General features: G+C 70.9%; 53 protein-coding genes and 2 pseudogenes (1 of these 55 only partly in view). 28 read left to right on the forward strand and 27 right to left on the reverse strand.

The window, feature by feature from the left end:
• A partial coding sequence (locus AOM45_RS22745) for an IS30 family transposase (RefSeq protein WP_156249737.1) occupies nt 1-624 on the forward strand: 624 nt, incomplete at its 5' end.
• A gap of 66 nt (nt 625-690) precedes the next feature.
• On the opposite strand, the gene AOM45_RS22750 is transcribed toward AOM45_RS22745, so the two are convergent.
• Genes AOM45_RS22750 through AOM45_RS22760 form a run of 3 tightly spaced genes read right to left on the reverse strand, consistent with a single transcriptional unit; the run spans nt 691 to nt 3,513 of the window.
• Nucleotides 691-1,713 (reverse strand): hypothetical protein, encoded by a 1,023-nt coding sequence (locus tag AOM45_RS22750; protein WP_030473715.1) that lies wholly within the window; start codon nt 1,711-1,713, stop codon nt 691-693.
• Between the two features lie 4 nt (nt 1,714-1,717).
• A complete protein-coding gene (locus AOM45_RS22755; protein ID WP_030473716.1) occupies nt 1,718-1,906 on the reverse strand; it encodes a hypothetical protein in 189 nt (62 codons plus the stop codon).
• A gap of 2 nt (nt 1,907-1,908) precedes the next feature.
• Nucleotides 1,909-3,513, reverse strand: coding sequence for an MmpA family trehalose lipid delivery protein (locus AOM45_RS22760; RefSeq protein ID WP_030473717.1), 1,605 nt, complete (start codon nt 3,511-3,513; stop codon nt 1,909-1,911).
• Between the two features lie 157 nt (nt 3,514-3,670).
• Here AOM45_RS22760 and AOM45_RS22765 point away from each other — a divergent pair, with 157 nt between their 5' ends.
• The gene (locus AOM45_RS22765) at nt 3,671-4,840 is read left to right on the forward strand and encodes a polysaccharide biosynthesis protein (protein ID WP_030473718.1); all 1,170 of its coding nucleotides are present in this window, start codon (nt 3,671-3,673) and stop codon (nt 4,838-4,840) included.
• Between the two features lie 184 nt (nt 4,841-5,024).
• On the opposite strand, the gene AOM45_RS22770 is transcribed toward AOM45_RS22765, so the two are convergent.
• On the reverse strand, nt 5,025-9,074 hold the full coding sequence (locus tag AOM45_RS22770) for an alpha-(1->3)-arabinofuranosyltransferase (RefSeq protein ID WP_063757214.1): 4,050 nt from the start codon (nt 9,072-9,074) through the stop codon (nt 5,025-5,027).
• A gap of 182 nt (nt 9,075-9,256) precedes the next feature.
• Here AOM45_RS22770 and AOM45_RS22775 point away from each other — a divergent pair, with 182 nt between their 5' ends.
• Nucleotides 9,257-9,886, forward strand: a complete 630-nt coding sequence (locus AOM45_RS22775) for a class I SAM-dependent methyltransferase (RefSeq protein ID WP_236703802.1) — start codon at nt 9,257-9,259, stop codon at nt 9,884-9,886.
• Here AOM45_RS22775 and AOM45_RS22780 read toward each other — a convergent pair.
• Nucleotides 9,883-10,371, reverse strand: a complete 489-nt coding sequence (locus tag AOM45_RS22780; protein WP_030473721.1) for a GNAT family N-acetyltransferase — start codon at nt 10,369-10,371, stop codon at nt 9,883-9,885. The two genes, AOM45_RS22775 and AOM45_RS22780, sit on opposite strands and share 4 nt — an antisense overlap.
• Nucleotides 10,372-10,417: 46 nt before the next feature.
• Nucleotides 10,418-11,965 (reverse strand): substrate-binding and VWA domain-containing protein, encoded by a 1,548-nt coding sequence (locus AOM45_RS22785; protein WP_030473722.1) that lies wholly within the window; start codon nt 11,963-11,965, stop codon nt 10,418-10,420.
• Nucleotides 11,966-12,028: 63 nt separating this feature from the next.
• Here AOM45_RS22785 and AOM45_RS22790 point away from each other — a divergent pair, with 63 nt between their 5' ends.
• Nucleotides 12,029-12,736, forward strand: a complete 708-nt coding sequence (locus AOM45_RS22790; protein WP_030473723.1) for an ankyrin repeat domain-containing protein — start codon at nt 12,029-12,031, stop codon at nt 12,734-12,736.
• On the opposite strand, the gene AOM45_RS22795 is transcribed toward AOM45_RS22790, so the two are convergent.
• The gene (locus AOM45_RS22795; RefSeq protein WP_030473724.1) at nt 12,733-13,770 is read right to left on the reverse strand and encodes a pyridoxamine 5'-phosphate oxidase family protein; all 1,038 of its coding nucleotides are present in this window, start codon (nt 13,768-13,770) and stop codon (nt 12,733-12,735) included. The two genes, AOM45_RS22790 and AOM45_RS22795, sit on opposite strands and share 4 nt — an antisense overlap.
• Nucleotides 13,771-13,826: 56 nt before the next feature.
• On the opposite strand from AOM45_RS22795, the gene AOM45_RS22800 reads away from it, so the two are divergent.
• Nucleotides 13,827-14,435, forward strand: coding sequence for a TetR/AcrR family transcriptional regulator (locus AOM45_RS22800; protein WP_030473725.1), 609 nt, complete (start codon nt 13,827-13,829; stop codon nt 14,433-14,435).
• Here the strand turns inward: AOM45_RS22800 and AOM45_RS22805 are convergent.
• The 3 genes from AOM45_RS22805 to AOM45_RS22815 are packed head-to-tail and all read right to left on the reverse strand — an operon-like array spanning nt 14,413 to nt 19,395.
• Complete coding sequence (locus AOM45_RS22805) at nt 14,413-16,479, reverse strand: GH36-type glycosyl hydrolase domain-containing protein (protein WP_030473726.1); 2,067 nt, start codon at nt 16,477-16,479, stop codon at nt 14,413-14,415. The genes AOM45_RS22800 and AOM45_RS22805 overlap by 23 nt on opposite strands.
• A gap of 43 nt (nt 16,480-16,522) precedes the next feature.
• Nucleotides 16,523-18,829: a VIT domain-containing protein gene (locus AOM45_RS22810; RefSeq protein WP_030473727.1), complete on the reverse strand. Its 2,307-nt coding sequence runs from the start codon at nt 18,827-18,829 to the stop codon at nt 16,523-16,525.
• Nucleotides 18,826-19,395, reverse strand: a complete 570-nt coding sequence (locus tag AOM45_RS22815; RefSeq protein ID WP_030473728.1) for a MerR family transcriptional regulator — start codon at nt 19,393-19,395, stop codon at nt 18,826-18,828. Before AOM45_RS22815 ends, AOM45_RS22810 begins: the two co-directional genes overlap by 4 nt.
• A gap of 87 nt (nt 19,396-19,482) precedes the next feature.
• Here AOM45_RS22815 and AOM45_RS22820 point away from each other — a divergent pair, with 87 nt between their 5' ends.
• Together AOM45_RS22820 and AOM45_RS22825 are read left to right on the forward strand one after the other, a co-directional pair.
• Nucleotides 19,483-20,451: a hypothetical protein gene (locus AOM45_RS22820; protein ID WP_051784776.1), complete on the forward strand. Its 969-nt coding sequence runs from the start codon at nt 19,483-19,485 to the stop codon at nt 20,449-20,451.
• Complete coding sequence (locus AOM45_RS22825; protein ID WP_236703803.1) at nt 20,448-20,972, forward strand: GNAT family N-acetyltransferase; 525 nt, start codon at nt 20,448-20,450, stop codon at nt 20,970-20,972. Before AOM45_RS22820 ends, AOM45_RS22825 begins: the two co-directional genes overlap by 4 nt.
• Here AOM45_RS22825 and AOM45_RS22830 read toward each other — a convergent pair.
• Nucleotides 20,939-22,093 (reverse strand): glycosyltransferase, encoded by a 1,155-nt coding sequence (locus AOM45_RS22830; RefSeq protein ID WP_030473731.1) that lies wholly within the window; start codon nt 22,091-22,093, stop codon nt 20,939-20,941. The two genes, AOM45_RS22825 and AOM45_RS22830, sit on opposite strands and share 34 nt — an antisense overlap.
• Before the next feature lie 141 nt (nt 22,094-22,234).
• On the opposite strand from AOM45_RS22830, the gene AOM45_RS22835 reads away from it, so the two are divergent.
• Complete coding sequence (locus AOM45_RS22835) at nt 22,235-22,600, forward strand: cupin domain-containing protein (RefSeq protein ID WP_030473732.1); 366 nt, start codon at nt 22,235-22,237, stop codon at nt 22,598-22,600.
• Here the strand turns inward: AOM45_RS22835 and AOM45_RS22840 are convergent.
• Nucleotides 22,597-23,478, reverse strand: coding sequence for a LysR substrate-binding domain-containing protein (locus AOM45_RS22840; RefSeq protein WP_030473733.1), 882 nt, complete (start codon nt 23,476-23,478; stop codon nt 22,597-22,599). The two genes, AOM45_RS22835 and AOM45_RS22840, sit on opposite strands and share 4 nt — an antisense overlap.
• 78 nt (nt 23,479-23,556) lie before the next feature.
• Here AOM45_RS22840 and AOM45_RS22845 point away from each other — a divergent pair, with 78 nt between their 5' ends.
• From AOM45_RS22845 to AOM45_RS22855, 3 genes are read left to right on the forward strand one after another with little or no spacing between them, the layout of a single operon-like run.
• Nucleotides 23,557-24,774, forward strand: coding sequence for an acetyl-CoA C-acetyltransferase (locus AOM45_RS22845; protein WP_030473734.1), 1,218 nt, complete (start codon nt 23,557-23,559; stop codon nt 24,772-24,774).
• The gene (locus tag AOM45_RS22850; RefSeq protein WP_030473735.1) at nt 24,771-25,547 is read left to right on the forward strand and encodes a CoA transferase subunit A; all 777 of its coding nucleotides are present in this window, start codon (nt 24,771-24,773) and stop codon (nt 25,545-25,547) included. Before AOM45_RS22845 ends, AOM45_RS22850 begins: the two co-directional genes overlap by 4 nt.
• Nucleotide 25,548: 1 nt before the next feature.
• A complete protein-coding gene (locus AOM45_RS22855; protein ID WP_030473736.1) occupies nt 25,549-26,196 on the forward strand; it encodes a CoA transferase subunit B in 648 nt (215 codons plus the stop codon).
• Here the strand turns inward: AOM45_RS22855 and AOM45_RS22860 are convergent.
• Both AOM45_RS22860 and AOM45_RS22865 read right to left on the reverse strand, forming a co-directional pair.
• Entirely contained in the window at nt 26,180-27,307 is a 1,128-nt protein-coding gene (locus tag AOM45_RS22860; protein WP_030473737.1) for a BMP family lipoprotein, read from the reverse strand. The two genes, AOM45_RS22855 and AOM45_RS22860, sit on opposite strands and share 17 nt — an antisense overlap.
• Nucleotides 27,308-27,437: 130 nt before the next feature.
• Nucleotides 27,438-28,226 (reverse strand): PaaX family transcriptional regulator, encoded by a 789-nt coding sequence (locus tag AOM45_RS22865; RefSeq protein ID WP_236703804.1) that lies wholly within the window; start codon nt 28,224-28,226, stop codon nt 27,438-27,440.
• A 92-nt stretch (nt 28,227-28,318) separates the two neighbouring features.
• Here AOM45_RS22865 and AOM45_RS22870 point away from each other — a divergent pair, with 92 nt between their 5' ends.
• The 6 genes from AOM45_RS22870 to AOM45_RS22895 all read left to right on the forward strand — a co-directional run bounded on the left by AOM45_RS22870 (nt 28,319) and on the right by AOM45_RS22895 (nt 33,731).
• Nucleotides 28,319-29,197 (forward strand): SDR family NAD(P)-dependent oxidoreductase, encoded by an 879-nt coding sequence (locus AOM45_RS22870; protein ID WP_030473739.1) that lies wholly within the window; start codon nt 28,319-28,321, stop codon nt 29,195-29,197.
• On the forward strand, nt 29,194-30,069 hold the full coding sequence (locus AOM45_RS22875; protein ID WP_030473740.1) for an amidohydrolase family protein: 876 nt from the start codon (nt 29,194-29,196) through the stop codon (nt 30,067-30,069). The genes AOM45_RS22870 and AOM45_RS22875 overlap by 4 nt, the downstream gene beginning before the upstream one ends.
• Nucleotides 30,066-30,524: a MaoC family dehydratase gene (locus tag AOM45_RS22880; RefSeq protein WP_030473741.1), complete on the forward strand. Its 459-nt coding sequence runs from the start codon at nt 30,066-30,068 to the stop codon at nt 30,522-30,524. Before AOM45_RS22875 ends, AOM45_RS22880 begins: the two co-directional genes overlap by 4 nt.
• Before the next feature lie 12 nt (nt 30,525-30,536).
• On the forward strand, nt 30,537-31,853 hold the full coding sequence (locus tag AOM45_RS22885) for an MFS transporter (RefSeq protein WP_051784778.1): 1,317 nt from the start codon (nt 30,537-30,539) through the stop codon (nt 31,851-31,853).
• Nucleotides 31,792-33,228 (forward strand): acyl-CoA synthetase, encoded by a 1,437-nt coding sequence (locus tag AOM45_RS22890; protein WP_030473743.1) that lies wholly within the window; start codon nt 31,792-31,794, stop codon nt 33,226-33,228. The genes AOM45_RS22885 and AOM45_RS22890 overlap by 62 nt, the downstream gene beginning before the upstream one ends.
• A 107-nt stretch (nt 33,229-33,335) precedes the next feature.
• Nucleotides 33,336-33,731, forward strand: a complete 396-nt coding sequence (locus AOM45_RS22895) for an arsenate-mycothiol transferase ArsC (protein WP_030473744.1) — start codon at nt 33,336-33,338, stop codon at nt 33,729-33,731.
• 6 nt (nt 33,732-33,737) lie between these two features.
• Here the strand turns inward: AOM45_RS22895 and AOM45_RS22900 are convergent, their stop codons facing one another.
• From AOM45_RS22900 to AOM45_RS22920, 5 genes and pseudogenes are all read right to left on the reverse strand, one after another.
• On the reverse strand, nt 33,738-34,910 hold the full coding sequence (locus AOM45_RS22900; protein WP_236703805.1) for an MFS transporter: 1,173 nt from the start codon (nt 34,908-34,910) through the stop codon (nt 33,738-33,740).
• Between the two features lie 5 nt (nt 34,911-34,915).
• Nucleotides 34,916-35,212, reverse strand: a pseudogene (locus tag AOM45_RS22905) (flavoprotein); the annotation flags it as partial.
• Between the two features lie 162 nt (nt 35,213-35,374).
• Nucleotides 35,375-36,250, reverse strand: coding sequence for a universal stress protein (locus tag AOM45_RS22910; RefSeq protein ID WP_030473747.1), 876 nt, complete (start codon nt 36,248-36,250; stop codon nt 35,375-35,377).
• Nucleotides 36,247-36,837: a CBS domain-containing protein gene (locus AOM45_RS22915; RefSeq protein WP_308202575.1), complete on the reverse strand. Its 591-nt coding sequence runs from the start codon at nt 36,835-36,837 to the stop codon at nt 36,247-36,249. Before AOM45_RS22915 ends, AOM45_RS22910 begins: the two co-directional genes overlap by 4 nt.
• Nucleotides 36,838-36,847: 10 nt before the next feature.
• Nucleotides 36,848-37,540: a hypothetical protein gene (locus tag AOM45_RS22920; RefSeq protein WP_156094449.1), complete on the reverse strand. Its 693-nt coding sequence runs from the start codon at nt 37,538-37,540 to the stop codon at nt 36,848-36,850.
• Between the two features lie 228 nt (nt 37,541-37,768).
• On the opposite strand from AOM45_RS22920, the gene AOM45_RS22925 reads away from it, so the two are divergent.
• From AOM45_RS22925 to AOM45_RS51030, 6 genes and pseudogenes are all read left to right on the forward strand, one after another.
• Entirely contained in the window at nt 37,769-38,677 is a 909-nt protein-coding gene (locus tag AOM45_RS22925) for an ABC transporter ATP-binding protein (protein WP_030473750.1), read from the forward strand.
• Nucleotides 38,674-39,402 (forward strand): ABC transporter permease, encoded by a 729-nt coding sequence (locus AOM45_RS22930; RefSeq protein WP_030473751.1) that lies wholly within the window; start codon nt 38,674-38,676, stop codon nt 39,400-39,402. Before AOM45_RS22925 ends, AOM45_RS22930 begins: the two co-directional genes overlap by 4 nt.
• Nucleotides 39,403-39,412: 10 nt before the next feature.
• Complete coding sequence (locus AOM45_RS22935; RefSeq protein WP_051784779.1) at nt 39,413-40,486, forward strand: sensor histidine kinase; 1,074 nt, start codon at nt 39,413-39,415, stop codon at nt 40,484-40,486.
• Nucleotides 40,483-41,089: pseudogene (locus AOM45_RS22940) on the forward strand (response regulator transcription factor). Before AOM45_RS22935 ends, AOM45_RS22940 begins: the two are co-directional and overlap by 4 nt.
• A 22-nt stretch (nt 41,090-41,111) precedes the next feature.
• Entirely contained in the window at nt 41,112-41,948 is an 837-nt protein-coding gene (locus AOM45_RS22945; protein WP_030473753.1) for a PhzF family phenazine biosynthesis protein, read from the forward strand.
• A 1,693-nt stretch (nt 41,949-43,641) separates the two neighbouring features.
• Nucleotides 43,642-43,911 carry a hypothetical protein gene (locus AOM45_RS51030; protein WP_156249738.1) on the forward strand — a complete coding sequence of 90 codons (270 nt, stop codon included), beginning with the start codon at nt 43,642-43,644 and terminating at the stop codon, nt 43,909-43,911.
• Between the two features lie 160 nt (nt 43,912-44,071).
• Here AOM45_RS51030 and AOM45_RS22955 read toward each other — a convergent pair whose 3' ends face one another.
• Both AOM45_RS22955 and AOM45_RS22960 read right to left on the reverse strand, forming a co-directional pair.
• The gene (locus AOM45_RS22955; RefSeq protein WP_156093772.1) at nt 44,072-44,524 is read right to left on the reverse strand and encodes a hypothetical protein; all 453 of its coding nucleotides are present in this window, start codon (nt 44,522-44,524) and stop codon (nt 44,072-44,074) included.
• A 48-nt stretch (nt 44,525-44,572) separates the two neighbouring features.
• A complete protein-coding gene (locus tag AOM45_RS22960; protein WP_051783159.1) occupies nt 44,573-45,574 on the reverse strand; it encodes a helix-turn-helix transcriptional regulator in 1,002 nt (333 codons plus the stop codon).
• Nucleotides 45,575-45,650: 76 nt separating this feature from the next.
• Here AOM45_RS22960 and AOM45_RS22965 point away from each other — a divergent pair, with 76 nt between their 5' ends.
• Nucleotides 45,651-45,998 carry a YybH family protein gene (locus AOM45_RS22965; RefSeq protein WP_081902047.1) on the forward strand — a complete coding sequence of 116 codons (348 nt, stop codon included), beginning with the start codon at nt 45,651-45,653 and terminating at the stop codon, nt 45,996-45,998.
• A gap of 142 nt (nt 45,999-46,140) precedes the next feature.
• On the opposite strand, the gene AOM45_RS22970 is transcribed toward AOM45_RS22965, so the two are convergent.
• Together AOM45_RS22970 and AOM45_RS22975 are read right to left on the reverse strand one after the other, a co-directional pair.
• The gene (locus tag AOM45_RS22970) at nt 46,141-46,530 is read right to left on the reverse strand and encodes a hypothetical protein (protein ID WP_156093773.1); all 390 of its coding nucleotides are present in this window, start codon (nt 46,528-46,530) and stop codon (nt 46,141-46,143) included.
• Nucleotides 46,531-46,693: 163 nt separating this feature from the next.
• Nucleotides 46,694-49,546 (reverse strand): ATP-binding protein, encoded by a 2,853-nt coding sequence (locus AOM45_RS22975; protein WP_051783161.1) that lies wholly within the window; start codon nt 49,544-49,546, stop codon nt 46,694-46,696.
• Nucleotides 49,547-49,599: 53 nt separating this feature from the next.
• Between AOM45_RS22975 and AOM45_RS22980 the strand changes: the two genes are divergently transcribed.
• Nucleotides 49,600-50,454 (forward strand): alpha/beta fold hydrolase, encoded by an 855-nt coding sequence (locus tag AOM45_RS22980; protein WP_030467146.1) that lies wholly within the window; start codon nt 49,600-49,602, stop codon nt 50,452-50,454.
• On the opposite strand, the gene AOM45_RS22985 is transcribed toward AOM45_RS22980, so the two are convergent.
• A complete protein-coding gene (locus AOM45_RS22985; RefSeq protein WP_081902048.1) occupies nt 50,444-51,145 on the reverse strand; it encodes a TetR/AcrR family transcriptional regulator in 702 nt (233 codons plus the stop codon). The genes AOM45_RS22980 and AOM45_RS22985 overlap by 11 nt on opposite strands.
• 52 nt (nt 51,146-51,197) lie before the next feature.
• On the opposite strand from AOM45_RS22985, the gene AOM45_RS22990 reads away from it, so the two are divergent.
• Both AOM45_RS22990 and AOM45_RS22995 read left to right on the forward strand, forming a co-directional pair.
• Nucleotides 51,198-52,643, forward strand: a complete 1,446-nt coding sequence (locus AOM45_RS22990) for an MFS transporter (protein ID WP_035909993.1) — start codon at nt 51,198-51,200, stop codon at nt 52,641-52,643.
• 197 nt (nt 52,644-52,840) lie between these two features.
• Nucleotides 52,841-53,581, forward strand: coding sequence for a GAF and ANTAR domain-containing protein (locus AOM45_RS22995; RefSeq protein WP_030467149.1), 741 nt, complete (start codon nt 52,841-52,843; stop codon nt 53,579-53,581).
• Nucleotides 53,582-53,584: 3 nt separating this feature from the next.
• On the opposite strand, the gene AOM45_RS23000 is transcribed toward AOM45_RS22995, so the two are convergent.
• Nucleotides 53,585-54,019: an SRPBCC family protein gene (locus tag AOM45_RS23000; protein ID WP_051783163.1), complete on the reverse strand. Its 435-nt coding sequence runs from the start codon at nt 54,017-54,019 to the stop codon at nt 53,585-53,587.
• Between the two features lie 118 nt (nt 54,020-54,137).
• Here AOM45_RS23000 and AOM45_RS23005 point away from each other — a divergent pair, with 118 nt between their 5' ends.
• Nucleotides 54,138-54,629 (forward strand): methyltransferase family protein, encoded by a 492-nt coding sequence (locus AOM45_RS23005; protein ID WP_030467151.1) that lies wholly within the window; start codon nt 54,138-54,140, stop codon nt 54,627-54,629.
• Here AOM45_RS23005 and AOM45_RS23010 read toward each other — a convergent pair.
• Both AOM45_RS23010 and AOM45_RS23015 read right to left on the reverse strand, forming a co-directional pair.
• Nucleotides 54,626-55,489, reverse strand: coding sequence for a DUF8832 domain-containing protein (locus AOM45_RS23010; protein ID WP_030467152.1), 864 nt, complete (start codon nt 55,487-55,489; stop codon nt 54,626-54,628). The genes AOM45_RS23005 and AOM45_RS23010 overlap by 4 nt on opposite strands.
• Nucleotides 55,490-55,542: 53 nt before the next feature.
• Nucleotides 55,543-56,817 carry the 3' portion of a choice-of-anchor B family protein gene (locus AOM45_RS23015; RefSeq protein WP_030467153.1) on the reverse strand. It continues 378 nt past the right edge of the window, so 1,275 of the gene's 1,653 nt are visible here — the last part of the coding sequence; its start codon lies off the right edge, out of view; it ends in the stop codon at nt 55,543-55,545.

A 56,817-nucleotide genomic window follows, 5' to 3' on the forward strand; every position in this document is an offset into this window, starting at 1 on the left:
GCCCGCGGCGAACTCCGCCGCGAGGTCGCGTCCGCGTTGCGCACCGGCCGCACGGTCCGCACACCCCGGCGCGACCCCGCCCAGCGCCAGCCCCGCTTCCACGAGCCGATGCTGATGATCAGCGACCGGCCCGCCGAGGCAGAGGACCGGGCCGTGCCCGGCCACTGGGAAGGCGACCTGATCATCGGCAAGGACAACGCCTCCGCCATCGGCACCCTGGTCGAACGGGCCACCCGCTTCGTGGTCCTGCTGCACCTGCCCGACGGCCGCACCGCCGAACACGTCCGCGACGCGCTGATCACCGCCATCACAGCCCTGCCCGAACGCCTGCGTGAATCACTGACCTGGGATCAAGGCTCCGAGATGGCCCAGCACCACGAGTTCACCATCGCCACCGGCATGCCCGTCTACTTCTGCGACCCCCGCAGCCCCTGGCAACGCGGCAGCAACGAAAACACCAACGGCCTGCTGCGCCAGTACTTCCCCAAAGGCACCGACCTGTCCGTCCACACCGCCGAACACCTCAACGCCGTCGCCGCACAACTCAACCGCCGCCCACGCAAAACGCTCGGCTGGGACACCCCAGCCGAGCGCGTCACTACACTGCTCACACAAGCCAGTTGACCAGTCGCGTTGCAACGATCCCTGGAAACCGCCCATGGCCCGAACGTGCTTTTCGCGCCAAACCAGTTACGGCGACACGCCGTGGCCCGCGACCACCGCGTCGCACAACAGGTCGAGCAACGCGGCAGCGGCGTCGAGGCCGAAGTCCTTGCGTCGCGCCCGAACCGTCACCGTGGTGACCTCCCCTGCCGTCACCACGCCGAACGCCACCCCGGAACGCCCGCTGGCCGTCGGGAAGAAGTGCAGGGACCGGACGTTCGCCTTGACGACGCCGAGGTTCGACACGAGGAACGTCGAGCCGAGGCGCGAGGCCAGCAGGCGCATTCCCAGCTGTGCCAACGGGTTCCGCTCGCTGGGGAACCCTGCTTCCGGCGCCGCACCAGCCAGCAGGACGCGCACCTCGTCCGGGCCCGCCCCGGCGGGCAGCCGCAGCCTGAGCAACGCGCTGTCGACCTCGGGACGTGGATCGGCGCCCCCGCGCCACGACGCGCCGATCGCGGCGACGATGCGGCCGTGCGGCACCCCGCGGGCGGCGTTCCACCTGCGCGTGGTGTCCACGGCGGCATACGTGAGCGCGGCGCTGCCCAGCTTGGTCTTGGGCAGCGTGCGGGAGACCAGGTGGTCGCCGGGCTCGTTGCCGCGTGACGAGGGCTGGATGCGCGTGGGCGGCGTCCACACCGCCTCGCGCACCCGGTCCAGCGCGTTGAGGAGGTAAGGCCGCTCGACGTCGCGGTGCGCCACACCGGTGGCGGAGCTTTGCACCGGTTCGCCGAGTGCGATGCCGAGCAACGCGACCAGGCCGAGGCCGTCGACCGCGCCGTGGTGCGCGGCGATCAGCAGCGAGTCGCCGGCAAGAGCGACTCGGACGAGCGGATCGCCTGCGCGGTAACGGGAGTCGGCGAGCTCCGCGCGTGCGGCGTCCCAATCGGACGGTCGCAGCACGACGGCGGCCGGGCCGAGGTTCGGGAAGGCGTCGGACGCACGCGCCAGCCGCGCGGCAACGGTCGCCGGGTCCGGCGCCTCGCGCAGGGTCGCCTCCAGCAGGATGCTCCAGGAGGCGGCCGGATCCCCGGAGAAGACCACGGCCACCCGGTCAGCGGGAGCCGTAGTCGAGCACTTCGGGCTCGCTCGCCTGCTTCAGCGGCTGCCCTTGCTCCTTCGCCTGCTCCTGCTGCCGCTCCATCACCTTGTCCGGGTGGTTCTGGGCGACGACGACCGCGCCGACGCCTCCGGCGAGTGCGGCCCCGGCGACGACCGCGACCAGGAACGAAACCAGGCCCACGACTACTCCTCACGGTTAGGTGCCGAGAATCTACCGACGGGTAACCGTCTCCACAACAGGCCGACGCCGATCAGTGACCCAGCCGCGACCCACGCCAGCACAACGGGTGCAGCGGGTGGGCCGTTCGGTGCAGCGGGCGCTGCTCCTGGAACGCGGTACAGGGTCAGGTCCGGTCCGTCGTGCACCTTCTCCAGTCGTCCCAGGAGGTTCTGGTCCACCCGGCCGGGCGTTCCGTGCTCCACCAGCACCCACTCGACGCCGCTCAGGTCACCCGCACGCAGCCGGGCCGCCCGCGGGTCCTCCCCCGCCACGATCCGGCCGCCGACGGACAGCGAGTCGTCCACGACGGTCGTGCCGGGCAGGTAGCGCGGTGCGGGGTCGAGCTGGGTGCGTCCGTCGTTCCAGTCGAACCTGCGGAACGCCGACAACGGGAACACGGCCACGTCACCGGGCTGGCCGACGAGCTTCTCCCGGACCGCGGCCCAGTCCGGCGGGTAGTCCACCGGTTCGAGCCGCCCGAACCCGCCCCACGCGAGGTCCGGCAGCAGCCCCAGCAACAACACGACCACCAGTAGCCGCGCGCGCAGCCGTTCCACCGCGACGGCGAGCCCGAGCGCGAACGGCAGCGCGAGCCACGCCACCCACTTCTGACTGTCTCGCAACAGCCCGGCGCCCGGCACGTGCTCGATCAACGCCTCCAGTGCCTGCACGCCGCCCGGCAGCACGGCGATCAGCGCCAGGAACGCCCCGAGCACCCCCAGTCCCGCGAGCGGCCACACGGGCAGGCGTTTCGACAGCTCCCGCAACCCGAGCACCGCCGCGCCCAGCAGCAGCACGGTGATCACCGGCAGCATCGGGTTGGCGCGGCTGGCGGGCACGACCTCGGCGTTCCAGATCCCGCCCAGCCCCAGCACGCTCAGCACCGGCCCGCCCCAGTTCTCGCCGCGCGCGCTGAACGCCTCGACGCCCGCGGGGTCGGACAGCCCGTCGTGCAGCAGCGAGGGCACCCACCACGGCGCGTTCAGGACCACGCCGACGGCCAGGACCTGCCACGCCTTGCGCGGTCCCGCCGTCGCCAGCGCCGTGCCGAGAGCGAGGATCCCGCCCGGCGCCGAGAGCACCGCGGGCAGGCTCGCGAGCACGAGCCGCGTCCACGCACGGGGCTCGCCCTCGCGCATCTTCAAGCCCGCCATGGCGACCCACGGCAGTGCCGCGTAGCCCAGCAGCAGCGTCCAGTGGCCGATGAAGAGCCGTTCGGCGACGTAGGCGTTCCACGAGTACGCCACGGCCGCGACGATCCGCACGCCGGTCTTCTCCGTCGGCACCAGCAGCCCGGCACCCAGCGCGCCGGCGAAGACGATCGCGAGCAGCACCAGCTTCTGCACCAGCTGGCCGGGGACGACCTGCGTCAGCAGTGCCACCACGGCGTCCACCGGCACCGCCCGCGGCAACGCGTCACCGAGCCCGAACGCGGCCGCGTTCAGCGGCTGCTGAGGCGTGAAGACCATGTCGTAGACGAGGACGTAGCCCGGCATCAGGGCAGGAGCGATCGCGGCGAGGGCAAGCGCCGCGCACGTGGCGTAGAGCTTCACTCCGTTCGGCCGCACTTGCTCCCTCTCCGGTCGCGCTGGGGCTACAGTCGCCGAAACTACCGGCCGGTACTACCGACGGGTAGTGAGTACGCGGGGAGCTTTCGTACGCTCCTGGCGCACGAAAGGGCCCCGCGTGCGTCCTGCGGCACCCTGCCACCGGAAGGGATCCGGCGTGTCCGCTCCGGCAACGACCACCTCTCGCCTGGACGCCCTGCTCATCACCGGCGCCCTGCTGGGCGCCAACGCGGCGAGCTACGTCCTGACGATCGCGGCCGCGCGTGCGCTGGCACCCGCGGTCTTCGGCGAGCTCAGCGCGTTGCTCGCGCTCGTGGTCATCGGCGTGGTGCCCGCGATGAGTCTGCAGACCGTCGCCGCGCTGCGCGTGACGAGCCTCGGCCCGCGCCCGCTGTTCGGGCTGGGGCTGAGCGTGAGCGCGGGCATGACCGTGCTGACGCTGGCCCTCGTGCCCGTGCTGACCAGCCTGCTGCACCTGGACGGCCCGTGGCCGGTCGTGTGGCTGGCGCTGTCGCTGGCCCCGCTCACGGTTCTCGGTCTGCTGCACGGCCTCCTGCAGGGAACGCAGCGGTTCGGCGCACTCGCGTTGCTGGTGTCGCTGGAAGGCCTCGGCAAGGTCGGTGGTGGAGTGACCGGGCTGTGGCTCTCGCCGTCGTCGGCCTCGGTGCTGGCGGGCACGGCGATCGGCTCGTTCCTGGTCGTGCTGGCCGGGTGGACGCTGTGCGGCAGGCCTCGTCCGGCACGGCCTTCGGGTGGTGCCGAGGTGCTGCACGCGTCCCAGGCGATGCTGGCGCTGGTGCTGCTGGTGAACCTCGACCTCGTGCTGGCCCGGCACCAGCTCGCGGACCAGGCGGGCGGCTACGCGGTGGGCGCGGTGGTCACGAAGATCGCGTACTGGCTGCCGCAGGCGGTGGGTGTGCTGGTGCTCCCCCGCATGGCGAACCCGGACGAACGCCGCCGCACGCTGCCCAAGGCCCTCGCGGTGTGCGCGGGCCTGGACGCGTTCGTGATCGCGGGCTGCGCGTTGTTCGGACCGCTGGGCGTCTCGCTGATCGGTGGCGCGAAGTACCACGGCGAGATGATCCCGTTGTGGCAGTTCGCCCTCGTCGGCTCGTGCCTCGCGTTGGTGCAGCTGCTGCTGTTCTCCCGGATCGCGAGCGGCGACCGCCGGTCCACGTTCGCCGTGTGGCTCGCGGTCGGCGCCGAGATCGTGCTGATCACCCAGTGGCTCGACGGTTCGGTCGGTCAGGTCGTGACCGGCGCGCTGCTCGCCACCGCCGGTCTCGTCGTCACCGGCGCCGTGATCGAGGCACGTTCACGCCACTAACGCTGCATCAGGTCGTTCCGTCCGTTGCGGAGCACTCCCCCCAGTAACGCTCCGTAGCCACCCTCACGTGCCCGGCGATACGCGGGAGCCCCGCGTATCCTTCTGCGGTACGAAAGGTCCCCGCGTGCCCGAAAATGAGGCTGGTGGGGCACTTGTGAGTGAAGGCGGCGCGTCTAAGAAGGCGTCAGGACGCGACCGGCTCGACTGGCGCCGTCTGTTCGACGTCCTTCTCCGACTCCGCACGGTGCTGCGGACCGAACGGCCGGAACGCCGCCGCCACCACCGCCGACACAGCGACCAGCAGCGAGGCCTGCACCAGCGGGATGTACGCCCACTCCTGCCCGTGACCCAGAACCCGGCCCAGCACGGCCACCCCGGTGCCGAGCGCGACGCCGCTCAGCGCGATCACCTTCGGTGCCGCCGCCCAGAACTCCCGCGCCAGCAGGCACGCGATCAACGCCACGATCGGCAGCATCCCGCCGAGCACCGCGAGCAGCACGAGCATCGCGATCACCAGCCAGCGGCCGCGCGACGGCTCCACGAACTCCACGCGCCGCCGTGACGGGAGCGCGGCGAGCACGAGCACCGCCAGCACGCCCAGCACACCGATCAGCAGGCCCGTGCGGTACCGCGCGTCCGGCACGAAGTCCAGCGTGACGACACCGCCGTCGCCCTCGGGCAGGACCCACGCCTGCTGCCAACCGTCGACCCGGGTCTTCGTCAGCACCTGGCCGTTCAGCGTCGCCGTCCAGCCGTCGTTGACGTTCTCCGGCACCACGAGCAACGCCCGCGCGCCCGCCGCCACGGTGATCTCGCGTTCGGTGGCGTCCCACGTGGAGATCGTGACTTCCCGGTGCGTGGCGGTGGGTTTCGGCAGTTCGAGGTGCGTCACGGACACGTCCTGCACCACGAACGAGTCCGACCGAGAGGTGGTCAGCACGTGGTCACCGGCCGGCAGCTCCAGCGCGGTCGCGAGGTCGTCGTCGCACAGGGTCGCCTTGAGCGGACGGTTGCCCGCCACGTCCCCGAGCACACCGGTGACCGAGCTGTTGATCTTCTTGCCGTCGATCTCCACGACCGGTCCGCGTCCACACGGCACGGTGAACGGCGTCGTCGCCGGCACCGGCTTCAGCACGCCGTCCAGCGCGGGCACCCGGAGCTCACCGATCTCGGCCGGTCCCCTGCCACCCGACTCGCGCACGGCCAGTTCGAGCTTCTCCGTGGGCGCCGGTTTGATGGTGACGAGACCGTCCGCGCCGACGCGCACGACCTCGGTCCCCGCGTCGGTGCGCACTTCAAGCTCCACCGGGATCCTGGCGCCCTTCGCGCCCTCGATCCGGAACTCCGACACGGTCCGCTTGCCCTGCCAGGCCACGGTGAGCGTGGGCTTGAGGTCGGTCACGTCCGGCACCCACGACGTCCCCGGATCACCGTCCACGGCGAACAGGGGGCTCGCCGCCACGTCACCGGCGAGCGACGACGTCCCGGTGACGGTGACCCCCTCCGGCGCCACCGGGTTCTTCGCGCCGGCCGCGGGGACCACGGTGGCGTTCACCGCGAACTTCCCGTCGGCCGAGGTGCGGAACAGCCGGGTGAGACCGTTGACCTCCTCGCCGAACCTCGACAGCGCCGAGTCGCACCGCACCGCGTCGTCGATCCGGTAGCAGGCGGGCCGGGACTGGCTGCCGCGGGTGAAGGAGAAGCCGGGCTTGGGCGCGTCCTGGTCCCGCGGCACGCGCAGGGCCCGCTGCGCCGTCATGCCCGGCACGCTCAGCTCCTTGATGCCGACGTTGCCGTCCTGCCGGTCGGCCGCGACACCGAGGATCGTCACGCGCACGGTGCTGGTCAGGCCTGGACGGACGCCGTAGGTGTGCGGGCCACCGCCGGACGGCACGTCGTGGTCGCTCTCGCCGGTGTCCGTGGTGATCCGGATGCGGTTCACGGCCCAGCCGACGCGCAGGTCGTCGACCAGGTCGAGCCTCACCTCGCCGACCGTCCGCGGGGTGTCGAGCGCGATCTCGAGCCACTGCCCGACGGGCCCGGTGTAGCTCGACGAGTGCCATGCCGACCCGCCGTCGCCGTCCACCGCGGCGAACGGCGAGTTGGCCGGGTCGATCGAGCCCGCCGCGTCGGCGTAGGCGGTCGAGGTGGACGCGCGGACGGCCCGGATGCCGCGGTACTCCGCGACGGTCTGGTGCTTGACGTCCTGGAACGGCGACACGTCGAGCGCCACGCGCCCCTGCCGGGAAGCCTCGTCCGCGGACATCGTCTGGCTGAGGTTGTCCGACACCCTGCCGACGTTGCGCTCCTTGCGCCGCAGCCCGTCCGTGATGAGCAGCTCGCCGGACTTCTCCGTCGAGTCACCGGCCAGCACCGCGGGCTGGTCGGCCTTGATCAACCCCTGCGACAGCAACGGCAGCAACGACTCCGGCCCGCCGCTCACGGTCGCGACGTCCGCGGCGTTGACCGCCGTCACGGCCGCGACCGGGCGCTTGACCTCGTAGACCTCGAGGGACTTGCCGGTCGCCGTCGCGTCGACCACGCTGACGAGATTCTGGTCGCTCATCCGCACGTCCGGCCCGAACTCGGCGACCCGCTCGATGCCGGGTGAACCCTGAAGCCCTTGGCGCAGCACGGTGAGCGGTGGTGACCCGGTGGCCTCGCGCGCGATGTCGTTGCGCAACAACAAGAACCGGTAGCCGCCACGAGCGAGGAAGTCGGCGAGCCCCGCCGAGCCGCGACCGTCGGAGAGCGCGTCGTAGACGGCGTCCATGAACCGCGTGTTGCCCTCGGACCCGAGCGGCACCTGGTTGCGCACCGCCCACGGCGCCTCCGCCAGCGACTGCATCGGCTCGTCCACGGTCCTGCCCCACGTGTACTGGCCGAAACCGCTGGCGGGCAACAACAAGGTGCGTGCCCGGCCGTCCTTCTCCGCGAGCCACGACGCCGCCTGGCGCCAGTGGTCCGGCACGTCCGACCAGCCGAGACCGGGCCGCAGGGTCAGCAGCCACGCGGGTGCCGCGACGACCGCGATCAGCAGCAGGGCGAACCCGATCCGGAGCCGCCGCCAGTTCTCCGGCGCCGCCCGCATGCCGGCGGGACGGGAGAGGTGCAGTCCGTGGATGAACCCGAGGATCAGGCACAGCCGCAGCACCGGCTCGAACTTGTGGACGTTGCGCAACGGCGCGAGCGGGCCGTCCAGCAGCCCTCGCACGACCTCGGCGAGCGGTGAGTCGAGCGACCCGACGTAGCCGACGGTCAGCAGTGTCAGCCCGGCGAGGGTGCCCAGCACCAGGAAACGGCGTTCCGGCAGCCCGAGCCGCGCCAGGCCGACGACACCGATCAACGCCACGAGCGCTGTGCCGGCCATCAGCACGGGGTTGTCGACGAGCACGAACCCGTTGGGCCACCACGGTTCGCCCTGGAGCACGTACGCGACCCACTGGTTCGTCCCGCGCAGCACCTGGAACAACGACATCGGCGCGGTCGTGTTCGCCGCGGACTCGATGTAGTCGAGGAACGGCAGGCTGTACCGGCCGAGCAGCAGCAGGGGAACGATCCACCACAACGCGACGCCGATGACGCACCCGGCCCACCACAGCACGAGCTTCACGTGCTCGCGGTTCCACTTGCGCGTCAACAGCCAGATGCCGGGCAGGACGAGCGACATGACGACCATCGCGCCGTTGATGCCACCCATCCCCAGCACGGCGAGCGCGGACAGCGCGGCGGCCTTGCGCGGCGACCCGATCCGGTCCGCGAGCACCAGCGGCAGCAGCACCCACGGCAGCATGACGGCGGGCAGCATCTCCGCCGACAACGGTCCGATCTCGGTCAGCACCCGAGGAGCCACCGCGTAGGCGATCGCGCCGACGTACCGCGTCGGCTCGTGGCCGATGTTCAAAGCGCGGGCCAGCCGCAGCACGCCGTAGAACGCGAGGCACAGCAGAACCGCGCACCACAGCCGTTGGGTGATCCACGCGGGGATGCCGAGGATCTGGCCGATGGCGAAGAACGGTCCCATCGGGAAGAAGTAGCCGTACGCCTGGTTCTGCAACTCGCCCGCCGTCGCGGCGGGATTCCACAGGTGCAGCGCCCTGCCGAGGAAGCCGAGCGGGTTGACGGCGAGGTCGAGTTTCGTGTCGAACGTCGCCGTCCCGAACCTCTGCGCGAACGACAGCACCGTGAGTGCGACGAGCACCCACGTCGTCGGATTCCGGTGTGCGATCTTCAAGCTTCTGATGGCGGAGGAAGTTACCACCGGGTAGTGCTCCAGGGCGACTATCGCTATCTTGGGCCCCCACGACGTTCTGGGGCGCACTCAGGCAGGTGGCGATGACTTCTTCGGTTGCGTTCGAACAAGCTTGGGAGCTCGGTGAGAAAGTCCCCGGCTGGTTGACAGTTGACCAGGCCACCATGCTGTGGAGAGCAGCACTGCGGCTCGGCCCCGGCGCGCGGATCGTGGAGATCGGCAGCCACCAGGGCCGATCCACCACCGTCCTGGGCATCGCGGCCCGGTCCGTCGGCGCCACGGTGGTCGCCGTCGACCCGTTCGTCGAGGGTCGGCTGTTCGGTGGCACGCCCACCCGCACGCTGTTCGAGAAGAACGTCGCCCGTGCGGGCCTGACGGACGTCGTGCAGCTCGAAGCCGAGTACAGCACCAAGTTGCGCAAGCGCTGGAACGAGCCCATCGACCTGCTGTACATCGACGGCAAGCACGACTACTGGACCTACACCGACGACATGCTCTGGTCGGAGCACCTCGCGCCGGGCGGCGAGATCCTGGTGCACGACGCGTTCTCGTCGATCGGGGTCACCAGCGGCATTCTGGTGAAGGTGTTGTGCGGCAAGCGGTACGTGTACCTCGACCGGGCGGGCTCCATGGCGCGCTTCCGTTTGGCGCAGCCGTCGTGGGCCGACCGCAGGCGTGTGCTGGCCGAGATGCCGTGGTTCCTGCGCAACGTGGGGATCAAGGTGCTGCTGCGTCTGCGGCTGCACGCCGTCGCGCGGTGGTTCGGCCACGACAGCCCGTACGACCCTTACTAGAGCACTCGCTCGTACCAGGTGCCCGGCTCGCCACCGAGGTGAGCCGGGTCGGCCGGGCCGACCGCGACGAACCCGGCTTTGGTCAGCACCCTCGCCGACCCGGTGTTGCGGTGGACCGTGGCCGCCCGCAGCGTGCGCACGCCGTACTCCTGCGCCGCCAGCCGGCACAGCTCCCGGACGGTCGCGGTCGCCACGCCTCGTCCGGCGACGTGCTGCGCGACCCGGTAGCCGAGTTCCGCGGTGTGGTCCTCGATGTCCATCAGGTTGAACCTGCCGAGCACCGCGCCGTCCTCGGCGAGCAGCACGTGGAAGGCGCAGACACCGGCCTCCTGCTCGGCCAGCAGAGCGCGGAACCGCTCGGCGAACCGGTCGAAGAAGTCGTCGCCGCGGTCGGGGACGGAGGCGGCGAAGTAGGCGCGGTTCTCCCGCTCGAAGGCGAGGACCGCGGGACCGTGGTCGGGGTGCAGCCGGGTCAGCTCAGGCATTGCGCGGACGCTACCCAAGTGGTGCGCCCGGCCCACCTGATTTCGTCTACTGAGGCCTGCACGCGGGCGGCTGGCACAGCATGGTGCTCAGCGCCTGCGCGAAGATGTCGCTGATGCCGGCGGGGTCGACGGTCGTGAACGCGCGGCCGCCGGTCGCCTCGGCGATCTTCGTCAGCTCGTCGACGTCGACGTCCGGTCCCATGCCGATCGCGATGACGGGCAACGGCCTGCGCTTGTCCTGGAGCTTGCCGAGCTCCTCCAGGAGCTTCTGCTGGCTGATGGAGTCGGGGTCCTCGTTGCGGCCGTCGGTCATGATCGCGACGATGTTGATGCGGCCGAGCTCCCAGTTCTTGCGCGCCTCCTGGTAGGCGGCGAGCGTGGTGTCGTAGAGGCCGGTCGAGCCGTTGGCCGTCGCACGGGTCGCCCGCACCGCCGCGACGGCCTTGCCGTTGGCGAGGTGCTCCTTGACCGACGCGAACGGGATGATCTCCTTGTAGTCCTTGTCGCCGTCGAGCTTGGTGGAGAACTTCCACAGCCCGATCTGCGTGCCGGGCTTGAACAGGCCCAGGCCGCGTTCGGCCGCGGCGACGGCGAGCGCCATGCGGGTGGTGCCGGTCCTGGGCACGATCTGGTTCATCGAGCCGGACACGTCCAGCACGCCCAGCACCCGTGCGGTGAGCGTGAGTCCTGCCCAGACGCGCAGGGTCTCGTCGACGAACGCCTGGTCGAGGCCGACCGCCTTGTCGTCGGGGACGCGCAGGCCGAACTTGTCCAGGTTCGTCCCGGAGCGCAGTCGTGCCAGGAACTTCTCCGCACCCGCGCGCTGCTGCTCCCCCGCGTCCGGCAGCACGACGTACGGGAAGTCCAGCGGTGGCACGGGGTTCTCGGGTACGACCGCCGAGAGCCGGGTCGCGCCGGGCGTGGAGTTGTGGCGGTTCAGGGCCTGCTGGGAGGTCGGGAAGACGTCCAGCGGCCGGTTGAACAGGTCGTCGGCCTGTTCGGCGTAGTCGGCGGACACCGGGCGGATCGAGGCGACCGTCGCCGCCGCCGGATCCTTCTCGCCCGACGCGAACCCGCGCATCGCGAGCAGCGCCGACAGGCTGGCCGGGTCCTTGGCGGGATCCGCGATGCCGGCGACCGCCTTGGCGCCGGGACCGATCAGCTCGCGCCAGTTCTTGCCCTTCGCGGGATCCTTCACGGCGAGCACGACCGGTGACTGCGCGACCGAGATGCCGGACTCCGGCACGCGCCAGGCACCGGAATCACGCGCCTGCCGCAGCCACATCGTCGACTCGGGCACCCACACCGACGGCGATTCCTGGCCGTTGACCAGGCGGGTCGTGGTCTCCCGCGCGGACTCGGCCTTGATCTCGACCCGGTAGCAGTCACCGGTGACGTCCAGGCCGTCCGCGGCCTCGGTCAGCGCCGGGGCGACCTCGGGCGCGGCGGTGATCAGGACCGTCGCCGGGTTCGTGCAGCGCGCCGCGTTGAGCCGGTCGATGACCGCGTCACCACCGACCCAGGCGACGATCGACAACACGAGCAGCACCGAGAGCCCGACGACGGGCGTCGTCACCCGCCGTGGTCGCACCATGGCGGACACCTTAGACAACCGGAGGCGCAACCAGAACTCCCCGGTTCCGGGAAGACTGGAGCGGTGCCGACCATCCGGAACGACGAGCCGCTCGCGGTGGCCGTGACGACCGCGATCCGCGGCGGTGATCTCACCGCGCTGCGTAAGTTGCTGGCGGACAACGAAGGCCTGGCGACCGCGCGGATCGCCGACGGCAGCGGCTGCTCCCGCACCCTCCTGCACGTGCTGACGGACTGGCCGGCCCGCTGCCCGAACGGTGCGCTGACCGTGGCGGCACTGGTCGACGCAGGAGCCGATGTCAACGCACGATTCGAAGGAACACACCGCGAGACGCCGTTGCATTGGGCGGCCAGCGCCGATGACGTCGACGTCCTCGACGCCCTGCTCGACGCGGGTGCGGACATCGACGCGGACGGGGCGGTGATCGGCGGCGGCACCCCGCTGGCGGACGCGCGGGCGTTCGCCCAGTGGCACGCGGCGCACCGGCTCGTCGAGCGCGGAGCGAAGGTCACGCTGGTCGACGCCGCCACGCTCGGCCTGCTCGACCACGTCGAACGCCTGCTCCCGTCCGCGTCGAGGCAGGAGGTCAACGCGGCGTTCTGGGGCGCGTGCCACGGCGGCCGCCGGGAGTGCGCCGAACGTCTGCTGGACAGCGGCGCGGAGCTGAACTGGATCCCGCCGTGGGAGCCGCTGACGCCGTTGGACGCGGCCCTGCGCCACGGCTTCGACGATCTCGCGGAGTGGCTGCGGGAACGGGGAGCCGGCAGCTAGCGGTCGACGTCGTACCCCTCCTTGCGCAGGCCCCACCGGTAGGAGAGGTTCATCAGCCTCCTCAACCACGTGACCGGCACGAGGTTGACCACGCCCGCGGTGTTGGCGGCCAGGTGCGCCTTCCCCAGCGCCATCATGTCGGGTGCTTCGTCGCGGTCGACGTGCGCATCGGGCGTCCACAACCGGGCTTCTGCCACCGCGTCGCTCTCGGTCAGCTCCGCCGCCTCGACGTCGACGAGCAGCGCGGCGTGCGGTGGTGTGCCGCGCAACGACAACGGTTCCAGCAGGGCGGGGTCCACGGTGATCGTCGCTCTGCCCCGGACGTGCAGGACGTCGGTGCGTCCGGGCACGAGTGCGGCGAACGAGAGCCGGTCGTCCTCGACCAGGTTGCGCAGCGTGTCCGTGCGTTTGTTGCCTTTGCGGTCCGGGATCACGAGCGTGCGGCCGTCGAGGATCCGCGCCACGGTCTGCTTGTCCCCACGAGGACTGGTGTCGCTTCCGCGTGATGAGTCCCATGTGGACAGAGCCAGGAATGGCGCGCTGGCGAGGAAGTCCGCGACACCGGGCTGGGCCAGCGGGCCGGTGCCGGTGACGTCGGCGGGCGTGGGATCGACCGGTGGTTTCCACAGCCCGGAACGCAAAACGGCCTGGGCGCAGTGCACATAAACCTGCTCGACGTCCAGCACCACCCGTCCCCGGCGCGTGCCGGCAGAACCGTTGACCCGCAACGTTTCCCCGACACCTGGCAGCAGGAACACCAGCGACGCCGGTCCGTGGGCGGGCTCGTTCGCGCTGAACGAGATCCGGCGCGCTGAGTGCACGCGCACGAAACCCGGACTGCCACCGACGAACGTCGTCCTGCTCGTTCCCGCGGCGTCCCGGTGGCCGAATCCCGCGATAGGACTGCGCGCGAGCACTGCGACGGATCCTTCGTCGAGCGCGCCGACCTCCTTCAGCATGATCATCGACGCGGGCCGTCCCACGACCTCCTCGATCTCCGCCACGGTGGTGAGTCGTTGGTTTTCGCAGGTCATGCCACTATTATGAGCTTTTGCTCAGGTTTTGAGTACTCGCTTTCGAAGGGACCTCGATGCCGTCCGCCAACCGTCGTCTCGACGCACGTCGCAAGCCCAGCCAGGTCCGCGCGGAGCTCACCCGCGACCGCATCCTGACCGCGGCTGCTCACGTTTTCAGCGAGCACGGGTACGCGGCGGGCACCACCAACCGCATCGCCGAACGGGCCCGCGTGTCGATCGGCTCGCTGTACCAGTACTTCCCGAACAAGGACGCGATCCTGGCCGAGCTGCTGGTGCGGCACATCGACCGCGGCGCCTCGGCACCGCCCGAGGACCTCTCGCCGGGAACCCTGGAGGCGGTGGTGCGCACGATCGTCCGCGACGCGATCGACAACCACCGCGACGACCCCCAGCTGCTCCGGATCATGATCGAGGAGGCGCAGTTCTCCCAGGACCTGCGCGACACGGTCGCCCGGCACGGCAGGCAGCGCGTCGGCGAGATCCGCGACCTGCTCGCCCGGCACCCCGACGTCCGCGTGCAGGACGTGGACACCGCGGCCGACCTCATCGTGTTCACCGTGGAGGTGAACGTCCACCGGTTCTCGGCGTTCCCGCAGACGGCGTCCATCGAGGCCGTCGAGAACGAGCTCGTGGACATGGTCACGCGGTATCTGCGCGGCTGAACTCGCGCCGCATCGTGCCGTCGGCCTCGGGCTCCACGCCGAGCAGCCGCAGGTAGCCGAGCAACGGCTGGGAGTGGCTGTGCAGGTTGGCGACGGGGTAGGCCTGCATCGCCACGCCGACGTCGGGCAACGCCCACGTCTCGCCGGGCCGGTCGCTCTCCGGCCCGAGGTAGCAGTCGGGGCCGGACAACGTGCCCGTCCAGGTGTCCGGGTAGGCGGTGGAGTGCGCGTGCAGGGTCATCCGCCGCCACTCGTCCCACGCCAGGTCCTGGTCGTAGCGGGAGGCCGCCCACACCAGCGTCATGTTGACGGAGAACCACACCTGGCTTGTCGGACCAGTCGGCCACCGGTGCCGCGCGCCGAGCGGTGACCCGGCCCGGCACCTCTCGTCGATCGTGGCGAGCAACGCACGCGCCTGTTCCGATGTGGCCGCACCGCAGAGGATCGCCCACGGCTGCACCTCCAGCCACAGGTCGTGGTCACCGATGGGCGCGCCACCGGGAGCGTGCGCGCGCCGGAACCACCGCCCGTTCCACTCGTTCGCGACCCTCTCGCGCAGGTCGGCAGCACGTTCCCGCGCCTCGGACGCCGTCGCCCGATCACCGAGTCGTTCGGCGAGGCCCGCGTACACCGGGAGCACCCAGGCGGCCATCGCCGAGTTCAGCACCGACTCGCCGCGTTCGATCATCAGCTCGCGGTCCACCCCGGACTCGGTGATGGCGAGGTCGTTCCAGTCGGCGTTCAGGATCCGCACGTGCCCGTGCTCCCCCACGCCCACTTCGTCGACGAAGAACCTGAACTGGCGCCGCAGGTTCTCGCCGAGCGGCACCGGCTGCGCGCCGTGGCACGGGTGGTACGGCACCGGTCGTTCGAACGCGGCGAGGTCACCGGTCGCGGCGGCGTACTCGGCGGCGAGCCAGAGCGCCCACAGGTTCTGGTCGGACGGGCGGAACAGCTGGGTCCACGGCTGCTTGCGCCCGTCGAGCGCGTACGGCAGGTCGCCGTCCGGACTTCCCCACGCGCAGGTGTTGCGCAGCACCGACAGCGCGAGGTCGGGTTCGAGGTGGACGAGCGGAAGCGCGTGTTGCAGCGGATCCCGCGCCGCGCCGTTGAAACCGTGCCGGAACGAGTAGGCGGACCCCTGGTTGAGGGTGTGGCCGCCGAGCACGCCGTCGACGCAGGCGCCGCCGGTGAGCATCGCGGCGTGCCAGACGATCTCGGACGAGCCTGTGTGGAGAGGGAGCCGTACCCGCAGTGCCGCAAGGGTTCCGGCGTAGACCTGCTCCGGCAGGGGCGCGGGTCCGTCGAGCAGGCCGAACCGGAACCACACGGTTGTCCGGCTGCCTGGTGGGAGGTCGACGTCGACCGCGACCGTCAGCAGCTCGCCGATGCGCTCCGCCGCCAGTGGTGGGGCCACGGCCTCGTCCGCCGGACGCTCCCCCGACCGCGGCGCCAGCACCGCCTCAACCGCCGAACGCTCCCCCGACGACAGCCGGACCGCGCCACGAGTCGTTTCCACCCGCTCGCCACCGCATTCCTCCAGCGCCACAACGGGTGCGTCCTCGACCGCCACGTCCCGCGCCGGCCCGAACTCCAGGTCCACCAGCCGCGGCCGCACCACCCACTCCTCGCTCAACGACCGCCGCAGCCCCACCTCACCCCGGTTGACCACGTCGACCTTGATCAGCAGCCACGGCACCTCGCCCGTCGGGCACAGCACCGTGCGCGTGACCTCGGCGTGCCCGTCGGCCACCGCCATCCGGAAGAACGCCGGCCCGAACACCTTCGTGCGCGCGGCATCCGTGGCCAGCGACCCGAATCTGCAGATGCCCGTGTTCTCGGCGAGCCACCGGCAGTCGACGTGCTCGTCCCACACGCTCGCGAGCCCGTCACTACCCGCGACGAGCGTGATCCGGCGGTTGCCCACGTGCACCCGGTGCCGGGTCGAGGGCGGGTCGATGATCGGATCCCACGGCGTGGGGCCTGCCCGGTACTCGAACGCGGGCAGGCCCTCGGCCGTCGTCCACTCCCCGAACGCGCTCACACCTCTCAGCGTTGCGGCGCGATCTTCCGGGAGCTAGGTCCGTTCAGCGCCAGAACGACCGGCGTCGGTCCTTCGCGGCGAACTCCCGCAGCACCTGCACGGCCCGTGCCCACAGCTCGTCGACGTTCCCGCCTGCGGTCAGCTCCGCGACCAGGCGGCGCAACGGTTCGTACGCCGCGCCCTGCCTGCCGGCGACGAGGGTGCCGAGCCTGCTGACCAGGTCCGCGAGCAGCTCCTCGCGTTCCCAAGCGGGGCGGCCCGCGTCCTGCTCCAGGCGCTGCACCTCCAGCGCGGCGATCTCGCGCAGTTCGGCCGAGTCGTCCGTCACGGCTCCACCCCCGGCCATCGGCTTCGGGGCCGCGGAACGCAAGCGGCCACGAGTGCGGCCCGCGGCGGCCTGCGGCGCGGGTGGCGGAGCGAACGCGGCGGGCGCGGGCGGGAGCGCGAGCCCGTCAGGCGCGGCTCCGAACCTGCCGGGAGCGAACCCGACCATCGGCGCGGCCATCGGGGGAGCCGGGAGCTCCCAGCCCGATGGGTGTTCGACCGGCTGCACCACCCGGTGCACCGTGCCGTCGGACACCACCTGCTCGTCCACGGCGACGAACGCCGTGAAGCGGCACAACACCCCGAACCGCAACGAGGTCCGCACGATCTCCGCTTCCAGGGTCCTGTCGCCGGTCGCGTACCGGTCCTCGAGATCACGCAGTGCGGCACGAGCCCACTGGGCGCGGACCGCAGGCTCACTCAGCTGGCGCACGGAGACGACCTCCTGCCAGTCCGCGCCGTCGCGCGTCCGGCCGCGCACGGTCATCGACTCCGGGGCGGCACCGCTGTAGCGGCCGAAGACCACTAGCGGCACACCCGGATAGATGGCCGACACCGGCAACGAGGACGCGGGCGTCACGACCACGTCGGTGATCACCGGCGCGCCGATCCGGCGCTGGATGTGCGTCATCGCCTCGTCCAGGCGGTCCTCGCTCTCGACGAGCTCGCACCGGCCCGCGCCCCTGGCCGCGAGCCTGCCCAGGAAGCCCGCGTTGACGGCCCTGTCGATGCCGACGGCGTGCACCCGCGTCCGGTTGATCACCGGGGCGATGTCGCGCAGGATCTGATCCTCGTTGCCGACCTGACCGTCGGTGACCAGCACCAGGACCGGGTCGCGGCCCTCGGCGGCGTCGGCCAGCAGGCTCAGCCCCTGCCGCAGCGGCTCGAACAGCTCGGTCCCGCCGCGGGCCTGGACCCCCGCGAGGTGCTCGACGGCGCGGAACCGGTGGCGGTCGGTCGCCGTGACGAGGCCCGTCCCGAGCTCGACCGGGCGCTCCACGCGGTCGTCGAACGTGAGCACGGCGAACGTGTCGTCCGCGGTCAGCGTGTCGACGATGCGGGCCGCCGCGCGCCTGGCCGCGACCATCTTCCAGCCGGACATGCTGCCGGAACGGTCGAGCAGCAGCACGACGTCACGCGGGCGGACCGCGCCCGCCGGCTCCGGTGGCAGCACGGTCAGCTGGTAGGTGCCTTCATCACCGTCCGGGTCCGGCACGCACACGGCGGCGGTGCTGTTGCCCGCGTACGCCAGGCGAAGCACGAAGTCGCGGTCGACCCGCTCCCCCGGCTCGACCGTCACGGTGGTGCCTTCCCGCACGACCGTGTGCAGGCTCGACCGCACCTCGCCGAGCTCGAGACCGGCCGGGTCGACGTCCACGCCGATGCTCAGCCGCACGGGGTTCGGGAAACCGGGCAGCAGCACCGGCGGCGTGATCCGCGAGGCGTCCGGCACCAAGTCCGTGTCGTCGGCGTACCCGTCGCCGACGGACGGTCCCGGCAGCGGCGTGCCCGGCACGTACCGGGGCGCCACCACGAGCGGGAAGCGGAACGTGGCCGCGCCGTCCTCGAACACCAGCGGCCCGACCATGCTCAGCTCGACGGTCACCCGTTCACCGGCCGGGATGTTGCCCACCCGCATGGTGAAGACGTCGGGCCGTTCCTCTTCGACTATGGACGCTCTTCGGCCAGACGCGATCGCGTCGTCGTAGGCCTGGCGTGCGGCGGCACGTTCCCGCAGTTCGGCTTCCACCACACGGTCGCCTGCGGTCATCTTCATGCCGGTGACGGCGGCGCGGTCCGGCAACGGGAAGACGTAGGTGGCTTCGAGCGCGGTGTCGTGGGTGTTCACGAACCCGGTCGTGAGCACGACCCGGCCGATCAGCCCGGTGATCGTCGCCCGCACGTCGAGGCGCTCCAGCGGCAGGTTGCCGCGGTCGGTGCGCAGCGCGCCGACACCCGCGTCCTCGATCGTCCGGCCGACGCGGTCGTGCTCGACGGACGTCATCGGGGCGACGGTGAAGGTCATGGCAATTCCCTTTCGTTCGTGAGCAGACCACGGGCGGCGAGCAGGTCGAGCAGTGGCCGGGCGGCGGCCGCGATGTCCGCGGTGTCGGCGGCGGTGAGGGCACCCGGCACCAGGAGGACGGCACCCCCGCCGAGCGCCACTCCGTTGAGCGGTACGGCTTTCGCGGGTGGCGGCGCCGCTGCCGGTGCGGCGGCGGGTTCGGCCCAGAACCGGGGACGAACGGCCTCCTGAGGTGGCGGATCTCCGGACTCCAGCAGCCCGTCCGGAACGCGGGCGATCGCGGCCAGCGTCTGGTCGGTCGCCCCCGCGAGCTGCTCCTGGATCTCGGCCAGCGCCCTCCCTTCCGACTGAAGTCTCTTCACGGCCACGAGCTGGAGCAGGTGGCGCTTCTCGTACAGCGCTGTGCGGCCGCGCATCGCCGACGGCCGGTCGACCAGCCCCGTCGTCGCGTACCAGCGGACGGCCCGCCGGTCGGGCACGTCCCGGACGCGGCCGTTGGGCGCGCCCGAGTACTCCGCCGTCAGCGCGGCGGAGACACGGTCCAGCAACTCGTCGAGCGTCCACACACATCGATAGTGACACTGCAATCGTGACAGTGTCAACGTCCAAAACCCGCTCCGGAGCGTGTCCAGTCACCCGGTAGGGTGCCGCGGGTGACCACGAACGAGGTCTCCCCCATCACCGACCACCAAGCGGCCCTGATCAGGATCAAGACCAAGAAAGCGCAGATCCTGTACGCGTTGGATCACCTCCCGCGCGGGTGCACGGTCGAGGAAGTCCGCCGCTGGCTGAGCAAGCACGGCCAGCAGGTGCCGGGCCGCCCGTACGCCACAGCGGTCGTGAACGAGTGGCGAGCGCGCAACGGCGTGACCGACACGGGTGGCCAGGTCGTGCTGACGCCGGAACTGATCGCGCAGCTGGACGAGGCCGGCGACACCCCTGCTCCCGAGCCGTCGAAACCCGCTGGTGCCAAAGGTTTCTACGCCGTCGCGTTGATGAGCATCGGTGTCAGCGTGGACACGTCGTGGCGGTTCTTCGAGCAGCGCCTCGGCATCACCGACGTCGTGGAGCGGGTCGTCCTGTTCTCCGTCATGGAGTCGGCGCTGATCGCGTGCGGCTGGGCGATGCGCGCGGGCGTGCGCCGCGACGGCCGCCCCGGTCCCGCCCGCCTGGTGGCGTGGGGACTGACGGCGTTCGCCGCTTTCGCCGCCCTCAGCCTGTCCGGACCGGTGGCGGGCGCCGCTCGCGTACTGCTCGGACCGGTGCTGGGCCTGGTGATGCTGCACCTCGCGCTGGGCATCGAGATCCGCGCGTCCCGGCAGCGCACCACCGCCTGGGCACGCATCGGCCGTGAGCTCAGGGAACGCCTGCTGTCGTTGCTCGGACTGGGCGACGACCACCGCGACGCGCTCGCGCGCACCCGTGACCGGGCGGCGTTGCGAGCGGCGAAGCTGGCCCTGGCCGGCCGGTGGACGCCGTTCCGCACTTCCCGTCTGCGCAAGGCTTTGCACGCCTCGCACGTCGCGCACGACCCGGTGCAGCGCGACCGGATGCTGCGCGAGCTCGGGGTGCTCCAGCACGCGAAGAAGCTCGCCGAGACCACCCAGCCGTCCCCGTGGTGACGTTCGTGGCGGACACCGGGCTCGCCGCCGAGATCGCCGGACTGGTGAACGAGGTGTACGCCGAGGCGGAGGCCGGGATCTGGAACGACGGTGCCGCGCGGACCACCGAGAACGAGGTGGCGGACCTGATCCGCGCCGGGCAGGTCGCGGTGAAGCGGTCAGGTGACCGCGTCGTCGGTGCCGTGCGCATCCAGCAGCTCGACGACGACCTCGGTGAGTTCGGGATGCTGGTCGCCGCACCGGAGGAACGCGGCACCGGCCTCGGCAGGGAGCTCGTGTCGTTCGCCGAGCACTGGGGCCGCGAGCGCGGCCTGTCCCGCATGCAGCTCGAACTGCTGGTCCCGCGCACGTGGCTCCACCCGGTCAAGGAGTTCCTCCGCGGTTGGTACACCCGCATCGGCTACCGCGTCGTGCGCACGGGCGACCTGGCCGACGACTACCCGGCGCTGGTGCCCCATCTCGCCTGTCCGTGCGACTTCCTCGTCTTTCACAAGGACCTCGCCGCGGCACGGCAGAGCTGAACGGGGTCGCGCACGTCCGACGCGCTCGCCGCCGCCTTCGCCGCCGCAGCGCGGAAACCGGGATCGCCGAGCACGCGCACCACGGCGTCGCGCAGTCCGTCCACTGTGGATGGACGCACGATCACCCCGCTCCCCTGCCTGGCCACGCGGTTGGCCATCTCCCACTGGTCGCCGCCGCCCGGCACCACCACGACGGGAACCGCGGCCCGCAGCGCCTTGACCAGCATGCCGTGCCCGCCACCGCAGACCAGCACGGACGACTCGCGCAGCAGTTCGTCCTGCCTGCCGGGGCCTGACCGCGCCCACGGCGGCAGGTCGTCCGGCGCGGGCGCGAACGTCGACACGACCGCCCGCACGCGAGAGTCCCGCACCGCGTCCAGCGTCATCTCGGCCATGCCGGCGGCACCGGTCCACGCGGTCGACGGCGCGATCATCACCAGCGGGGCGTCACCAGGCGGCGGGCTCATCTGCTGCCGGCTCGCCTCCCACAGCAGCGGCCCGACGACGTGCGCGTTGCCCGGCCAGTCCGGACGCGGCACCTCCAGCGCGGGCAGGGTCGCGATCAGCCGCACTGCGGGCCCCGGCTCCCGCGCGCTCAGCCCGATCCGCTGCCGCACGACCGCGCGTTGCCGCTCGCCCTGGCGGAGCGACCTGGCCGTCATGGCCCGCAGCACGGCGTCCCGCAGCCTGCCCCGCACGCCCGTTCCGGGAGCCAGCCCGCTGCCCATGGGCGGCAACGCTCGGGACGGTTCGTAGAGCGGATGCGGCGACAACTGAGCCCACGGCACCCCGATCAGTTCGGCGGCCATGCTCGCGCCCAGTGCGAGAACGTCGCACACCACGAGGTCGGGAGCGAGCTCGGTCAGCGCAGGCACGAGCGCCGACGCCAGTGTCTCGGCCTGCTCGTGCAACGCGCGTCCGAGATCCGCTTCACCGCGCAGGTCGCGCAACGACAGCCCCGGCACGCGGGAGGCGGTGATGCCCTCGTCCCTGGCCGCGTCGATCCACCGGCCGCCCGTGAGCAGGACCGGGTCGTCACCCGCCTGCGCGAACCTCAGGCACAACGCGATCGCCGGAACGACATGGCCCGGATCTCCTCCGGAGACGACAGCTACGCGCACAGCCGATCAGCATGCCGAGGGTCACGCACCGTGTCGATGCCTACTTTCGGCCCTAGTGGATGGGCCTTGTGCCACGCGCGGGCTAGGTCTTTTGCGTGCTGTCCTCGTCTGTGCCAGATCACGAACCCCGAGGAGGCAGCCATGTCCGGACTGCTCGTGAAGCACTTCGACTCCCCTGAGGAGACCCGTCCCTTCGAACAGGGCATGGGACAGCTGGACCTGGTCAACACCGACTCGGGCGCGGTCGGGCGTGCCGTGTTCCAGCCCGGCTGGCACTGGGCGGACCACGTCAAGCCGCTCGCGCAGACCGACAGCTGCGAGGTCGCGCACAAGGGGTACGTCGTCTCGGGCCGGATGAAGATCGTCATGAACGACGGCGAGGAAGGCGAGATCGGACCCGGCGACTTCATGATGGCGGAGCCGGGACACGACGCGTGGGTCGTCGGCGACGAACCGTGCGTGATCGTCGACTGGCAGGGCATGGACGACTACGCCAAGAAGCACTAGCGCGACACCTCGTCCAGAACGGCCAGCGCCCTCCCGAGCACCGGCGAGTCGTCGTCCGCGCGCACGGCCGCCACGAGCTCGATGTCGTGCTTGCCCGCCAGCGGCCGGTAGGTCGTTCCGGGCACGCCGAGTTCCGCCACGGGCTCCGGCACGACGGCCACCCCGAGGCCTGAGGCCACGAAGGTGACCAGGGTCGAGGTTTCCGAGACCTCGTGCCGGATCCTGGCGGTGAACCCCGCCTCCCGGCACAACGCCGTGACGATGCCGTGCATGACCGAACGGCCCCGTGAGGCGTGCACGATCAGGTCGACGTCCTCCAGGTCCTCGATCTTCAACCGCTTGCGGCGGGTGAGCAGGTGGTCCTCCGGCAGCGCCACGATGAGGCGGTCGCGGCGCACCGTGCTCATCCGCACCGCGGGGTGCTCGACCGGCGGTCGCAGCAGCGCGAGGTCGATGTGGCGGGCGAGCAGGGCGTCGAGCTGGTCCGGCGCGAGCATCTCGCCTCGGAACGCGAAGTCGACGCCCGGCAGCTCGTCCCGCAACGCTCGGGCGAGCGCGGGCAGCAGGCTGTAGGTGGCGGACCCGACGCAGCCGACGACCAGGCGCCCCTGCAGGCCCGCGGCGACCCGTCGCGCCTCCTCGGCGGCGTCGTCCACGGCGGCCAGCACCGTGCGGGCGCGTTCCAGGTAGACCGCGCCGGCGCGGGTGAGCTCGACCTTGCGGGTCGTGCGGTGCAGCAACGTCACGCCCAGCTCGGCCTCCAGCTGCTGGATCTGCTGCGACAACGGCGGCTGCGCCATGTGCAGGCGTTCGGCGGCGCGGCCGAAGTGCCGTTCCTCGGCGACCGCGACGAAGTAACGCAGGTGACGAAGTTCCACTGATTGATACTCGCAGAGTCTCACTCCGAGTTAAATGAGTATTTCTCGATATCGTTCGGTCGTCCTAGGGTCGAAGGCATGACCGACGTCGTGATCTGCGAACCCGTCAGGAGCCCGGTCGGGAGGTTCGGCGGCGCGCTCGCCTCCCTCAGCGCCACGGACCTCGCCGCCGCCGTGCTCTCCGAGCTGGTCCGCCGCACCGGGTTGCGGGAGGGCGACGTCGACGACGTCGTGCTCGGGCAGTGCTACCCGAACGGCGAGTCGCCCGCGATCGGCAGGATCGCCGCGCTCGACGCGGGCCTCGGCACGTCGGTGCCGGGCCTGCAGATCGACCGCCGCTGCGGGTCCGGTCTCCAGGCCGTGCTGTACGCGGCGGGTCAGGTCGCCACCGGCGCCGCCAGGGTCGTCGTCGCCGGCGGCGCGGAGTCGATGTCGCAGGTCGAGCACTACGCGCTGGGGCTGCGCACGGGTGTCCGCAGCGGCACGATCGGGCTGGTCGACCGGCTCGACCGGGCGCGCGAGACGGCCGGTGGCCGGTTCCACCCGGTGCCGGGCGGGATGCTGGAGACCGCTGAGAACGTGCGCCGCGAGTACGGCATCTCCCGCGAGGAGCAGGACGAGCTCGCGTTCCGGTCGCAGCAGCGGTGGGCCGCGGCGCAGGAGACCGGCCGGTTCGCCGACGAGCTCGTGCCGCTGACGGTGCCCGGCCGCCGCGGCAAGCCCGGCGTCGTCGTCGACCGCGACGAGCACCCCAGGCCCGAGACGACCCTCGAGGACCTCGCGGCGCTGCGGCCCGTGCGGCTGAAGATCGACCCGGAGTCCACGGTCACCGCGGGCAACGCCAGCGGGCAGAACGACGGCGCCGCGATGTGCGTGGTCACCACCCGTGACGACGCGGACCGGCTCGGGCTGCGTCCGTTGCTCAGGCTCCGGTCGTGGGCCGTCGCCGGCGTCGGCCCCGAGGTGATGGGCATCGGGCCGGTGCCCGCGACCGCGGCCGCGCTCGACCGCGCCGGGCTCACCCTCGACGACATCGACGTGATCGAGCTCAACGAGGCGTTCGCCGCGCAGGTGCTCGGGTGCCTGCGCGAGTGGAAGGTCGACGCCGGGGACGACCGGCTCAACCCCAACGGGTCCGGCATCTCGCTGGGCCACCCGGTCGGCGCCACGGGTGCGCGGATCCTCGCGACGCTCGCGCACGAGATGCGCCGCCGCGAGAGCCGGTACGGACTGGAGACGATGTGCATCGGCGGCGGCCAGGGCCTCGCCGCGATCTTCGAGAGGGTGGACGGATGAGCCTGGACAAGGTGGTCAGCGGCCCCGCCGAGGCCGTGGCGGGCATCGCTTCCGGGTCGAGCGTCGCGGTCGGCGGCTTCGGGCTCGCGGGCATCCCGTGGTTCCTGATCGAGGCGTTGCTGGAGCAGGGCGCCGACGACCTCACGATCGTGTCCAACAACTGCGGCGTCGACGGCGCCGGGCTCGGCCTCCTGCTGGAGCAGCGCCGCATCAGCCGGGTGATCGCGTCCTACGTCGGCGAGAACAAGGAGTTCGCCCGCCAGTACCTCGCCGGCGAGCTGACCGTGGAGCTCACTCCACAAGGGACACTCGCGGAACGCCTGCGGGCGGGCGGATCCGGCGTCGGCGCGTTCTACACCCCCACCGGCGTCGGCACCCTGGTCTCCGAAGGCGGGCTCCCCTGGCGCTACGCCCCCGACGGCACGGTCGCGCTGGCCTCACCGCCCAAGGAGGTGCGCGCGTTCCACGGCAAGGACATGGTGCTGGAGGAGTCGATCGTCACCGACGCGGCTCTCGTGCGGGCCGCGGTCGCCGACCGCGCGGGCAACTGCGTGTTCCACGCCGCCGCTCGCAACTTCAACCCGGTGGCGGCGATGGCGGGCCGGCACACCGTCGTGGAAGCGGAGCGGGTCGTCGAGGTCGGTGAGATCGACCCCGATCACGTGCACCTGCCGGGGGTGTTCGTGCAGAGCGTCGTCGCGCTGACGCCGGAACAGGCCGCGCGCAAGGACATCGAGAAGCGCACGACCCGCACCCGTCAGGAGGGGAACTGACATGGCCTGGACCCGTGACCAGATGGCCGCCCGCGCGGCGCTCGAACTGCGCGACGGCGAGTACGTCAACCTCGGCATCGGCCTGCCCACGCTGATCCCCGATTACTTGCCGGCGGGCTCGACCGTGACGTTGCACGCGGAGAACGGCATTCTCGGCGTGGGCCCGTTCCCCTACGAGGAAGAGGTCGACCCCGACCTCATCAACGCGGGCAAGCAGACCGTCACCGTCCTGGCGGGAGCGTCGTACTTCGACTCGGCCACGAGTTTCGCCATGATCCGCGGCGGCCACGTCGACGCCGCGATCCTCGGCGGCATGCAGGTGTCCGCGCGCGGCGACCTCGCGAACTGGATGGTGCCCGGCGCGATGGTCAAGGGCATGGGCGGCGCCATGGACCTCGTCAGCGGCGCCGGACGCGTCATCGTCCTCATGGAACACACGGCCCGCAACGGCTCGTCGAAGCTCGTCGAGTCGTGCACGCTCCCGCTGACCGGCCGCGGGGTCGTACAACGCGTGATCACCGACCTCGCCGTGCTCGACGTGGCGGACGGCGTGTTCCGCCTCGTCGAGCTGGCACCGGAGACCACGGTCGAGGAGATCGTGGCCAAGACCGCGGCCCCGGTGGTGGACCTGTCTACGGCCGGTCGCTGACCTTGATCTTGCCCTCGATGATCTGCGCCTTGTAGCCCTCCAGGATGCCCTGGAGCTTCGCGTCGACCTTGCCGCCCGACGCCGCGTAGCCGACGCCGTTCACCTTGAGGTCGAAGACCTTCGGCAGCGAGGCGAGGTCGTTCTTGGCGGCAGCGCGGTAGAAGTCGTACACGGCGACGTCGACCCGCTTGAGGCTGGACGCGACGATGACGTCCCGGTTGTTCGCGAGCGCCGGCTGGTTGTACTGGTCGGCGTCGCACCCGATCGCGAGCACACCGGCCTCCTTCACCGCGGCGAACACCCCGATGCCGGACGCACCCGCGGCGGGGTAGACGACGTCGGCGCCCTTGTCGATCAGCCCCTTGGCCGCCTCCTGCCCCTTCGGCGGGTCCTGGAAGCCCGTGAAGTCACCGGCAGGGGTGATGTACTTCTTCTCGACCTGGACCTTCGGCGCGGCGGTCTTCGCCCCCTGGACGAACCCGGCCTCGAACTTCTGGATCAACGGGATGTCCACGCCCCCGACGAACCCGACGTGACACTTCTTGCTCTGGTAAGCCGCCACGACACCGGCGAGGAACGCCCCCTCCTGCTCGGCGAAGACCAGCGGCGTCACGTTGGCCGCGCCCTCGACAGCCGAGTCGACCAGCCCGAACTTGACGTTGGGGAACTCCGGCGCCACGACCTTCAACGACTCGGTGTACGCGAACCCGACGCCGACGATCGGGTTGAAGCCCTCGGACGCGAGCTGCCGCAGCCGGGTCTGCTTGGCCGCCTCGCTCTCGTTCGGTGCAGCGGAAAGCTCGCGGGTGTTCTCCTTCTTGACGCCCATGTCCTTGATCGCCTGGTCGAACCCGGCGGCGGCGAGATCGTTGAACGACGCGTCACCCCGCCCGCCGATGTCGTAGGCCAGCCCGATCTTCAGCGCACTGCCGTCCACCTTGTCGCCTGCCGCGGCACTGGTGCTCGACGCGGCGGGCGCACCGGGCGGCGTCGCGAACTCGCACCCGGCGCCGGCGGCACTGGTCGGCGCGCTGGTACCGGAGTCCTTGGCGCAGGCGGCCACGGTCATCACGGTTGTCAGCGCGATCGCGGCAACAGCGGTGCCACGCATACGACGGCGCACGGCTCGTCTCCTCCCCTGGGGTTTGGGGCGGACCGTACCTCGCGAGGGGATCAATTCGGTTGAACGTTCACCTGATGGGAACGCCAGGCGACATGATCGTCATCAGTGTCGGCCGGGCTCAGACGCTGATCGACTCGATCGCCGCCTCGGCCAGCGGTGTCGCCGTCTCCACGTACCGCGTCGCCAGCGTCTGGAACAACTGCTCCGCCTCGATCGCCGGCCAGTCCTCCGCCAGCAACTCCGCCGGCAGATGCGGATCCTGGCGCACCAGATCCAACCAGTCCGCGTGCAGCAACAACTGCCGGGCCAGGTCGTCGGGCACCGTGTCGAGAGGTGAGCGCCACCGGGCCAGGAAGTCCTGGTACCGCGCACCGATCGCGGCGGTGTCGAACGCGCGGGTGGCGAGGTCCGCGGCCTCCGTCGGTTTGGCGTGCTGGGCGGTGAAGACCGTGACGTTCTCGGTGAGGCCCAGGTCGGCGACCATTTCCGTGACGTCGCGGGTGCCGGGGGCGATCCACAGGCCGTTCTGCACGGGGCCGAAGCCCGCCCACTGCAGGCGGGAGCGCAGGTCGTGGCGGTCGCCTCTGCGGCCCTCCGGCAGGGAGAAGCCGACCAGGGTCCAGGTGCCGTCCCAGTCCCTGTTCACGGCGCCGCGCTGCCAGATGCGGCGGCCGCCGTCCTCCAGCACGTCCTCGGCTCGCCGGGTCAGTCCGAAGTAGACCTTGCGGCCGTTGCGGTGCTTGGTGAGCAGGCCGCGCGAGGTCATGCGGGTCAGCGTCGAGCGCACGGCCTCCTCGGAGACGTCCACTCGGCCGAAGACGTCGATCACGCTGCCCGAGTAGACCGCGATGTCGCGGCCCAGCACGTACAGGCCCAGGAAGTTCAGCATCAACGACTGCGGCGTCACGACTGCCACGATACATGTTGGGCAGCATCTAGACGAGCGTCACGAATCTGACGTACTTTGGGTCGCGATCCCAACGGAGAGGACTCGGTCGGATGGAGCTGTCGGGAAAGGTCGCGATCGTCACGGGCGCCGGCCGCGGGCTGGGGCGTGCGTACGCGGAAGCCTTGGCGCGCAACGGGGCTCAGGTCGTGGTCAACGACGTGGACGAGGTCGCCGAGGAGGTCGCCGCGAGCATCGGCGGCAAGGCGGTCGTCGCGCCGGTCGGGTCGACCGAGACCGCGGAACGGCTCGTCGCGGCTGCCGTCGAGGAGTTCGGGCGGCTCGACGTCCTGGTCACCAACGCGGGCATCCTGCGCGACAAGGTCCTGTGGAAGATGAGCGACGACGACTTCGACGCCGTGATCAACGTGCACCTGCGCGGCACGTTCACCTGCGCCCGTGCGGCGGCCGTCAGGATGCGCGAGCAAGGGACCGGCGGCAGCCTGGTGCTCATCTCGTCGCCTGCCGGTCAGCGCGGCAACTTCGGGCAGACCAACTACTCCGCCGCCAAGGCCGGGATCGCCGCCATGGCGCGGACGTGGGCGCTGGAGCTCGCGCGGTCCGACATCGCCGTCAACGCGGTCGTGCCGGTCGCCGCGACCGAGATGACCAGGACGATCCCGGCGTTCGCGCCGCTGATCGAGGAGTCGGAACGGAACGGCACCCCGCTGCCGGAGTGGGTGCGCAGGGACGAGGGGCTCGGCACCGTCGAGGACGTCGCCGAACTGATCGTCTACCTCGCGTCCGACGCGGCGAAGGGCGTGACGGGCCAGGCGATCGGCATCGGCGGCGACCGGCTCGCGCTGTGGTCGCACCCCGCCGAGAAGCAGGTCCAGTTCTCCGACGGCGGCTGGAACGCGGCGAAGATCGCCCAGCACTGGGGCGAGTTCGAGCCCGAGACCTACGGCATCCCGGCTCCGGTGGCACCGTGAACGTCGACGACCTCGTCGCCATCGACGTGCACACGCACGCCGAGATCTCCGGCGACGGCCACAGCTCGCTCAGCCCCACCCTGCTCGAGGCGTCCGCGAAGTACTTCAAGGCGGGGCACCGGCAGCCGACGATCGCCGAGACCGCCGAGATCTACCGCGAGCGGAACATGGCCGCGGTGATCTTCACAGTCGACGCCGAGCACGCCACCGGCCACCCGCGCATCAGCAACGAGGAGATCGCGGCGTCCTGCGCCGAGCACGCCGACGTGCTGATCCCGTTCGCGAGCGTCGACCCGTGGAAGGGCCGCACCGCGGTCAGGGAGGCGCGCAGGCTCGTCGAGGAGCACGGCGTCCGCGGGTTCAAGTTCCACCCGAGCCTGCAGGACTTCTCGCCGAACGACCGGATGGCCTACCCGCTGTACGAGGCGATCGAGGAACTCGGCGTGCCCGCGCTGTTCCACAGTGGACAGACCGGGATCGGCGCCGGCGTGCCCGGCGGCGGTGGCATCAGGCTCAAGCACTCCAACCCGATGCTCGTCGACGACGTCGCGGTCGACTTCCCGCACCTCAAGATCGTGCTGGCGCACCCGTCGTTCCCGTGGCAGGACGAGGCGCTCGCCGTGGCCACGCACAAGCCGTTCGTGTACATCGACCTGTCCGGCTGGTCGCCGAGGTACTTCCCGCCGCAGCTCGTCCGGTACGCCAACACCTTGTTGCAGGACAAGGTCCTCTTCGGCTCGGACCACCCGGTGATCACGCCGGACCGCTGGCTCGCCGACTTCGCCAAGCTCGACATCTCGGACGACGTCCGCCCCAAGATCCTCAAGCACAACGCCGCACGTCTGCTGGGACTGACCAAGGAGGAAGCATGACCACCGCCGTGCACGGCATCGAAGAACTCAAGGCCCTGACAGGAAAGGATCTAGGCCACACCGACTGGCTCCAGATCGACCAGGGCCGCGTCAACACGTTCGCCGACGCCACCGACGACCACCAGTGGATCCACGTCGACGCCGAACGCGCCGCCGAAGGACCGTTCGGCGGCACGATCGCCCACGGTTACCTCACGCTGGCCCTGCTCATCCCGCTGATGACGCAACTGCTCGACATCTCCGGCGTGCGGATGAGCATCAACTACGGGCTGGACAAGGTCCGGTTCCCCGCGCCGGTCCCGGTCGGCGCGAAGATCCGGCTCACGGGAAAGGTCGCGTCCGTCGACGAGGTCAAGGGCGACGGCGTGCAGATCACCATCGACTTCACCGTCGAGATCGAGGGCTCCGACAAGCCCGCGTGCGTCGCGCGCGGGGTTTACCGCCACTACGCCTGAGATGAGAGTGCCATGGCGACAACAACGCAGTTACGCCGTGCCGTCGCGTCCAGCTTCCTCGGCAGCGTGATCGAGTACTACGACTTCCTCCTCTACGCCACCGCTTCCGCGGTCGTCTTCAACAAGGTCTTCTTCTCCTCCCTCGACCCGCTGGTCGGCACCATCGCGAGCTTCGGCACGTTCGCCACCGGCTACCTCGCGCGCCCGATCGGTGGTGTCCTCTTCGGACACTACGGCGATCTGCTGGGGCGCAAGAAGATGCTCGTGCTCACCATGAGCCTCATGGGTGTGGCGAGCTTCCTGATCGGTCTGCTGCCCACCTACGGCCAGATCGGCTGGCTCGCGCCGGCCGGGCTCGTGCTGCTGCGAATCGTGCAGGGCATCTCCGTCGGTGGTGAGTGGGGCGGCGCGGTCCTGATGTCAGCCGAGCACGCCACGTCACGGCGCGGGCTGTGGGCGAGCTTCACCAACGCGGGCGCGCCGTGCGGCATGGTGCTGTCGACCCTCGCGCTCTCCGGCACCGCCGCGCTGGTGGGAGACAAGGCGTTCCTCGACTGGGGCTGGCGGGTGCCGTTCCTGCTCAGCTTGGTGCTGCTCGGCATCGGCCTGTTCGTCCGCATGAAGGTCGAGGAGACGCCGGTGTTCCAGGCCGAGCGCAAGCGCACCTCCCTGCCGCTGGCCGACGTGCTGCGCAACCACCCGCGCACGCTGCTGCTCGGGATCGGGGTCGGCCTCTCGGCGTTCGTCGCGCAGTCCACGCTGACGACCTTCACCCTCGCGTACGGCGTCCAGGCGGGCATCCCCCGGCCGTCGATCCTCAACGCCCTGACCCTGTCCTCCGCGCTCGCGGTGATCTCGATCATCGGCTGGTCGGCCGCGTCGGACCGGTTCGGCCGCAGGCCCGTCGTCCTCGCGGGCGCGGTCCTCATGGCCGCGTTCGCGTTCGCGCTGTTCCCGTTGGTGGACAACGGTTTCATCGTCATCGCACTGGTACTCGGCCAGGCCGTCATCCACCCGATGATGTACGGCCCGCTCGCCGCGCTCTACAGCGAGCTGTTCACCACGGGAAGCCGCTACACCGGCGCCTCGCTCGGCTACCAGCTCGCGGGCCTGGGCGCGGGCCTCGCCCCGCTGCTGTTCGCGCAGGTTCAGAAGTCGGCCGGTACCGGCGCGATCCCGTACATCCTCGCGGCGTTCTGCCTGCTCACCGTGATCTGCACGATCACGCTGCACGAGACCAGCCGGACCAGCCTGACAGGAGACAAGGATGCGGAACGCGGGACTGGGCAGCTGGCCACTCCGCCGCGCGCGCATGGCGCCGAAGCGTGAGGCCTTCACCCACAACGGCGTCTCCACGACCTACGAGGAGCTCGCCGGGCGCACGACGAAGCTGGCCCACCGGCTGGCAGAGCTCGGCGTGCGCCACGGAGACCGGGTGGCGTACCTCGGCCCCAACCACCCGTCGTTCGCCGAGACCATGTTCGCCACCCACCAGCTCGGCGCGGTCTTCGTCCCGCTCAACTTCCGCCTGAGCCCGGCGGAGATCAACTACCAGCTCGCCGACTGCGGGGCGCACGTGCTGGTCCACGCGCCCTCGCACCGCACCGAACACCCGCGGGCCATCTCGCTGGACGACTACGAGACCTGGCTCGCGGGCGGCGCGGACGAGTTGTTCGACGAGCCGGTCACGATCGACGAGCCGGCCCTGATCCTCTACACCTCCGGCACCACGGGCAGGCCCAAGGGCGCGGTGCTCAGCCACGCCAACCTGCTGTGGAACACGTTCAACCTGATGATCGGCGTCGACATCGCCACCGACGAGGTCGCGCTCGTCTCCGCCCCGCTCTTCCACGTCGCCGCGCTCACCCAGACGCTGCTGCCCACCTTCATCAAGGGCGGGCACAGCGTGATCACGTCCCGGTGGGACGTCGACGAGTGCCTCGACCTGATCGAGAAGCACGACGTGACGTGGATGTTCGGGGTCTCCACCATGTACGCCGACCTCGCCGCCTCACCGCGCTGGCCCACCGCGGACCTGTCGTCGCTGCGGGTGCTGCTCTGCGGCGGCGCGTCGGTGCCGGACGCGGTGATCCACACCTACCAGGAACGCGGTCTGGTGTTCTGCCAGGGCTACGGCCTCACCGAGACCGCACCCGGCGCCAGCTTCCTGGAGGCGGCGGACAGCGTGCGGAAGGCGGGCTCGGCCGGGACGCCGGTGTTCTTCGGCGACCTGCGCCTCGCCGAGTCCGGTGAGATCGAGGTGCAGGGCCCGAACGTCACCCCGGGCTACTGGAACGACCCGGTGGCCACCGCGGCCGCGTTCACCGACGACGGGTGGTTCCGCACGGGCGACATCGGGCGGCTCGACGACGGTCACCTGTACGTCGTCGACCGGCTCAAGGACATGTTCATCTCGGGCGGGGAGAACGTGTACCCGGCCGAGGTGGAGAACGCGATCACCGACCACCCCGACGTGGCCGAGGTCGCGGTCGTGGGCGTACCGGACGCGCGCTGGGGCGAGGTCGGGCGCGCGTTCGTCCGCCCGGTGCCCGGTGCCGACGTGGACGCGGCGGCGCTGCGGGAGTTCCTGGTGCCGCGGCTGGCGAAGTACAAGATCCCCGTGCACGTCGAGGTGGTGGCCGAGCTGCCGCGCACGGGGTCGGGGAAGGTGCTCAAACCGGCGTTGCGCCGGTTGCCGTTGTGAGTTCGGGTTCGCCCGGCACTTCGGCTTCCGCACGTCACAGCGTGAGCTGCGACCGCGGAGCCGAAGTGCCGCGACGGTCCACTCCGGCCAGGTGGTAGAACGTCCGCATGACTCCTGAGGTGCTGTTCGTCTGCGTGCACAACGCGGGCCGCTCGCAGATGGCCGCCGCCCTGTTGCAGCACCACGGGATGGGCCGCATCGCCGTGCGCTCCGCCGGTTCCGCCCCCGCGGACCAGGTGAACCCGGCCGCCGCGCAGGCGCTCGCCGAGTGGGGCCTCGACATCACCGCCGAGGTGCCGTCGAAGCTCACCACCGCGGACGTCGAGGCCTCCGACGTGGTGATCACGATGGGCTGCGGCGACACGTGCCCGGTCTTCCCCGGCAAGCGTTACCTCGACTGGGACCTGGACGACCCAGCGGGTCAGGGCGTCGACGCGGTGCGGCCGATCCGCGACGAGATCGACCGCCGTGTCCGCAACCTCGTCGCCGAACTGCTCGACTAGGTACAACTAGGTCTTCAGGGACAGCAGCGCCGCCACCACGCTGACGGCGGCCAGCAGCACGAACACCGCCGCGTACCCGCCGAACCACGCGGCCAGCACGCTCCCCGCCCACGGCGCCACGGCGGCGGACAGCATCACCGGGCCGCCGAGCAGGCCGCTCAACCGTCCGTAGTGGACACTCCCCCACCTGTCGGTCACGGCGGTGGCCTGCACCAGCGTGAAGATGCCGCGGGCACACCCCGCCAGCACCGAGCCGAGGACCAGGACCGACGCCGGTCCCGGCACGAGGCCCAGCAACAACGTCGTCACCGCGGCGGCCAGCAGCACCAGTGCGGTGCGGGTGCGCACGGACGTTGCTCGCTCCAGTCGCGCGTACCCCAGCCGGCCCGCCACCTGTCCGGCACCGCCCAGGCCCAGGGCGATCGCCGCCGTCGTCGTGGACAGGCCGCGCTCGGTGAGCAGCGGCACGAGGTTGATCACGACCGCGTAGACCGCGAACGCCGACAGCGTCATCGCCACCGCGAGCAGCACGAACGGGCCGCTGCGGGCGATCGCGGACGGCGCTTCCGACTCGTGCGTCTCGGCGGGCTGCCACGGCCTGCGCAGACCCAGGACGTGCAACGGCACCGTGATCACGGCGAGCACGACCGCGAGCACCAGGTACGTCTGCCGCCAGTCCAGCACGGTGTTCAGCAGAGCCGTGAGCGGTGCGAACACCGTGCTCGCCAGCCCCGCGACCAGGGTGACGGCGGTGAGTGCGCGCACGCGTTGCGGCCCGTACCAGCGGGTCAGCGCGGCGAACGCGGGCTGGTAGAGCACACCGGCCATCGCCGCACCCGCGAGCAGCCACCCCGCGAAGTACGCGGTGAGCGACTGCGCCGTGGCGACCACCACGACGGCCACCACCGCGAGCACCGATCCCGCGCTCATCACGACACGCGGCCCCCACCGGTCGAGCACCCTGCCCACCACGACGCCGACCAGGCCGCCGGCGATCTGGGCGAGCGTGAAGCCGAGGGTGAGCGCGGGGAGCGTCCACCCGGTCGACGCGCTGATCGTCGGCGCCAGCACCGGGAACGCGTAGTAGAGCACGCCCCAGCTGGTGATCTCGGTGACGCAGAGGACGATCAGCACGGTGCGCAGAGAGGTGCCTTGCGCGACAACGGGTTCAGCGGTCACCCGGCGAACGACCCTGCTCCGCCGCACACCCCGGTCTCGGGCAGCACGAGCTCCACCCGGCCCGCTGCCTCGTGGTCACCGGCGATCGCCGCGACGACCGAGCGCACCTGCTCGTAGCCGGTGAGCGCACGCCCGTAGCTCTTCATGCCCACCAGATAAACGCCCTGCTCCGGCTGGCGCAACTCACTTTCCCCGTGCGGGTAGACCGTGCCGCGCGAGTGGGCGTTCGGATCGATCAGCGGCGCGAGCTTCACCGGCACCTGCAGCACCGGGTCGAGGTCGAGCCGGATCTCCGGCAGCCACCCTCCGGCACGAGTGGTTCCAGACCGCGTTCCAGCAGGTGCGCGACCAGACCGGACGGGCCCCGCGCCCGCCACGATCACCGGCAAGCTGTCCACGGTTCGCTCCCTCACTCGATGTCCGGCCAACTCTATCGACCGACATCGATGGAAGCAATCATCGACCTACATCGATGCTTCCGGCTGTCGCACGATCGCCAGCGGACACGGCGAGTGGTAGACGAGCGCCTGACTCGTCGAGCCCAGCAACATCCCGGCGAACCCACCACGGCCGTGACTGCCCACCACCAGGAGCTGCGCCTCCGCGCCGTACCGCATGAGCGCGCGCACCGGCCGGTCACGCAGCACCACCCGATGCACCCGCACGTCCGGATACTTGTCCTGCCACCCGGCGAGCCGTTCGGCCAGCAGCCTCTGCTCGCTGTCCTCGACCTGCTTCCAGTCCACGGTGAAGCGCGACGCGGTGTAGGCGCTCTCGACCATGAAGTCGTGCCAGCACATCACCACGGTGAGCCCGGCCCCGCGGACCGAGGCCTCCTCGAACGCGAACGCCAGCGCCGCCTCGCTCGTCGGTGACCCGTCGACGCCGACCACGACCGGCCCGTCCGGGACCTCGGTGCCGCGCACGACGACCACCGGGCTCCTGCCGTGCGCGGCGAGGGCGACCGCGGTCGAACCGACGAGCAGGCCGGTGACGTTGCCGAGCCCCTGCGAGCCCACCACGAGCAGCCGCGCCTCGCGCGAGCGTTCGATCAGCAGCCTGGTTCCGCTGTCGCACACCAGCTCGGTGGACACGTCCACACCGGGCGCCGCGGCGGCCGCTTCGGTCAGCCACGCCCTGCCCTGGTCCTCGATGGCGCGGCGGATCTCGGTGCCGGTCAGCACCATTTCGGGATATCCCCTGGTGGGCAACGTGTACGCGTGCACGAGCAGCAGCGGGACGTGGTGCCGGCCGCATTCGGCGGCGGCCCACTTCACCGCCGCCAGCGACGAGGACGAGCCGTCAACCCCCACCACGACCGGTGCGTCGGGTGCCTTCACCGCTGTCCTCCAACCGGGATCCGCACGCTCAGGACGCCGGGCACGGCACCCGCCAGCGCGAGAATTGCTCGCTCTGTCTCGTCGTCCACGTCGTCCGCGCTGATCACGGCCTCGCCGTCACGTACCGCGACCGTCCACCTGCGACCTCCGTCGGCGTAGAGGTCGAGCACGCGCTGGACCTCCGCCGCGACGGACGTGTCGGTGCGGCCGAGCGCGCGGACGAGGTCGCGGCGGGTCACGACGCCGACGACCTGGGAGCCGTCGACGATCGGCAGGCAGCGGATGCGGTCGTCGACGAGCACGCGGGCGATGACGCTCGCCTCCGTGCCGCCGCTCATCGCCGTCGCGGGTGAGGTCATCACGTCGCCGACGGAGACGCCGCGGGTCTCCTCGACGTAGCCGTTGCGCAGGAGGTCCGCCTCCGTGACGATGCCGACCAGCCGCTTGTCGTCGTCCACGACGGGCAGCGCGGTGAAGCCGTGCGCGACGAGCAGGGCCGCGGCGCCGCGCACGGGCACCTGCGGGATCACCGTGACGGCCGGGGTGGTCATGATGTCGCGAGCGCGCATTCCGCTTCTCCGTTCCACGACGTAGACGCTAGGAACGCGCCGTGGCCGGGAACGCGGTCGTTGGTCCCGCCCCGCCAGGGACCTTCGCACCGACGGTCAGCAGCGCCTGGGGAAAGCCCGCCAGGCCGTGACGTTCGATCAGACCGGTTCGCCACTCCTGGCGGTGCGGCAGGTGCACGACCGGGCACACCCGCAGTCCCGCGGAGCGAGCCGCGAGAACCGCCGACTGCAACGCCGCACCGCCGCGCACGTGGTCGCAGCGTGTGTCACCCGCGGTGAGCACGACGAGGGTGTGCTCGTCGAGGGCGTACAGCTCCGTGCCCGCCCAGTGGTTCGCGGACGCGAGGGCACGCACGTCGCCGTCCGCGGTGCCGTCGGGCAGGCGGATCGCGCGGTGCCGGGCGATCTCGGCCTCGGTGGGCGACTGCACCCGGTCGGACCGCACGATCGCGACCAGGCCGGGGTTGCGGTGGTCGGCAGGGAACACGGCCTGCGCGTGCCACCCCGTGACGCGGACGGCCAGCACCACGTGCTCGAGCGCGGCGCCGCAGCTCAGCAGCCCCTCCACGCCGAGCGGGTCACGCGACGAGGAGTGCGCGACCTCGTACAGGTACGCGGACCTGCCGTTCAGTTCGACCACCCACGGCCTGCCCGCGCTGCCCGCGCTGGCCTTCGCGGCGGCCTCGACGATCTCCGTTTTCGCGGCGGCGCTCCATCGCATCCCCAGACCTTCCGCCGTGACGGCGCAGAGCGACAGTGCGAACGGTCTCCCCGCACCGGGGCCCAAGGACCCTGCGTGCACTCCTCCGCCGCCGGCGACCTCGGCCCAGCCGTGTTCAGGAAGGATCGTGATCCCGCCCTCGTCGCACTTCCCCCATGACATCTGTCATGCCGGGATCGTGACGGCTGATCCCCTCGCCGCCGGGCCCGTCCGCCGAGCATGGAACGCATGACACAGACAGCTGTGCGGGCCGGAGCCGCGGTGGCGTTGAGCGGCCTGCGGAAGCGGTTCGGCGAGGTCCGCGCCGTCGACGGGATCGACCTGGTGATCTCGCCCGGCGAGGTGGTCGCGCTGCTCGGCCCGAACGGGGCGGGCAAGTCCACGACGGTGGACATGCTGCTCGCACTGTCCACTCCGGACGGTGGCGAGATCAGCGTCTTCGGCACCTCGCCGCGGGAGGCGGTGGTGGCCGGGCGGATCTCGGCGATGCTGCAGAGCGGGGCGCTGCTGGACGACGCGACGGTGGCCGAGGCCGTGGGGCTCGTCGCGGCGTTGCACCGCGAGCCGATGCCGGTGGAGCAGGCGTTGCGGCAGGCCGGGATCGCGGATCTGGCCGGCCGCAAGTGCACCAAGCTCTCCGGCGGGCAGAAGCAGCGGGTGCGGTTCGCACTGGCGCTGGTGTGCGATCCGGACCTGCTGGTGCTCGACGAGCCGACGGTCGCGATGGACGTCGAGACGCGGCGGGCGTTCTGGCAGCAGATGCGCGCCTACACCGACACCGACACCGGGCGGACGGTGCTGTTCGCGACGCACTACCTCGACGAGGCCGAGGAGTACGCGGACCGCGTGGTGCTGATGCGGTCCGGGCGGATCGTGGCGGACGGATCGGTGGCGCAGGTGCGGGCCGCGGTGTCGGGCCGAACGTTGCGCGCGGTCGTCCCGGGAGCGGCGGACCTCGCGCTGCCGGGCGTGCGCTCGGCCGAACGGCGGGGCGACCAGATCACGCTCACCTGCACCGACTCCGACGCCGCTGTGCGCGCGCTGCTGGCCCGCTACCCCCACGCCCACGACATCGAGATCACCGCGCTCGGCCTCGAGGACGCGTTCCTCGCGCTCACCGGGGAGGACGACCGATGAACACCCGTTTCCTGGCACTGGAACTGCGGCGGGCCGTGCGCAACGGCCGGTACCTGATCTTCACCGTGGTTGTGCCGGCGGTGATGTTCCTGCTGTTCGTGAACCTCTACGGCGGCGGGGAGGGGACGTTCCCGAACGGGCTGCCGGTGACGACGTCGTTGATGATGAACATGGCGTTGTTCGGCGTGATGGCGGGCCCGTTGTCGATCGGCGCCCGGATCGCGGTCGAACGGGGCCTGGGCTGGCAGCGGCAGTTGCGGCTGACCCCGCTGACCGGGTCGGGGTACCTGCTGACCAAGGGCGCGCTGGGCATGCTGGTCGGGCTGCCGGGAATCCTGCTGGTGTGCGTGATCGGCGCGTTCGAGGGCGTGCGGATGGACGCGGCGCACTGGATCGGGGTGCTGGCCACGCTGTGGCTGGGCGCGATCCCGTTCGTGCTGCTGGGCATCGTGATCGGGCTCGTCGCGACCCCGGACGGCATGCAGGCGATCACCGGTCTGGCGTCGATGCTCTTCGGTCTGCTGGGCGGCATCTGGATCCCCGCCGACGTGGCGCCGGACTGGCTGGCGACGATCATGAAGGCGCTGCCGACGTTCTGGGTGAAGCAGCTGACGCAGGCTCCGTTCGTATCAGGGGTGAACGTCGGGGAGGCGTTGCTGGTGATCACTCTGTGGGTGGTGGGCCTGTCGGTGATCGCCGCGCGCCGCTACCGCGTCCAGAGCTAGGTTCGTCGTCGTGCAGCGCGGCAACGGCAAGTGGTACTGGTTCGCGATCCTGTTCGTCCTGCTCTACCTCCCGGCCGTGATCCACGACGTCGCCGTCAGCGACCGGAGCGTGCCGGAGCAGTGCGCGTTGGTGCTGCTGCTCCTGGTCTACGGGGTGGGCTGGGTCGTGGCGCCGCGGTGGTTGTGGTCGAGCGGCAGCGAGAACGTCAACACGTTGATCTGCCTGGCGTTGACCGCGGTCGGTCTCATCGTCGTGTTCTGGCTGGGCATGTCCTACTCGGGGTTGTTGGTCTACGTCGTGTCCACGGTCGCGGTCGTGCTGCCGCCGTGGCGGGCGATCCTGATCGACGGCTCGGTGATCGCGGCACTGGCGGCCACGATGTACTTCCAGCAGGACCTGTCCGTCGACGGCGACCGCATCGCCACGCTGTTCTCGATCGCCCTGGGCATGCTGGCCGTGGGCAGGATGATCCGGGCGAACCGGGCGTTGTCTGCGGCCCAGGAGGAGATCGCCGCGCTGGCGAGGACCGAGGAGCGCAACCGGCTGGCACGCGACCTGCACGACGTCCTGGGCCACAGCCTGACGACGATCACGCTGAAAACCGGAGTGGCCCGGCGACTGCTGGAAAACTCCTCGGTCGACCGCGCGCTGGAGGAGATCCGCGAGGTGGAGCACCTCACCCGGCAGGCGTTGAACGACGTGCGCACCACGGTCTCGGGCTACCGCGAGGTCTCGCTCTCGGCCGAGGTGGTGGGCGCACGGGCAGCGTTGCGCGCAGCGGGCGTCGAAGCAGACCTGCCGCACGCCGTGGACAACGTCCGCCCGGAACTGCAGACGGTCTTCGGCTACGTGCTGCGCGAGGCGATCACCAACGTCCTCCGCCACGCCGCCGCGACCCGCTGTTCCGTCCGCCTGGGCGACACGTGGCTGGAGGTCCGCGACAACGGCCGAGGCGCCGGCGTGGGCACCCCCGGCACGGGCTTGGCGGGCCTGCGGGAACGACTCGCCCCGCACGGCGGAACGGTGCTGGCGGGCCCGGCGCCCGACGGCGGCTACCGTCTGCGCGCGGAGGTGACGGCATGATCAAGGTGTTGCTGGCCGACGACCAGGCCCTGGTGCGAGGCGCGTTCGCCGCGATGCTGGGCCTGGAACCGGACATCGAGGTGGTAGCCGAGGTCAGCGCAGGCGACGAGGTGGTCCCCGCCGCCCGGCGCACCACCCCGGACGTGGCCCTGCTGGACATCCAGATGCCCGGCAAGGACGGCCTCGCAGCAGCCGCAGACCTCCGCAAGGCCCTCCCGACGTGCCGAGTGATCGTCTGCACGACCTTCGGCCGCCCCGGCTACCTGGCCAGAGCAATGGCAGCGGGCGCAGCGGGCTTCGTCGTCAAGGACGCCACCCCCCGAACAACTGGTAGACGCGGTCCGCCGAGTACACGCGGGCCTGCGAGTGGTGGACCCGGCCCTGGCGGCAGAATCCCTGACGTCAGGCCAAAGCCCGCTGACCGACCGGGAACGCGACGTCCTGTCCGTGGCCCGCGACGGCGGCACGGTGGCCGACCTGGCCAAGTCCCTGCACCTGTCCGAGGGCACGATCCGCAACCACCTGAGCGCCGCGATAGGCAAAACAGGCGCCCGCACCAGAGCAGAAGCGGTCAAGGTGGCCGAGGACAGCGGCTGGCTCTAGCAGATCCACTACCTTGATCCCCGTGCGAGGCTTCAGCCAGGTAGACGTGTTCACCGACGAACTCACCTACGGCAACGCGGTAGCCGTGGTGCACGACGCCGAAAACCTGACCACCGACCAAATGGCCAAGTTCGCCCGCTGGACCAACCTGGCCGAAACCACCTTCCTGCTCCCACCGACAACCCCGGCAGCCGACTACCGCCTGCGGATCTTCACGATCAGCCGAGAACTCCCCTTCGCAGGCCACCCAACCCTCGGCTCAGCCAGAGCGTGGCTGGAAGCAGGCGGCCAACCACACACCCCAGGCCAGCTGATCCAGGAGTGCGGCGCAGGCCTGGTAACCCTCCGCCAGGACAACGCCCGCCTCTCCTTCGCCGCTCCACCACGCCTGCGCAGCGGCCCAGTAACCCCGGACGAACTCCAGTCGCTGGCAAAGGCGTTGCGCCTCAACCCAACCGACGTAGTCGACGCCCAGTGGGCGGACAACGGCCCAGGCTGGATAGCAGCACTACTGCCGTCCGCAGAGGCAGTCCTGGCCCTCAACCCGGACTACACGAAGTTCGGCACCTTCGCCGGTGTCGGCGTGGTGGGCCCACACCCCGAGGGCAGCGACGCGGACTTCGAGGTGCGAGCCTTCGTGGACGAGGGCACCAGGTTCGACGAGGACCCGGTGACCGGCAGCCTCAACGCGGCCATCGCCCAGTGGCTGATCCCAGCAGAACTGGCCCCGACCTCCTACATCGCCGCGCAGGGCACGAGGCTGGGCCGAAGGGGCCGAGTCCACCTGACGCAGGCGGACGGCGAAATCTGGGTAGGCGGCAACACAGTCCTAGGCGTCCGAGGAACCGTGACGCTCTAGCCCGAACGCCGATGCCGAAGGCCAGGGCCAAGGCCCGAGCCGAGGCCGCAGGCAAGGCGGCTCAAGCCGAGGCCGCAGGCGAGGCGACGCGATGGCGCAGCCGAGCCAGCTCTTCGCGTGGGGTTCCGGTGGGTGGTCCCGTCACGAGTCGTGCCACAGCTCTTGTCGCGCCCGAGGGGAGAGGTCAAGTCGCACGCCTTTCGCGACTTGACCTCTCCCCTCGGGTGTGACTCGCTCTGGTGCGGCTCGTGACGGGACCAACCCACCCGAACCGCACGCCCTACGCAACGCGCAGCCGCCCAAAGCACCAGGCGTGCCATCAACCCGCGCGCGGCGCTGGCCGGTCTTTGATCAGATTGGCGGGGTAAGGGCAGAGCCCCCAAGCCCTAAACAGGAACCCGACACGGCGACGCGACCACCGCCAGCTCGAACCAGGCACGCGACACGGCAACCCCAACCACCACCAGCCCGAACCAGGCACGCAACACGGCAACCCCAACCACCACCAGCCCGAACCAGGAACACGGCAACCACTCACCAAGCCCGACTGGCCCGCCGCTCCTCCCGAGCAGCCTCAATCCGCTCCTCCAACGCCAGATACCACCGCTCCCCCCGCTCCCCACAACTATCCCGAATCTCCACCTTCAACTCAGAAGTGTTGGCGTTCAACGTCCGAACCATCCCCAACCCTTCGTCAACCTGCACCCTAAGCTTCAAATGCGAGTCGGCCAGGTGCACAGCAGCAGCCCGCATCTCAGCCCGAGCCAGCCGAGCCGCCCTCCCCGGCAACCCCACCCACTGCGGCACAATCCGAGTCCGCCGCACCAAATACGACATGGTCTGCAACGAGGTCTGAGCAGACTGATAGGCCATGTGCGCGGTGTCGGCACACTGGTACGACTCCCGGTGAAACACCCGCAAGGACTGGAAGTCAACCCCGAGCGAACCCCCGTCCCACCCGCGCGCAGCTCGATCATCCCGACGAGCCCCGCCCTGCTTGCCTCCACCAGCCCCCGCCTGCTGTCCCCCACCGGCCGCTGCCTGCTGTCCCCCACCAGCCCCGGCTTGCTGTCTCCCACCAGCGCCGGCTTGCTGTGCCCCACCAACTCCTGCCTGCTGTCCTCCGCCACCCCTCGCCTGCTGTCTCCCACCAATCCCGGCTTGCTGTCCCCCACCAGCCCCGGCCTGCTGTGCCTCACCAGCCCCGGCCTGCTGTCCCCCGCCACCCCTCGCCTGCCTGGACTCGGCCTCCGATTGCCTCGCCCCACCAGCCCCCGCCTTTGGGGACCTGCCACCCGACGCCTTGGCCCCACCGCGCTCCGGCTGCCCGGCCCCACTCGCTCCCGCATTCCCGGCCCCGCCAGTCCCCGAATGCCCGGCCCCGCCAGCCCCCGCGCGCCCGGCCCCACCAGACCCCGGCCCACCTTGCTTCGCCCCACCGGCCCCCGTCCGCCGAGCTCCGCCAGCCCCATCGCCCCGCCCCCGCGGATGCCCATCCGCCCGCCCACCAGGCCGAGCCCCAGGTCCCCCACCCCGAGCCCGCAACGCCGCCAGCCGAGCCTGCACCTGCTCGGCCTGCCGCCGAACCCGCTCGTTCTCAGCCCGAACCCGCCGCAGCGCCCGATCAGCCTCCGCAGCAGCAGCCCGAACCTCCGCAACAGTGACCCGCCGAGGCCGCCGATCCCACAACCGAATGCCGACCAGCACCCCGACACCGACTGCCGACGCCGCGAAGAACGCGGGCATACCGTCGTCGATCACGTGCTCCGCGGACGGCTTCAGCTTCACGAACGCCATCGCGTTCATCGCCCCGAGCAGCACCAAACTCCGCACGAACAACCCCAGCCAGCGCTTCAGCCAACCCGAGCCGCGCACCCGGCCGTCCCTGCTCAGCGCCAGGCGGACCAGCACCAGGGCCAGCGGCAGCGCCACCAGGCAGCCCCACCGCCACTCCTCGAGATAAACCTGCTGGGCCGGCGTGCCGGTGGCCAGGATGTGCGCCGCGATCGCCGGTGACACGAGCAGCATGTCCAGCGGCAGTGCGAAGAACAGCACGAACAGGCCGATCAGCGGCACAGCACAACCACCGCACCCGTTGCGGGACAAGACTCAGCACCCCACCGTCATCCGCGCCGCCGCCGGCCGCCGGAACCACGTGGTGCCAGCGCCTTGGCACCCGACCCGTTGAGCACCTTGTCGATGACGTCCGCCACGCCGCCGGTGAGGTCGGAGTGGTGCTGGACCAGCATTGTGGTGAAGTGCTGCGTCAGCTCGACGTACGCGCGGCGTTCGGCCAGTGGCAGGCCCGGTTTCACGGTCTCGCGCTGCATGTTGACCATGCACTCGCGCAGGGCACCCGCACTGACGTCGGCGCGACCGAGCTCCTTCTGCATCTGCCGCAGCGTCGCCGAAGACTCCTTCCGGCGCTGGGCCAGCACTTTCAACTTCAGCTGCTGGTCATCCGCGGTCCGGCGGATCTCGGCGTCCAGCGCGTACGACTCGGCCACGTGGCGGCCGGCGTCGCCGAGCGGCTTCAGCTGTTCCGCGATGCGCGACACCGACTGTTCGAAGTTCACCTGGTCTCCGGTGAAACGGATCAGACCACTCGGCTCGCCCATGGCGGGTTAATCCGACGGGCCCCACGCGGCGTTACAGCCTCGGAGCGCGTAGCGCTCGACGACCGCGGCGGCGCGGTCGTGCAGGCTGTCCCGCAACCACTGCGGTGCCAGGGCTTCCGCATCGGTTCCCAGCTGCCACAACGCCCACTCCGCGTGCCGCGCGTCCTGGAAGGCCGCCTCCACGCACAGCCAGCCCTCCGCGTCGGCACCGGAATCGTGGACGGTCAGCGCGGTGTTCACGAGATCACCGCGCCGCGACGGGTGAGCCCGCAGCCGCACGACGACCTGGTCGCCGCCGGTCCGGAACCGCGTGCTGCGCTCCTGCCAGGCCCGGCCGAGGTCGACGCGGTCCGGGCGTTGCGCGGGCTCGTCGAGCGCCGAAGCGGCCAGGACGCGGGACAACCGGTAGGTGCGGTCGGCGCCGTCGCGCACCGCCAGCAGATAACCCTGTTCTCGCACGGTGACCAGGCCGATCGGGTCGACCGTGCGCCACTTCGGCTTCTCGCCCGCGGCCGCGTAGTGGATGCGCAGGCGGTGCCCGGCGAACACCGCGCGCCGCACCTCGGCCACGACGGTGTCGGGCACCTCTTCCGGGATCGTGCGGCGCGCGAGCAGGTCGATCTCCGGGTCGACGAGCAGTCGTCGCACCGCGTCGGCCGCGGTCGCCCGCTGGTTTTCCGGGAGTGCGTCCACGACTTTGCGCATGGCCGAGGCCAGAGCCGTGCCGAGACCGAACGCCTGCGCGCCTCGCCGCGACCCGGCGACCAGCAGGGCGAGGGCCTCGTCGTGGTTCAGGCCGGTGAGCTCGGTCTGGAAACCCGGCAGCAGCGCGAAACCGCCGTGCCTGCCCCGTTCGGCGTAGACCGGCACGCCCGCCGCGGACAACGCCTCGATGTCGCGCAGCACCGTGCGAGTCGACACCTCCAGCTCGCGGGCGAGTGCGGTGGCGGACAGGCGCCCGCGTTGGCGCAGCAGCAACACCAGCGAGACCAACCGGTCGGCGCGCATGCCGAAAACCTACCGGAATATACGACACAGGATGTCGTGATTGGTTGGAAGGCTCTTCCCCATGACAAGCAACGCAGTGGCCACCGAACCGAACGACCTGGCCAGGTTCTTCATCGAGCGCGGCAACGCGGGAGACGTCGACGGACTGGTGGCGTTGTACGAGGCGGACGCCGTGCTGGCGTTCCCGCCGGGCAGCACCGCGACCGGGCACGCCGAGATCCGCAAGGTGTACGAGCAGTTCGTCGCGGCCGCGCCGGTCCTCACGCCGGGCAAGCAGCATCCCGCGCTGGTGAGCGGCGACCTGGCGCTCACCGTCTCAACGCTGACCACCGGGGAGATGACCGTCGAGATCGCCCGCCGCCAGCCGGACGGCTCGTGGTTGTGGGTGCTGGACCAGCCGATGCTCCTGCCGCAACAGGACTAGGAGACACGACACGAGGGTGTCGATGTACGCATCGACACCCTCGCGGTGATGCGGCACCGGGCCACACCGACGAACGGCACGGAGGACGCACCCCAGCCGGAGCGATACTCCTTGTCCTGCAACGTGTTCCGGCGTTGCCCCTCTACGAGTTCACGTCGTTGATCCACCCGGAGCAGTCGATCCACCCGGGGAGCTCGCCGCTGAAGTCCTTCGCACAGGCCTTGAACTGGAACGCGGTCCTGCGGGGAATGTTGGAGATCCTGCAGAACTCCTCACCGTTGTTGGCGCCGTTCCGGTCGTCGCACGACGTGATCTCATCGCGGCCGGGGAACTTGATGCGAAGCACCATGCTGTAGCCGTCGGCCTTCTTGTCCGCGACCTTGAACAGGTTGTTGTCAACGCTGTTGAACGCGCCGTATCCCCGGCCGTTCGACGCATACGCGTACTGGAAGGACCCGATGGCGTTCGCCGGCGTCTGCACCAGGGCGACGGCGGCGACAGTACCGAGCGCGACAGGCAGAACGCGCCTCATGCTGAACATGCGCATCCCTCACTCTCTTGACTCACAGGCTCTTGCGGCGGAGATCCCCACCCCGCCACGACGGAGCGATCATGCCTGGGCGATCCGGGTTTGCCAAGAAGGATGTGACCTGACCAAATTTCAGTTTCTGGCGTGAGGGCGTGAATGTCGTTCGTCACAGCTCGTCGAGAAACGTCCCGACAGGACCGAAGGTGAACAGCCCGGTGCCCGCCCCGGCCAGTTCGTCCTTGGCGGGCAACAACATCGCACGGGCACGCGAGCGCAGTTCGGGATCGTCCAGCCGCACGGCCGCCATCGCCAGCAGGCACGCGCGCGTCTCACCGAGCAGGTCCGCCGGCCCTGGCGGCAACGCCCGCGCGGCGGCCAGCGCCTCGTCGTGCGGCAGCACCAGCGGACGCACCCAGTCCAGATGAGGACCCCAGTCGTCAGAAAGGTCCACTGTGGATGTACCGTGCAGGCTCAGCAACGCCAACGGCAGGAGTCCGCGTTCCATGCCCCACATGCCGGTTCCGCGCACACGGGCGGCAGCCGCGCGGTAGGCGCGGTCGGCGTCGGCGACACGTCCGGCGGCGGCGAGCTTCAGTGCCGCGTACCAGTCGGTGAACACGCCCACCAACGGCAGGTCGTGACGTCGCGCGAGCTCGTCGGCGGCGGCCGCGTGCCGGTCGGCGGCCTCGAACTCGGCGAGTGCGGCGCCCGCCTGGACGAGGATCAGGTGGCCGAGGACCTCGTGTGTGACAAGCCCCTCGGCCGCCGCCAGCTCGACCAGCTCACGGCCGATCGCGGCACGTTCCGGCGCGAGTCCGAGGCGGTTGAACGTGTGCATGAAGCGGGCGTTGAGCGCGAACGCGAGCAGCGCCGGGTCGCCGAGTTCACGGGCGATGGCCTCGGCTTCCACGGCCTCCGCGAGGTGATCGCCCGTGCCGCGCCGCTCCATCGCGATCGTCGCGAGCAGGCGGGCACGGGTGGCGGTGGGGCCGGGGAACGCGGCGAGCGTGCGTTGCGCGGCGGCGGCCAACTCCTCCGAGTGCGTCGGGTCGTCGTTCGTGGTCCAAATCCCTGGCACGTCGAAGGAACCGATCACGCGAGCAGTCGTCTCAGCGTCGTCAGCGGCCCGCAACGCGACCGAACGGTACGTGCGCGCTGCCTCCAGATCACCGCTCAGGGCCAACGCCCGCATGAGCCCGATCACCAGGTCGAGCCGCGTGCCGTCCGCAGCGTCAATCGCCGCCCGCCACCACCCGACCGCCGCACGGGGCGACCGGCTCGACTCGGCGGCCGCCGCGAACGCCCGCACGGCCTTCTCCCCACGCGCGCCGGCCAGCAAATGGTGGTGCGCCAGCAGCTCCACGTCCCCGGAGGACTCCAGCGCGTCAGCGACGACCGCGTGCCAGCGCGCCCGCCGCGTCAGCGACACCTCCTCGTACACCGTGTCCCGCACCAGAACGTGGGTGAACCGCGCACGCCCAGGCGCTTCCTCCACCACGAAACCGGCGTCGAGGGCGACCTCCAGCGCGTCGAGCACGTCACCGCCCGCCAGCGCCGTCAGCAGGTCCACCGAGACGTCCCGCCCGAGCACGGACGCCTGGTGCAGCACCGTCCGCACCTCCGAGGGCAGAGCGGCGAGCCGGTGCCGGATCACGTCCCGCACTCCCGCCGGCACCGCACCGAGGTCGCCACCCGACGCGGACAACCGCGCTAGTTCCTTGACGTAGAAGGGATTCCCGCCGCTGCGCTCGTGGATCACCCACACGTCGGACACGGAGGCATCGGTGATCGACCGCACGAGTGCGGCGACCGACTCCTCACCCAGACCACCCAGGTCGACGCGTGCCGGTTCGGCGCGGGCCAGCGCTTCCGACGGCACGGCGGCGCGTGTAGTGGCCACGATCATCACCCGGCCGGAGAGAGCGGTAGCGGTGAACGCGGCCAGCACCGCGAGCGTCTCGTCGTCGGCCTGGTGCAGGTCGTCCAGCACGACCAGCACCGGCGCCGAAGACTCCACAGTGGACACGATCAAGCGCCTCACCCAAAAACGATCACCCGGGACGAGCTTCTCCCCCAAGGCTTCCACGACCTGCTGCCACGGCCACGCCACCGGCGCGTCCTCCGGGCACCGCGCCCAGACCGTCGTCCAGCCGCGACTGGCGAGCACACCGCTGAACGCCTCGACGAGCGCGGTCTTGCCCACGCCCGCCTCACCGGTGACCACCGCGATCGCCAGCCCTGCGGACGGCACGGCGGCCTCCAGCGCCGCCAGCTCCGCGGCCCGCCCCACCAACGACGGCCGCGAAGCGACGTCCAGCCGCGGCGACTGGGCCAGGATGTCCGACTCCAGCGCCCGCAGCTGCGCGCCCGGATCGACGCCCAAGTTCTCGGCCAACGCGTGCCGTGCCGCGCGCACCGCCTCCAGCGCGTCGCCCTGACGTCCCTCGCGGTAGAGCGCCAGCGCGAGCAGGCTCCACGCCTTCTCCCGCCACGGGTGCCCGGCGAGGTGAGCGCGCAGGTCCGCGACGACCTCGGCGGCACGACCCACCGCGAGCGCGGCCTCGGCGCGGCGCTCGACCGCCACGAGCCGCAGTTCCTCCAGCCGGTCGATCTCCGCCCGCGCCCAGTGCTCGTCGGCGAACTCGGCGTAGGCCGGACCGCGCCACAACGCCAGGGCACTGTCCAACACGGACAGATCACCGCCGAGCATCTCCTCGAACCGCCACGCGTCGACGTCCTCGGCCAGCAACGCGTACCCCGCCCCCGACGTGACCAGCAACGTCGACGGAGTCCGTGGTGGACGATCGGGTTCGAGGGCCTTGCGCAACGCCCCGACGAACGTCTGAACGGCGCCGAGCGCACCGTCCGGCGGGTCTTCCCAGAGGTCGGCGACCAGGGTGCGAACGGGGACCACGCGGCGCCGCGCGACCAGCAGCCTGGCCAGCACGGCACGGTGCCTGGGGCCGCCGAGACGGGCGGATCCCGCGGTCAGCGGGCCGAGCACCCCGAACGTCACCACCCGCTGACCCTAACGCTGATTCGTTGCTGATCGGGCGCGCGCACAGTGCCGGTGTGAACTTCCACCACCAACGCGTGCGGGTCTCCGGCGGCATCGAGCTCAACGTCGCCACCACCGGCGAGGGCAGCCCGGTCGTGCTCCTGCACGGCTTCCCGCAGACCCACCTCATGTGGCGGCACGTCGCCGCCGACCTGGCCGCCGACCACACCGTGATCATGCCTGACCTGCGCGGATACGGCGACAGCGACAAACCCGCCGACACCGGCTCCACCTACGCCAAGCGCACGATGGCCACCGACGTCGTCGAAGTCGCGCAGGCGCTCGGCCACGACCGGTTCGCCCTCGCCGGCCACGACCGGGGCGCGCTCGTCGCCTTCCGCACCGGCCTGGACCACCCGGAGCACGTCACGCACCTCGCGTCGCTCGACGTGCTGCCCACCCTCGACATGTGGGACGTCATGCGCGGAACGTCCGCCGCCGTCGGGTTCCACCTCTTCCTGATGGCGCAGCCGCCCGGCCTGGCGGAGGAGCTGATCGGCGCCCGGCCGGACGCGTTCTTCGGCCACTTCCTCGACGCCTGGGCCACCGAGCCCTTCCCCGCCGACGTGCGTGAGGAGTACCTGCGGGCGAGCCGCGAGGCCGTCACGTCGATCGTCGCGGACTACCGCGCTTCGGCGACGATCGACGTCGAGCACGACACCGCCGACCGCGAGGCGGGCAACCGGTTGAAGATGCCGGTGACGGTTCTGCAGCAGGACTGGGGTGCGGCGCTCGGGTTCGACGCCGAGGCGCTGTGGCGGGCGTGGGCGCCCGACCTCGACCACCGCACCGTCTCGTGTGGACACTTCATGGCCGAGGAGGCACCGGACGTGGTGACCGCGGCCCTGCGCGACCTGCTCAGGCGTTGAGCCCGTCCAGCAGCAACCCGAGCGCGAACTCGAACCGCTCGTGGCCGACGCCCGCGTTCAGCTCGTCCACGTGCGCGACCGTGTGCGGAAAGCGGCTCACCGGGAGCATCCGCAGCCGGGCGAGCACCTCGGCCCGATCCGCGGCAGGCTCCGGATGGCCGCGCAACGACGCCTCGTAGGTGTAGGCGCTGACGTACAGCAGGGCGGCGTCGATCGCCCACGCCGCCGACCGCGGTGGCACGCCACCGGCCAGCAGGATCGCGAGCATCCCCTCGGTGATCCGCAGCGTGTCGAGGTTGTTCGGCGGTGCGGACAGCGCCGCGCGCGCGATCCCGGGATACCGGAGGAACTCGTCGCGCAGCTGTCCGCACACGTCGATCATCTGCGCGCGCCACCGCGCGGGGTCGGGCGCGGGCAGCGACACGTTCCTGCTCAACGTGCCGATGAGCAGGTCGTCGAGCTCAGCCTTGTTGCGGACGTGCGCGTAGAGCGAGGCCGGTCCGGTCTCCAGCGCGGCGGCGACCCGCCTCATCGTCAGCGCGTCGAACCCCTCGGTCTCGACCAGCCGCAACGCCGTGGTGACGATGCGGCCGACCGTGATCGGTTCCTTGCGCGCCGGTGGCTCGTCCTGCTGCTCCAGCGCCGCGATCTGGGTCGCCCACTCCGCACGGGACGACGGTTTCCGCTTCATGACCCACATCCTACAGTTGACACGAACACTGTTCGTCCGTAGAACGGTGTTCGTGTCAACTCCCCGTTCCCTGCGAGAGGCGTGGATCGCCCTCGCCGGTCTGTCCGCCGTGTTCCTGTTCGAAATGCTGGACAACTCGATCCTGAACGTCGCCCTGCCCACCATCGGCCGCGACCTGAACACGTCGACGACGGCGCTGCAGTGGGTCTCGAACTCCTACGCCGTCGTGTTCGGCGGCCTGATGCTGGTGTTCGGCGCCGTCGCGGACCGGTTCGGCCGCCGCAGAGTGATGCTCGCCGGACTGGTGCTCCTCGGTGTCGCGAGCCTCGCGACGGTGTTCGTCACCTCCGTGGCCGCGCTCATCGCCGTGCGCTCCGTCATGGGCGTCGCGGCCGCCATGACGACGCCGGGCTCGATCGCGCTGGCCTTCCGGTTGTTCGAAGGCGACGATCTCCGCGTCCGGGCGATGACGCTGATCTCCACCGTCGGCCTCGTCGGCCTCGCGATCGGCCCTCCGCTCGGCGGTTTCGTGCTCGCCGTCGCCGACTGGCAGGTGCTGCTGCTCGTCAACGTGCCGATCGCGGTGCTGGCGATCATCGGCATCGGTCGCGGCGTCCAGCCCGACACCGAGGCTGACCTGCACCGGGACCCCGCGGACATCCTCGGCGGCGTGCTCGGCACCGCCACCATCGTGCTCGCCCTCGTCGTGCCGACGTTCTTCGTCGAGCGGGGCACCGGGTCGTGGCTGCCGTGGACCGCGGCGGCACTGACAGCAGCGGCCGCGGTGCTGTACGTCGTTCGTGCGCGCGCTGCGAGCCATCCGTTGCTCGACCCGAAACTCGTCGCACGTCCGTTGGTGGCCAGCGGTCTCGCGTACAAGGCCGCGACCGGTCTGGCCGCGGCCGGCCTCACCTACCTCGTGACGCTTCAGCTGCAGCTCGACTGGGGGTGGTCACCGGCGCTGGCGGCGGCCGGGATGCTGCCGCAGGTCGTCGTCCTCATCGCCGCGGGCCCGCTCGTCAACCGGTTCGTGCGCCGCACCGGGCTCGACCGGGCCGCGTGGCTCGGCGCCGCCTGCGTCGTGGCCGGCCTCGCCGTCTACGCGCTGCTCGGCCGGCTCGGTTACCTGCCGGTGGCGCTCGCCCTGGTGCTCGTCGCGGTGGGCATCCGCGTGGTCGGCGCCGTCGCGGGGGTGAACGTGCTCAAGGGACTGCCGGAGAACCGGACCTCGATCGGCGCGGCGCTCGTGGACACCGCGTCGCAGGTCACCGCCGCCGCGGGGGTCGCCGTCAGCGGCACCGTTCTCGCCGTGATGTTCTCCGGCGGCATCGCCCAGCACGGCTGGAGCGGCCTGCAGACCGCGCAGTTCGAGAACGCGATCACCGTCGGAGGCCTGCTGCTGACGGCGATGTCGGCCGCGCTCGCCGGATGGGCCTTCCTCCACGCCAGGAAAGCCGGCCTGCTCGACGGGAGACTGAGATCGGCTGTATCGGGGTAAAGAACCACTACCGTGCACGCGCGCGCGTTTGTGCGGGAGGCCACCGCGGTGGCCGGCCAGAACCGGCGCGGGGAGTTGAGCACTCCAGCACCCGCGCCGGTTCGGTTCGTCTCACGCCATGTGGCAGTACCATTCGCCGTGAGAGCGTTGAAAAACCAGCGCCGCGACTTCGTTTTTCGGCGAGAGGGTGACGCGGCATGGACGACGGCCGGCCGGATGCGGTCGAGCGCCTCGACGAGGCGACTGCGGCCCTGGCGCAGCTGCGTGACGGCTTCTCCTCAGAGGAGCCTCTCGACCAGGTGTTGCAACGCCTCGCGGAGACCGCGGTGATGGCGACCGCGGACGCCGACGCGGTCACGATCACCGTGAACCCGCAGGACCCCCGCACCGCCGCCGCCAGCGACCGCTCGCTCATCGAGATCGACGAGAAGCAGTACGGCGCCAACCGGGGGCCGTGCCTGGAGGCAGCCCGCACGCTCGCGGCGGTGCGCGCGGTGGTCGGCGAGAACAGGGACAACTGGCCGGAGTTCGAGGCCAGCGCGGAACAACACGGCGTGCGCGCCTACCTGTCGGTGCCCGTGGTGCTGCCCGCGTCGGACAGAACCGACGCCAGACACGTGGGCTCGCTCAACATCTACAGCTACACGGCGACCGCCTTCGACCCGTTCGACGAGGGCCTGATGCGATTGTTCACCACCGCCGCCAGCGCGGCGATCGCCAACGCCCACCAGTGGCAGCGGTCCCGCGAGCACATCAGGCAGCTCGAGACCGCACTGGTCTCCCGTGCCATGATCGAGCAGGCGAAAGGCGCTCTCATGGCCGTGCACGGCTGCACCGCCGAAGAAGCGTTCACGATGCTCGTGCAACGCTCCCAGCGCGACAACGTCAAGCTCCGCGACGTCGCGAAGGACCTCCTCGACAGCCTCGCCAAGCGGTGACGCTCAGGAGCGTTCGAGGCACTGCCGGAGACGTTCGAGGTCGGCGTTGATGCTCTTGCGCACCTGACGGGCCATGAACGGCGTCGCCCACCCGAAGAACCGGCCGGGCGACCCGATCGCCCTGATCGCGACACTCGTGCCGTCCGTCGTGTCGCCGAGCTCGTAGCGGACGGTCATCGGGAACGGCCGGTCGACCTTCATCTCCACCAGGCGGTCCGGCTCGTGCTCGGTGACGACGTAGCCGTAGAGGAACTCCCTGCCGAGGAACCGCGCGGTGCGCTCGACGGTCGCGCCCGTGGTGAGCGTGCCGGGCTGGGCGGGACGGCTGGAGGTGATGCCGCCGGTCCACTCGAGATCGTGGGCCGGGTCGAACATGAACGCGGCGACTTCGGCGCGCGGCCGGTGCACGAGCACCTCGGGGCGGGGGTCGACGGCCATCTTGCACCTCCGTGCGGCGAGAATCTCACGCTACGCCTGGTCCGACCAGGTGAACAACGGCCCGAAAGAGGTGCGTGGAGCTACCCACAGTGGACTGTCGTGAGTCAGGGTGTGCGCCATGGAGAGGCGACAGGCTGCGCTGGGTTCCGTTGCGTTCTTCGTGCTGGCTCCCGGCTGCGTGGCCGGCCTGTTCCCGTGGCTGCTGACCCGGTGGCGGTCGCTGCCCTTCTGGCTGCCGCTGCGCTGGGTCGGCGTCGTGCTCCTGGTGGCGGCACTGGCCGTGCTGGTCGCCTCGTTCGCCCGGTTCGTCGCGGAGGGGTTCGGCACGCCCGCACCGGTCGCGCCACCGGACCGCCTCGTCGTCGGCGGGTTCTACCGGTACGTGCGCAACCCGATGTACGTCGCCGTGCTGTCACTGATCATCGGACAAGCGCTGGCGCTGGGGCAGCTGATCCTCTTCGCCTACGCCGCCGTGGTGTGCGCGGCGTTCGCGGCGATGGTGCACTGGCACGAGGAACCCGCGCTGCACCGCCAGTTCGGGGAGCAGTACGACACCTACCGGGCGGCGGTGCCCGGCTGGGTGCCGCGGCTGCGGCCCTGGCAGCGCTAGGACACCAGCACCGTGAGCGCCGCCGTGTGCACCTTGCCGCCGAGCGCGAACTCCAGGAACAGCCGGTACTCCCCACGTTCGGGGATCACGGCCTGGAAGGTCAGCTCACCGTTGATCAACGGCATGCCGGCGGGCTCCACCGGGTGCATGTGGGTGGCCGACAGCAGCATCGTGTGGAAGCCGGTCAGGTGCCCGTTGGCGCCCAGGTGGGGCTCCACCGAGGACACCGGCTCGCCGCCGGGGTGCCGGAGGCGGAACCGCAGAGTTTGTTGCCGCAGAGGAGAAAGCGGGGCGTCATCGGCGCGTTCCACGACGAAGCCGCTCTCGGTTACCCCGGACGCCGACGCTTCCGGCACCGGCACGAGGTCCGTGTCGCCTGGCAAGCTGAACGGCACACCCAGCACGACCGGGTGCCGCGCGTCCTTGGAGTCCAGCGGGACGAACTCCGCGAACATCCGGTAAGCGCCGCCGTCGGGCAGGTCCAGCGTCACGTGCCAGGTGTCGCCTTCGAGCACCGGGTGCTCGTGCCGGAAGATGTGCATGTCGTCCCGCACGGCGAAGAAGTGCATCTGTTTGGTCTGGTCGTCCAGGAACCGGGTGACAGGTTTGCCGTCACCGCCGAGGATCCGGAACGCGACGGGCACGCCGGTGCCGCGGCGCTCCGGCATCACCACGCGTTCGAACCGGTAGCCGGACTCGGCCTCCGACAGGCCGTCACTGTGCGCGGCGGGCGTCACCGGGCCCATGTTCTGGTGCTGCATCGGCGGAGCGCTGCGGCCGAACACCACCACGGCGCCCGACACCACGACGACGACCGCGACCAGGGCGAAGATCCAGTCGACCAAGCTCAGTCTGCGCATGACCACTCCCGGACGGTGCGCGGGCTCCGGGGGAACCCGCGCACGGCCTCATCTCAGAACTGAAGGCTCCACGCGTCGACGTAGCCGACGTCGGCCTTGGCGACGTCCTGCACCTTGAGCTGCCAGGTGCCCGCGGCGTCCTCCGCGGAGGCGTTGACCTCGTAGGTCGTGATCACGTTGTCGCCAGAGTCGTTGCTGGAACCCTTGAGCCGGAACGACGTGCCGTCCGGGGCGACCAGGTCGATCACCAGGTCCCCGCGGTACGGGTGCTTGATGTCCACGTTGACCTTCAGCGCACCCGGCGCCTTGCCGGGGACACCGGAGACGGACACGGACGACGTCACCGCGGCACCCGCGTCGGGGATCTGCACGTCGGTCGTGTTCTCGAACTTCCCACCGGGGGGCGGTGGTTCGACGGTACCGAGGTTGGGCTTCACCACGACCAGGCCCTGCTCGATGCCGTTGACCAGCACGATGCCGCTGGCGAAGTACGGGTAGTTGCTCCACGCCCCGTTGAACTTCGCCTCGTTGGCCGCCGGGTAGATGTCGAAGTACCCGGCCTCGGTCAGCTGCGCCGACGCGACCCCGCTGACGTCGAGGATCCGCAGGCCCGCCTGGTAGTTGGCCTGGAAGGAGTACTTGCCCTTGATGTACTGGTTGTGGTCGATCGCCGTCGCGGGCGAGTTGTAGACGCCGGTGTGCACCGGGTTCGCGAGGCTCGCCAGGTCCCAGATGTAGGTCTTGGTGCGCTTGTCGGTGCCGCGCGACTCGTCCAGCTCGTCGTCGAGCAGGAAGTACCGCTGGTCCTCGGTCAGCCAGCCCTGGTGCGAGTACTGCGCGCCGGAGTAGGCCTTGCGCGAGAGCTGGACCGGGTTCGCCTTGTCGGTCACGTCGACGATCGTCAGCGTGTCCTCGTTGGAGTTGAAGCAGATCTCCCGGCCGCGGTAGGTCGCGTCCGGTCCGCGGTAGATCACGCACTGGTTGTCGTGCGTGTACCCGTCCTGCGACACGCAGCCCGCGTTCTTCGGCGACTTCGGCGTGCGGATGTCGACCATGTGCGGGCCGCCGCTGCACGTGTTGGAGCCGATCGCGTACGCGTACCCGGTCTCCTCGTTGATGGCGATGTTGTGCGCCGGGCCGAAGTCCTTGTAAACGGTGTCGGCGGTGAACGTCTGCGGCGAGGTGATCGTGCGCAGCCTGGTCAGGTCGAACACCTGCATCCCGTGGCCGCTGATGAAGTCGGCGACGATGAACGCGTGGTCCTTGTAGACCTTCATGTCGCGCCAGGTGCTGCTGCCGCCGTTGGACGGCAGGTTGCCCAGGAACTT

The sequence above is a fragment of the Lentzea aerocolonigenes genome, from assembly GCF_000974445.1.
Taxonomy (GTDB): domain Bacteria; phylum Actinomycetota; class Actinomycetes; order Mycobacteriales; family Pseudonocardiaceae; genus Lentzea; species Lentzea aerocolonigenes.

What these genes read in the sequence shown, in the direction of transcription:
- AOM45_RS22775 (WP_236703802.1), top strand. Translation starts at nt 9,257, where the DNA reads ATGCTGTGGAGAGCAGCACTGCGGCTCGGCCCCGGCGCGCGGATCGTG.
- AOM45_RS22870 (WP_030473739.1), top strand. Translation starts at nt 28,319, where the DNA reads ATGGAGCTGTCGGGAAAGGTCGCGATCGTCACGGGCGCCGGCCGCGGG.
- AOM45_RS22780 (WP_030473721.1), bottom strand. Translation starts at nt 10,371, where the DNA reads ATGCCTGAGCTGACCCGGCTGCACCCCGACCACGGTCCCGCGGTCCTC.
- AOM45_RS22895 (WP_030473744.1), top strand. Translation starts at nt 33,336, where the DNA reads ATGACTCCTGAGGTGCTGTTCGTCTGCGTGCACAACGCGGGCCGCTCG.
- AOM45_RS22885 (WP_051784778.1), top strand. Translation starts at nt 30,537, where the DNA reads ATGGCGACAACAACGCAGTTACGCCGTGCCGTCGCGTCCAGCTTCCTC.
- AOM45_RS23005 (WP_030467151.1), top strand. Translation starts at nt 54,138, where the DNA reads ATGGAGAGGCGACAGGCTGCGCTGGGTTCCGTTGCGTTCTTCGTGCTG.
- AOM45_RS23000 (WP_051783163.1), bottom strand. Translation starts at nt 54,019, where the DNA reads ATGGCCGTCGACCCCCGCCCCGAGGTGCTCGTGCACCGGCCGCGCGCC.
- AOM45_RS22855 (WP_030473736.1), top strand. Translation starts at nt 25,549, where the DNA reads ATGGCCTGGACCCGTGACCAGATGGCCGCCCGCGCGGCGCTCGAACTG.
- AOM45_RS22970 (WP_156093773.1), bottom strand. Translation starts at nt 46,530, where the DNA reads ATGAGGCGCGTTCTGCCTGTCGCGCTCGGTACTGTCGCCGCCGTCGCC.
- AOM45_RS22800 (WP_030473725.1), top strand. Translation starts at nt 13,827, where the DNA reads ATGCCGTCCGCCAACCGTCGTCTCGACGCACGTCGCAAGCCCAGCCAG.
- AOM45_RS22985 (WP_081902048.1), bottom strand. Translation starts at nt 51,145, where the DNA reads ATGAAGCGGAAACCGTCGTCCCGTGCGGAGTGGGCGACCCAGATCGCG.
- AOM45_RS51030 (WP_156249738.1), top strand. Translation starts at nt 43,642, where the DNA reads ATGCCGACCAGCACCCCGACACCGACTGCCGACGCCGCGAAGAACGCG.
- AOM45_RS22995 (WP_030467149.1), top strand. Translation starts at nt 52,841, where the DNA reads ATGGACGACGGCCGGCCGGATGCGGTCGAGCGCCTCGACGAGGCGACT.
- AOM45_RS22925 (WP_030473750.1), top strand. Translation starts at nt 37,769, where the DNA reads ATGACACAGACAGCTGTGCGGGCCGGAGCCGCGGTGGCGTTGAGCGGC.
- AOM45_RS22845 (WP_030473734.1), top strand. Translation starts at nt 23,557, where the DNA reads ATGACCGACGTCGTGATCTGCGAACCCGTCAGGAGCCCGGTCGGGAGG.
- AOM45_RS22835 (WP_030473732.1), top strand. Translation starts at nt 22,235, where the DNA reads ATGTCCGGACTGCTCGTGAAGCACTTCGACTCCCCTGAGGAGACCCGT.
- AOM45_RS22930 (WP_030473751.1), top strand. Translation starts at nt 38,674, where the DNA reads ATGAACACCCGTTTCCTGGCACTGGAACTGCGGCGGGCCGTGCGCAAC.
- AOM45_RS23010 (WP_030467152.1), bottom strand. Translation starts at nt 55,489, where the DNA reads ATGCGCAGACTGAGCTTGGTCGACTGGATCTTCGCCCTGGTCGCGGTC.
- AOM45_RS22920 (WP_156094449.1), bottom strand. Translation starts at nt 37,540, where the DNA reads ATGCGATGGAGCGCCGCCGCGAAAACGGAGATCGTCGAGGCCGCCGCG.
- AOM45_RS22785 (WP_030473722.1), bottom strand. Translation starts at nt 11,965, where the DNA reads ATGGTGCGACCACGGCGGGTGACGACGCCCGTCGTCGGGCTCTCGGTG.
- AOM45_RS22960 (WP_051783159.1), bottom strand. Translation starts at nt 45,574, where the DNA reads ATGCGCGCCGACCGGTTGGTCTCGCTGGTGTTGCTGCTGCGCCAACGC.
- AOM45_RS22880 (WP_030473741.1), top strand. Translation starts at nt 30,066, where the DNA reads ATGACCACCGCCGTGCACGGCATCGAAGAACTCAAGGCCCTGACAGGA.
- AOM45_RS22890 (WP_030473743.1), top strand. Translation starts at nt 31,792, where the DNA reads ATGCGGAACGCGGGACTGGGCAGCTGGCCACTCCGCCGCGCGCGCATG.
- AOM45_RS22850 (WP_030473735.1), top strand. Translation starts at nt 24,771, where the DNA reads ATGAGCCTGGACAAGGTGGTCAGCGGCCCCGCCGAGGCCGTGGCGGGC.
- AOM45_RS22860 (WP_030473737.1), bottom strand. Translation starts at nt 27,307, where the DNA reads ATGCGTGGCACCGCTGTTGCCGCGATCGCGCTGACAACCGTGATGACC.
- AOM45_RS22810 (WP_030473727.1), bottom strand. Translation starts at nt 18,829, where the DNA reads ATGACCTTCACCGTCGCCCCGATGACGTCCGTCGAGCACGACCGCGTC.
- AOM45_RS22795 (WP_030473724.1), bottom strand. Translation starts at nt 13,770, where the DNA reads ATGACCTGCGAAAACCAACGACTCACCACCGTGGCGGAGATCGAGGAG.